At 38.0% G+C, this 42891-nt stretch carries 36 protein-coding genes and 1 pseudogene; 14 read left to right on the top strand and 23 right to left on the bottom strand.

What is annotated here, in order from left to right:
• The 5 genes from BTO22_RS19930 to BTO22_RS05070 form a co-directional block, all read right to left on the bottom strand.
• On the bottom strand, positions 1-851 hold an 851-nt coding region (locus tag BTO22_RS19930), incomplete at its 3' end, for an MBL fold metallo-hydrolase (protein WP_105054554.1).
• 450 nt (positions 852-1301) lie between these two features.
• Positions 1302-1430 (bottom strand): hypothetical protein, encoded by a 129-nt coding sequence (locus tag BTO22_RS20120; RefSeq protein WP_258132450.1) that lies wholly within the window; start codon positions 1428-1430, stop codon positions 1302-1304.
• Positions 1411-2445, bottom strand: a complete 1035-nt coding sequence (locus BTO22_RS19925) for an SIR2 family NAD-dependent protein deacylase (protein ID WP_181044567.1) — start codon at positions 2443-2445, stop codon at positions 1411-1413. Before BTO22_RS19925 ends, BTO22_RS20120 begins: the two co-directional genes overlap by 20 nt.
• Positions 2446-2736: 291 nt before the next feature.
• Positions 2737-4341: a BCCT family transporter gene (locus tag BTO22_RS05075; RefSeq protein WP_105054553.1), complete on the bottom strand. Its 1605-nt coding sequence runs from the start codon at positions 4339-4341 to the stop codon at positions 2737-2739.
• A gap of 362 nt (positions 4342-4703) precedes the next feature.
• Positions 4704-5588, bottom strand: a complete 885-nt coding sequence (locus BTO22_RS05070) for a LysR family transcriptional regulator (protein ID WP_061002212.1) — start codon at positions 5586-5588, stop codon at positions 4704-4706.
• Between the two features lie 137 nt (positions 5589-5725).
• Between BTO22_RS05070 and BTO22_RS05065 the strand changes: the two genes are divergently transcribed.
• Together BTO22_RS05065 and BTO22_RS05060 are read left to right on the top strand one after the other, a co-directional pair.
• Positions 5726-6610 carry an alpha/beta hydrolase gene (locus BTO22_RS05065; RefSeq protein ID WP_105054552.1) on the top strand — a complete coding sequence of 295 codons (885 nt, stop codon included), beginning with the start codon at positions 5726-5728 and terminating at the stop codon, positions 6608-6610.
• Between the two features lie 438 nt (positions 6611-7048).
• Entirely contained in the window at positions 7049-8536 is a 1488-nt protein-coding gene (locus BTO22_RS05060) for an oligopeptide:H+ symporter (protein WP_061002206.1), read from the top strand.
• Positions 8537-8728: 192 nt separating this feature from the next.
• On the opposite strand, the gene BTO22_RS05055 is transcribed toward BTO22_RS05060, so the two are convergent.
• The 4 genes from BTO22_RS05055 to BTO22_RS05040 form a co-directional block, all read right to left on the bottom strand.
• Entirely contained in the window at positions 8729-9103 is a 375-nt protein-coding gene (locus BTO22_RS05055) for a hypothetical protein (RefSeq protein ID WP_105054551.1), read from the bottom strand.
• A gap of 233 nt (positions 9104-9336) precedes the next feature.
• The gene (locus tag BTO22_RS05050; RefSeq protein ID WP_105054550.1) at positions 9337-11880 is read right to left on the bottom strand and encodes a hypothetical protein; all 2544 of its coding nucleotides are present in this window, start codon (positions 11878-11880) and stop codon (positions 9337-9339) included.
• Positions 11881-12184: 304 nt separating this feature from the next.
• Positions 12185-14221 (bottom strand): prolyl oligopeptidase family serine peptidase, encoded by a 2037-nt coding sequence (locus BTO22_RS05045; RefSeq protein WP_105054549.1) that lies wholly within the window; start codon positions 14219-14221, stop codon positions 12185-12187.
• Between the two features lie 135 nt (positions 14222-14356).
• Positions 14357-15241 carry a LysR family transcriptional regulator gene (locus BTO22_RS05040; RefSeq protein WP_105054548.1) on the bottom strand — a complete coding sequence of 295 codons (885 nt, stop codon included), beginning with the start codon at positions 15239-15241 and terminating at the stop codon, positions 14357-14359.
• 197 nt (positions 15242-15438) lie between these two features.
• Here BTO22_RS05040 and BTO22_RS05035 point away from each other — a divergent pair, with 197 nt between their 5' ends.
• Complete coding sequence (locus BTO22_RS05035) at positions 15439-16851, top strand: DUF1254 domain-containing protein (protein ID WP_181044566.1); 1413 nt, start codon at positions 15439-15441, stop codon at positions 16849-16851.
• A 474-nt stretch (positions 16852-17325) separates the two neighbouring features.
• On the top strand, positions 17326-19278 hold the full coding sequence (locus BTO22_RS05030; RefSeq protein ID WP_105054546.1) for a BCCT family transporter: 1953 nt from the start codon (positions 17326-17328) through the stop codon (positions 19276-19278).
• Positions 19279-19482: 204 nt separating this feature from the next.
• On the opposite strand, the gene BTO22_RS05025 is transcribed toward BTO22_RS05030, so the two are convergent.
• Entirely contained in the window at positions 19483-20274 is a 792-nt protein-coding gene (locus tag BTO22_RS05025; RefSeq protein ID WP_105054545.1) for an arylamine N-acetyltransferase family protein, read from the bottom strand.
• A gap of 147 nt (positions 20275-20421) precedes the next feature.
• Entirely contained in the window at positions 20422-21279 is an 858-nt protein-coding gene (locus BTO22_RS05020) for a Vmh family MBL fold metallo-hydrolase (RefSeq protein WP_105054544.1), read from the bottom strand.
• A gap of 145 nt (positions 21280-21424) precedes the next feature.
• Between BTO22_RS05020 and BTO22_RS05015 the strand changes: the two genes are divergently transcribed.
• The gene (locus BTO22_RS05015) at positions 21425-22342 is read left to right on the top strand and encodes a LysR family transcriptional regulator (protein WP_105054543.1); all 918 of its coding nucleotides are present in this window, start codon (positions 21425-21427) and stop codon (positions 22340-22342) included.
• 10 nt (positions 22343-22352) lie between these two features.
• On the opposite strand, the gene BTO22_RS05010 is transcribed toward BTO22_RS05015, so the two are convergent.
• From BTO22_RS05010 to murQ, 4 genes are all read right to left on the bottom strand, one after another.
• Positions 22353-23081, bottom strand: a complete 729-nt coding sequence (locus tag BTO22_RS05010; RefSeq protein WP_181044565.1) for a sulfite exporter TauE/SafE family protein — start codon at positions 23079-23081, stop codon at positions 22353-22355.
• Between the two features lie 93 nt (positions 23082-23174).
• Positions 23175-23714 carry a YaeQ family protein gene (locus BTO22_RS05005; RefSeq protein WP_105054542.1) on the bottom strand — a complete coding sequence of 180 codons (540 nt, stop codon included), beginning with the start codon at positions 23712-23714 and terminating at the stop codon, positions 23175-23177.
• A 238-nt stretch (positions 23715-23952) separates the two neighbouring features.
• Entirely contained in the window at positions 23953-25407 is a 1455-nt protein-coding gene (gene murP / locus BTO22_RS05000) for a PTS N-acetylmuramic acid transporter subunit IIBC (protein WP_105054541.1), read from the bottom strand.
• Positions 25408-25460: 53 nt separating this feature from the next.
• Positions 25461-26363, bottom strand: coding sequence for an N-acetylmuramic acid 6-phosphate etherase (gene murQ, locus BTO22_RS04995; RefSeq protein ID WP_105054540.1), 903 nt, complete (start codon positions 26361-26363; stop codon positions 25461-25463).
• A gap of 260 nt (positions 26364-26623) precedes the next feature.
• On the opposite strand from murQ, the gene BTO22_RS04990 reads away from it, so the two are divergent.
• Together BTO22_RS04990 and BTO22_RS04985 are read left to right on the top strand one after the other, a co-directional pair.
• Positions 26624-27475 (top strand): SIS domain-containing protein, encoded by an 852-nt coding sequence (locus tag BTO22_RS04990; RefSeq protein ID WP_105054539.1) that lies wholly within the window; start codon positions 26624-26626, stop codon positions 27473-27475.
• A gap of 199 nt (positions 27476-27674) precedes the next feature.
• Entirely contained in the window at positions 27675-28658 is a 984-nt protein-coding gene (locus tag BTO22_RS04985) for an HAD family hydrolase (protein WP_105054538.1), read from the top strand.
• Positions 28659-28922: 264 nt separating this feature from the next.
• On the opposite strand, the gene BTO22_RS04980 is transcribed toward BTO22_RS04985, so the two are convergent.
• The 4 genes and pseudogenes from BTO22_RS04980 to BTO22_RS04965 form a co-directional block, all read right to left on the bottom strand.
• Positions 28923-29822, bottom strand: a complete 900-nt coding sequence (locus BTO22_RS04980; protein ID WP_105054537.1) for a DnaJ C-terminal domain-containing protein — start codon at positions 29820-29822, stop codon at positions 28923-28925.
• 131 nt (positions 29823-29953) lie between these two features.
• A pseudogene (locus BTO22_RS04975) lies at positions 29954-30184 on the bottom strand (AAA family ATPase); the annotation flags it as partial.
• Between the two features lie 76 nt (positions 30185-30260).
• Entirely contained in the window at positions 30261-31037 is a 777-nt protein-coding gene (locus BTO22_RS04970) for an outer membrane lipoprotein-sorting protein (RefSeq protein WP_105054536.1), read from the bottom strand.
• 301 nt (positions 31038-31338) lie between these two features.
• A complete protein-coding gene (locus tag BTO22_RS04965; RefSeq protein WP_258132449.1) occupies positions 31339-31833 on the bottom strand; it encodes a methyltransferase family protein in 495 nt (164 codons plus the stop codon).
• Between the two features lie 197 nt (positions 31834-32030).
• On the opposite strand from BTO22_RS04965, the gene BTO22_RS04960 reads away from it, so the two are divergent.
• The 6 genes from BTO22_RS04960 to BTO22_RS04935 all read left to right on the top strand — a co-directional run bounded on the left by BTO22_RS04960 (position 32031) and on the right by BTO22_RS04935 (position 36425).
• Entirely contained in the window at positions 32031-32471 is a 441-nt protein-coding gene (locus tag BTO22_RS04960; RefSeq protein ID WP_105054535.1) for a hypothetical protein, read from the top strand.
• Positions 32472-32640: 169 nt separating this feature from the next.
• The gene (locus BTO22_RS04955; protein WP_105054534.1) at positions 32641-32985 is read left to right on the top strand and encodes a YajD family HNH nuclease; all 345 of its coding nucleotides are present in this window, start codon (positions 32641-32643) and stop codon (positions 32983-32985) included.
• Positions 32986-33067: 82 nt separating this feature from the next.
• Positions 33068-33985, top strand: a complete 918-nt coding sequence (locus BTO22_RS04950) for a 1-aminocyclopropane-1-carboxylate deaminase/D-cysteine desulfhydrase (protein ID WP_105054533.1) — start codon at positions 33068-33070, stop codon at positions 33983-33985.
• A 40-nt stretch (positions 33986-34025) separates the two neighbouring features.
• Positions 34026-34877 carry a class A beta-lactamase gene (gene bla / locus BTO22_RS04945; protein WP_105054532.1) on the top strand — a complete coding sequence of 284 codons (852 nt, stop codon included), beginning with the start codon at positions 34026-34028 and terminating at the stop codon, positions 34875-34877.
• Between the two features lie 49 nt (positions 34878-34926).
• A complete protein-coding gene (locus tag BTO22_RS04940; protein WP_105054531.1) occupies positions 34927-35424 on the top strand; it encodes a peptidylprolyl isomerase in 498 nt (165 codons plus the stop codon).
• A 92-nt stretch (positions 35425-35516) separates the two neighbouring features.
• Positions 35517-36425, top strand: a complete 909-nt coding sequence (locus BTO22_RS04935) for a glucosaminidase domain-containing protein (RefSeq protein ID WP_105054530.1) — start codon at positions 35517-35519, stop codon at positions 36423-36425.
• A gap of 80 nt (positions 36426-36505) precedes the next feature.
• On the opposite strand, the gene BTO22_RS04930 is transcribed toward BTO22_RS04935, so the two are convergent.
• Both BTO22_RS04930 and BTO22_RS04925 read right to left on the bottom strand, forming a co-directional pair.
• Entirely contained in the window at positions 36506-37711 is a 1206-nt protein-coding gene (locus BTO22_RS04930) for a NupC/NupG family nucleoside CNT transporter (protein ID WP_105054529.1), read from the bottom strand.
• A gap of 286 nt (positions 37712-37997) precedes the next feature.
• Positions 37998-38933, bottom strand: a complete 936-nt coding sequence (locus tag BTO22_RS04925) for a LysR family transcriptional regulator (RefSeq protein WP_105054528.1) — start codon at positions 38931-38933, stop codon at positions 37998-38000.
• A gap of 247 nt (positions 38934-39180) precedes the next feature.
• On the opposite strand from BTO22_RS04925, the gene BTO22_RS04920 reads away from it, so the two are divergent.
• Positions 39181-40044: a LysR family transcriptional regulator gene (locus BTO22_RS04920; protein ID WP_105054527.1), complete on the top strand. Its 864-nt coding sequence runs from the start codon at positions 39181-39183 to the stop codon at positions 40042-40044.
• A 38-nt stretch (positions 40045-40082) separates the two neighbouring features.
• On the opposite strand, the gene BTO22_RS04915 is transcribed toward BTO22_RS04920, so the two are convergent.
• Both BTO22_RS04915 and BTO22_RS04910 read right to left on the bottom strand, forming a co-directional pair.
• Positions 40083-41183: a transporter substrate-binding domain-containing protein gene (locus tag BTO22_RS04915; RefSeq protein ID WP_105054526.1), complete on the bottom strand. Its 1101-nt coding sequence runs from the start codon at positions 41181-41183 to the stop codon at positions 40083-40085.
• 184 nt (positions 41184-41367) lie between these two features.
• On the bottom strand, positions 41368-42891 hold a 1524-nt coding region (locus tag BTO22_RS04910), incomplete at its 5' end, for a TRAP transporter permease (protein ID WP_105054525.1).

Raw genomic sequence — 42891 nt, 5'->3', positions numbered from 1 at the left:
CTTCCATGATGAGACACTTTCACCAAATCAAAATCTAATGCTTCTTTATTCTCTGGGATAAAATCAGCAAGGCTATCGACTATAACACTTGGATGTGAGTCCGATAACAATAAATAGCGTCTGGAGCACCACTCTAACATAAGCGCAATACTTGCCCCATTTACTGGAGATACGTCCTCTTCAAAAGAGTCCAAACCTTTCATCAGTTGATTCAGACTTTGATTATGGTCTGATACGCATTTTGCTGATCTACTCACATTCTTGGCATTCAAAGGCATTTGAGGCCAGTGCTCATCTAGTTTTTGTAGTTTTTCAATTGTAGGAGAAAGAACGGTTAGCTTTAAGTTACCTATAACTTCTTCTTTAGGAAAAGAAATAACCTCATGATCCCATTTATTATTCTTATCGAGTTCATGATACAGGTCGTGGTCCTGATTTCTTGACGAGCGCTCAGCACCACTAGCTTGCTCATCAACAAGGTAAGGTTGCGTATGTTGAAAAGGAGAAAAGAGCAACTCGCTAATAGTCTTCTCTGAATTGAACCAGAACTTGTCCACATAACCCTCCAACTGTTTATCCATGACTAGTTTAAGGATACCTTTGATATGATCATCATCACTATGAGTGACGATTACAAGATCTAAACGACCTTTCCGCCCCTCATCGAGAATTTCTAAAATTTTCCTCTTCTGTTGCTGAAATTCAAGCTGGTTACGATTACCACCATCAATTAAAATATTACGGTATGCAGAATCATCATCTTGATACTGAATAAGGACACAATCACCATTACCAGCTGGTAGGAAGTAAAAACTACATTTAAGTTTTTTTGTGGAGTTTGACGTTTTCAATATTTAACTTGCCATAATCATTATTAGGCTTAATGTATCATACATATTGAATACAGCTCTAGTTAAGATCAATATAAGTCCAGTTTAAAATGGAAATAAACTATTGATAAATCGATAAATAATCATCAAAACTCAAGAATATAATCAACGACTACACAGAAAATTCACTTTCGTATGCTTCAGCTAAAGTGGTTAAAATTTATAATTCATCAAACTCAATATCTGGTTTAGTGCTTGTGAACTCTATATAGGAATAAGCATTGAATATACTTTATCGTAGGAAAAACACTTCAAGTACTTTTTTATCCATAATCCTTACTTTAATTCGATAAGGCTGAAGTTTAAATGGTTGCATGAGATACAGGGCAGCCATTTTGGACAATAGTTTCTAAAACCACACGCACAAAAAAGCCGCGATGAACGCGGCTATTTTTTAAATCAATTGTTTTATTATGGTTTTGCAACAGTCAAAACTTTTCTTACCGTACCAGCTTTAATTGCATCAGAATATGCTTGAGATAACTTACGTAAACCTTCTGTTTTACGTTGCGCTGTAGTCTTACTGTTTTTTGAACGCATAGTTGACTCCTTCTAACCCAAAACCACACCAATGGTCATATTGTAATCTACTTGCATAAACGTTGGCAAGTCGATTGTAGAATAGCACAAGATTATCTTCAGCTGCCGATGCAGTGTATAATGTGACTTGTCTTAAAGATGAATGAGCTTTGATAGTAGACGCTATGATCATGCCAAGTAAGTTAAGCTCTCTCAAAGTAAAATTATTGTCAGGCTGTTCGAAGGGTGACTCACTTTCTCTATTAGACTGTAGATCAAACTTAATCTCATAAGCAGTATGATCGAGTTTTTGTCCGACAAGTTCTTCTAATTCTTTCTGTTCTTCCTCAGAGGTTACTACAAACTGTGTAGGAGTAAAGTAAACCTCATATGTTCGCTCATTGATAGAAAATGTTTTAATATCAATTTCATAATCCCCTAAGTCAATTATGTTAAACTCACTATGTAAATTTTGACTCAGTTCAAGAACAGAAAATGTATCTGAAAGATCTCCAACAGTTGTCTGTGATAATAAGTCGTCGTTGTTTACAATATTAAAGTTTAGAAAGCTTCCACCACATGCAAGTACTTCACTCTCTAGATAAGAAAGCGGATAACCATTATTACTAACACCAAGTACAACCATTAAATCACCAGAAGCCCAAGTAATAGAATTTAGGTCCAAAGATGCCACATCTTTATGATCGAAAATACTCTTAGGATCCTTAATGTTGCCATGGAGGTGGTGAACTGTTCCTCCTACTTGTTCAATAAGATCGTCGACGTTCAAAGTATAGTGGGTCATCTCTACACCGTGTGCCTGACAATAATGGTGCAGTTTAACTAACTCGCGATGTACAGAATTGGGCTTTATATGCAAAAACCTAGATTTCAAAGAAGAGATAGCGCCTATCACAATATCTTCTGCTTGTGCTGAATGAAGAAGTAGATAATCACTGTCTAACTTGATTTCATCGTATATAGGCATACCCGATGGACTAGAAAGACCGGCTCCAGATAGTACAACTAGTTTCATTTTTACTCTTAAATATTTGAAGTTAGTATAACGATATAATGCTTATGGGTAACGTATATGATATTAAAAGTAATAACAAGAGGTTAATCCCCTCGCCAATCAAACTCAATTTCAAGTAACGCATCAGAATCACAGCTAGTAAGCTCACTGATACGAGCCATAGCTGCATTGTTATTGCATGTTTAGTGTTTGTGAATTCTATAAAAAAACTCCCCAACACAAAGTACCAGAGAGTTTTATTGTAGATCTAACTTTTACTTTGGCTCTTAATCTAGCTACAAGTTAACCTAACTAGTTAACTCGCTTAGTGGCTACCTTTGGCTTATCAACTTCCGTCAATAGTCCTTTAAGTAAACTCACACAACCTAGCAAGAGAATAATGGTGAACGGCATTGCAGCAATAATGGTGATGGATTGCAACGCTTGAATAGATTCAGTGCCACCAATCCACAACATAATCATGGCGATAGCACCAGAGATAACCGCCCAAACTACCTTCTGTTTAACTGGTACTTCTAATTTACCACCCGCAGTCATGCCATCAATAACGATAGAGCCTGAGTCCAACGTGGTCACAAAGAAAACGATGATCAGTGCTACGGCAATAAAGGATAGAATATCCCCAAACGGATAAGCATCTAGCATATGGAACAAGCTTAGAGATACATCACTAATACCTTGTTGAGCGCCTAATAGACCCACTTTATCGATAACTTGTTGAATAGCCACACCACCGAAGATTGACATCCAAGCTGTAGTTACCATTGTCGGTATAAGCATTACGCAAAGAAGAAATTCGCGAACAGTACGACCTTTAGATATACGAGCTACGAACATACCAAAGAAAGGTGCATACGCTACCCACCACGCCCAATAGAACACAGTCCAACCATGCAGCCAAGTCGTGTCCTCTCGGCCAGAGCTTTGGCTTAACGGAATAATGTTTTTCACATAACCAGTTAATGCCGTAACTAATGAATCCAATACTGTTGTGAAATTCAACACAGCAATCAAACCAAGGAAGACAAAGGCGATAACCATATTCAGGTTACTAAGAAATTTAACGCCCCCATCCATACCGCGTAGAACAGAAATAATCGCAAGACCCATGATCAATACGATAATAGCCTGTTGAAGATAGATGTTATTTTCCATTCCGAAAACATGGCTAATACCACTAGCCGCTTGCGAGCCGCCTAAACCAAGAGACGTTGCAAGACCAAACAAGGTAACTAACACGGTTAAGATATCAATCACATCACCCGTTTTACCCCAGACTCGATCACCTAACAATGGATAAAACACCGAGCGCATTGATAATGGCAGCCCTTTGTTATAAACAAAATAAGCAAGGCAAAGTGCTGTCATGCCATAGATAGCCCATGCGTGTAACCCCCAGTGGAAGACCGTTGCACCCAGTGCAAGTTCACGCCCTGCTTCTGTAAAAGGTTCTACATTAAGCGGAGTTCCAAACCAGTTGGTAAAGAACGCGGTTGGCTCTGCAACACCCCAGAAGATAAGCCCAATACCCATACCTGCGGCAAATAGCATCGAGATCCAAGAGGCTTTTGAATAATCTGGCTTCGCATCATCACCACCTAAGCGAATTTTACCTAACGGTGAAAAAGCAATAATAATGGCAACGATTAATAAGATGTTGGCTCCCCACATAAAGAGGAAGTCAAAATTTGCTAACACTGAACCTTTAAGGGAATCAATGGCGGCTTTTGCATCTGTAGGAGGTAGTGCGAGAAGTGTAATAATGAAGAGAAGAGACAAGCCGACTGAGGCTATAAAAACGGTATTATGGACATCCATGCCCCATTTACTAATGTTATCTTGACCGACTTGATAATCTGTCGATTCAATACTGTACTTTTCTGATTTAAAACCCATAAACGATAATGTTCACATATCCGGCTAAGCGAACAGCTAGACGAATATAAGGACAACTCCTTATCCAATTACTATTTGATTGAGTAGCGGTACCATATAAATAAACATGATAAGAATCACCACCATAGGTGATTAATTGCTCTTTTTCTCAATCCCAATTGACGTATTATAACACAAATGAGGTCGTTATTGGTGATTGGAGCATCTCGGAGGGTTTTGCTGAGGCTAAAGCACTAGTTATTAGATGACGTTATGCTGTCATAACGTGACACACAAAAAGCCGTTAATAACGACTTTTTTTAATGTGTTCATTATGAGTCGAATGATCTTTGAATAATTCTAAATTAGCAATTTATGAAAAACTAGTACCCTTTATCAAATCGTTCTATGATCCAATCGATTAGAGTTCGAACACGTTGTAAGTGATATTTTGTGGGTGGACACACCAATGACAGTGGTGTCTCTTCTGACCATTCAGGTAATACATCTACAAGCTTGTTATTTTGAATATCAGTATGGCAGTACACATCAGTAAGTCTTGTCACCCCCAAACCTGCAATTACCGCTTGTCGCATCGTCCTTCCTGTCGCAGCTTTCACACCCCTGTTAGTGTGAATGATTCTCTGTTCTGAGCCTTTTTTTAGTATCCAGTGCTCTACACTTCCATGAATCAAAGGAAGTCGTTCTAAATCTTCTGGATTAGTGATTGGACCATGCTGGTTTAGGAAGTCAGGACTAGCAACGTAATATGTTGTTAGATTACATAAGTGACGTGCAACTAAAGTAGAATCAGGTAACGCACCAACTCTTAACACTAAATCATATTGCTCTCCAAGCAGATCAACTTGAAGATTTGAAAAATCCAACTCGACCTCTATATCAGGGTATTGCTTTTGAAAACTCATCACTAGTGGAGCAATTAAGTCTTCACCAATAGGCCCACCAACAGAGTTCATTCGTATACGCCCTTTTAACTCACTTCTCGACTCAGTCGCCCACTCAGCCGCAGAGTCAAGTTGCAGCATCGCTACTTTACATCGTTGATAATAACCACTCCCAATATCCGTCAAACGTAACTGTCGAGTTGTACGAAAAAGTAATTGAACGCCTAAAGCCCCCTCTAACTCAGTAACTAATTGACTGACGTTGGCTTTGGAGCCACCTAATGCATTAGCTGCAGCTGTAAAACTGCCATGCTCAGCAACATAGATAAATGCTCGAATTCCTCTCCAAGATATATTGTTCATTTTTAGTTAACAGTGTTTTAAGAATGGCACTATATATTAAAACAATACGTCAACTTAACATAGTCAAATACTTAGGGCGTTAGCAAATAGCCTCTCTAAGTCGACCTCTATATCACGAACAAAAGAGATAATTTACTATGACGATTACGAAAAAAAGCGTTTATTTTATTAGCAACGGTAACCGTATTGCCGCTGAACTTCACCAACCAAAAGAAATTAAGCACAAGTGTCCTGCTGTTATAATTGCAGCACCACAAGCTGGGGTAAAAGAACAAACAGTTCAGATCTATGCAGAAAAACTTGCGAAGAAAGGCTTTATCGCCTTAACTTTTGATCACTCGAGTTTCGGTGCTAGTGAAGGAGAGCCTCGGTTCCACGAGAATCCATTTAATAAAGCCGAAGACTGCCGCAATGCAATCACATTTTTACAAACTCTTCACTATGTCGATGAGATTCATGGTCTAGGTATTTGCTCTGGTGGAGGCTATTTGGCTCATGCAGTTGCTTCAGATCGTCGAGTAAAGTCACTCGCAACAGTAAGCGCCTATTTTGATCATAGAGGCTTTTACCACAATATTATGGGCCGTGATGGTATCTTAGATCTTCTAACACAGACGAATAAGGCCAGAGAACACTACTTAACTACAGGCGAAATAAACTATCTGCCTCATGCTCCCGAATCTGATCATCTTGAGATGCCTCGCCTATTTCGCGAGTTCTACGAATACTATATGACCGACCGTGGAGCGAAAGGTCTATATGAAAGTAAGTTTTTACCGTGGTCATATGAGAGCCTTGTTAATTTTTCAGCTTTGGATATCGCAGATAGATTATCTCCAACACCACTACTAATGATTGTTGGAACTGAAGCTGATTCGGCCTATGAAAGCGAAAAAATGTTTGATGCTGCTAATGAACCCAAAAAATTAGCGCGTATTGAAGGCTCTAATCATATAGGTCTTTATGATGTGGATGAGTATGTTAACCAAGCGATTGATATAATTATTAAATTTTTCAAGTAATATTTGCATAAGCACAGAAAGCCTGTAAGCGGGTTTTCTGTGTCTTACCACAAAAATAGACAAGACAATCTATAAATTAACCAACATTTATTTCATTCTAAAGACCAAAACCCTTGTACGGTCAGAGCTCAATCTTTATACGCGTTAAAAAAATAACCGACATTAATTAGCAAATCTAATGCACTTTATGGCATCTAAACAGAATAAGATTACACAATTAACGTTAAACCCTAACCTTTCAGCAACTTACTTAACCTAATAGATACCTAATTATCCTGCTCAATTAAATTTATCTAATCGTTAATTATTAAAATATTTAATCTAATGCGATATGAATCACAGAGAGAAAATCACAAAGCAAACTAATATCACGTTCTAACCACCAAAATTAGTCTTTAATGCCTTCACAATAATAAACAGCCAGGTGAAATAACTAATATGGACAACAAAACAAGTATATTAAACCAACCAAAACCATTTAAGATGATATTTTTCATTGAATTATGGGAACGGTTTGGCTACTACGGACTTCAAGGCATACTCGCTGTCTACTTTGTCGATAAACTCGGCTTTAGTATGCAAGACTCTTTTGTTACTTTTGGTGCCTTTGCAGCTTTAGTATATGGACTTGTCTCTGTCGGTGGCTACGTCGGAGATTATGTTCTAGGAACTAAACGCACCATGGTCTTTGGTGCTGTCGTTCTTGCTCTCGGCTATTTTTTAATGGGATTTTCGATTTTAAATCCTAACTTTATCTATTTAGCCCTTGGTGCTATTGCTGTTGGTAATGGGTTATTCAAAGCAAACCCATCGAGCCTATTAGCTAAGTGTTATGAAAAAGGTGATTCCCGTTTAGATGGTGCATTTACTCTTTATTATATGTCTATCAACATTGGCTCCCTTGTTTCTCTTTCTTTAAGCCCTGTTATTGCGAATAATTACGGTTATGAATATGCCTTTCTTCTTTGTGGTTTAGGATTAATCGCTAGTCTATTTAGCTATTTTTCTCTTCGTAGTACTGTACAAGGGATAGGTTCAGAACCAGATTCTCAACCATTGAATAAAATCAAAGCGTTAATTGTTTTGATCGGCACTGTTGCCTCTACCCTAGTTTGTGCATGGTTGTTGCAAAATATTATGATGGCAAACTTAGCATTAGGTGTGATCGGTGTTGGTGTCGTTGGCTTCTTCTTAAAAGAAACATTCAAAGAAACAGGTGAACAACGTAACAAAATGATCGTCGCTTTCATTCTTATGCTACAAGCGATTATTTTCTATGTGTTATACGCACAAATGCCAACATCATTAAACTTCTTTGCAATTAATAACGTTCATACTGAACTGTTCGGTATAGATATTAACCCTGTTAGTTTACAAGCACTAAATCCATTTTGGGTTGTATTTTGTAGTCCTATTTTGGCTTACTTATATACATATTATGGAAATAAAAATAAAGACTTATCCATGCCAGGTAAATTTACGGTTGGTATGTTTATGAGCGCATTCGGTTTCTTATCTGTAGCAGCTGCGGGGAACTGGTTTGCAGACCAAGCAGGTATGGTCTCTGTTTGGTGGATGGTTCTAGTTTATTTATTCCAAAGTTTAGGTGAACTAATGATCAGTGGTCTTGGCCTTGCGATGGTTGCTAGCTTAGTACCACAACGCTTGATGGGCTTTACTATGGGAGCATGGTTCTTAACTCAAGCGGCCTCATTTATTATTGGTGGCTATGTTGCTACGTTTAGCGCGACACCAGAGCATCTTACTGATCCTCTAGATACATTGCCTGTTTACACTGAGTTATTCCAAAACATTGGCTTTATTACTCTAGCGGTTGCTATTGTAATGGCAATCACAGCACCAAAACTGAATCGCATGATGACAAGTTCACAATCTGAAGCTCCTGAATTGATTAAGCAACATTAAGTTCAATTAATAAGAATCATCTGACTTAAACCCAAAAGCAGAATGAAGCTTGATGCTCATTCTGCTTTTTATTATAGCTTTTATACCAATGTAATTAATTAGATGGTCTATTTATTACACAATCATTAAGTAATTTAACCAGTAATAATGAACAGATAATGACTCTAATTGGTATTAGACCTGATTTAACGCTTAATCAACGTCACAATCAGTACAGCTTTGTAGAACGATCTCGTGCTCAAACACTACACTATCGTTACCTTCTTCCAGTAACTCGGTGATTTCATTCGCTACTTCTTTCTCATCTTCCGCTTTAACTTGATCTGCTAGTTTTTCTTCTGAGTAACCATAGAAATTCAGTAGCAAGTAATCACGAGCTTCGTCTTTAGTACAAGTTACGTTGACTGAAAGCTCAGACTCAACGTTATCTTGAGCAATAATAGCTGTCATTTGTGCTACGACATCATCTTTCATCGCGGCAGTTAACCAACCAAGATCGGTGTTTACTTTAGCTTTTTTACACTTAAAACAAGGTAATTGATGAAAGTAATATTGAAAATCAGTCATGAGTAATTTCTCTTTAAGTGTTGTATAGCAAGATTATGCGCGTTTTTTAGCAAAATACTATCTCAAGTACAACTAGCAATAACGATTACGCCTAAATATGTAATTACTTGGTGTATTGATATTCCCCAATAGACTTTCAAGTGGGATGTTTAACTTATGCTTTAAGAAGCCCAATAAAAACGCTCCAAATAGGAGCGCTTGAAGTAAAGTTTAACTATTGCGATATGATGGTTCTAATCTAATAATGGAATATACAGAGCTTCGCGATTATAAATTGGTGCCCATGATGGAGCTGCCATTTCTTGCTTAATATAACCACGATTAATGTACCAACGAGTATTTACATCAACCAAATCACCAACAAATACCTTTTCTGTTACTCTACAAGCATCAAATGTACCCGCTTCAACCGTAATAGATTCTTTCCCTTCAAAGGTTTCAGAGTAACTAATTATATTGCGCTCAAGCTCATTAAAAGAGCCACCGTTAAGATTCAAGTTTTTAATTGAAGCTAGTGACACTTTCTCATACGAGTTAGCATAAACGTAATTAAGAAGCTTAGACGAGCTTGATTTTTTCACTGGTAAAGTAGCAGTTAGACTACCCCATCCACCAAAATATCCATCAGCATTTAACCCCTCTGCACCATAATAGTAATCTGCGTCGTAATAGAAATCTTCCATTGAAAGTAACGTAAAATCAGCATCATGAGATTTAAATCGGGTTTTCTCTAAACTTTCATTTGTAGCCGCAACCCAAGCAGGCATGTCATATACATTATTATACGCTGTCGCCCATGAGAAATCGTTCCCCATGTACTCCTTTGTTTCAATATACTCAGTTAACGCACCATCATTAACCCAAGCAACAGATTTTTGTGCACTATAAGTGATTGTATGGCCTGATTCTAATACATAACTTGCATCTTCTAAGCTTGCTAAACAGGCATTAAAAGTGAGTGCTTTTGGTAAATTGTCCTTCAAAAATTGAAGCGTATTAGCGCCAAAGACGTATTCTTCTTCAAGTTCAAGTGATACTTCCCCTGCAACACGTACAAATCCTTCAACTACCGTTAGATAAAGAGTTCCATCTTCTCGGTTAAAGTTGTTCCATGTAATATCATCTCGATTCATTAACGCTTCAGGAGCCGTAACCTTTCTGATTACTTTTCCGTAAGAATTCATATCTTCCCAATGTCCAATGGCCACAACATCTGAAACTGGATTCATGTAGTCCCATGTATAAAAATTAACGACACCACCGGCAACGATTTCAGCAAGGATACCTCCGTTTGAAATACCAGCCATGATTGCCGTCGCATTTACGTCACCATCAGCCACGTCTTTGAAAATTTGCTCAAGCGCAGTAGCTGGCGCTCCCGGGCCAACCCCAGTCTCCACGGCAACCGAGTTACACATTCCACCACGCTCTTCTTTTTGCTCTTCAGTACACCAATTGCCTTCATTAAATGTGAAATAAGACTCAATCTCGGGCTGAATTTTTAAGTTATACGCGTAAGTACTTTGAGGGAAATCGAGAGTATCTGCGTAGAGACTTGTCCAAACAGCATCATCGGCAGTTTTCGCTAAGATTTTTTTAACATTAAGACCTGATACATCCACCTTCTTCATGCTGGCTTTAAGGGATAAATCTCGTGTTGCCGTAACTAATGTCTCTGTTCCATCTGGTCTTGATTCAATAGTAACGATAGTATCATCAGCTGTAACCCAACCATCCGCAACTAGTGCACGTTGAAGGTTCACTGACGAATCTGAAACTTGTAAATCAAAGCCATCAAAATCGGCGTTAGAGAAATATATTTCTTCGCTAACATCATTATCGCGATCCATCGTAATAACACCGTACTCTAATCGTGGCGAATTTCCTGTTTCACTTCCTAGCCAGAGTAAGCCTCCGTTCTCAGCAAGAGCAGCTACACTTGCGTCCTTCGAATCTCTATCTGCATTATTCACATCGATTTTATCTTGAAGATTATCGCTAGTGATCTCTATATGATCATTTTTCACATTACTAGCCACATTATTTACATCAAAAGCATCACCCGAAGATTGAATACTTGAAGCAATATTCGAGGCAGCGTTGCTCACTTCTTCAGTAATAACATTTATTAGATCTTTGTCTGAAATACCATTTTGTGCGGCTGAATCTTTTAATTCATCCAATTTATCCGCCAAAATTGTCGCAGTAACTTGAGCAACTCTATGTAGTTTTTCAAACTCTGCTTTTTCTGCATCACTTAATGAAGTGTTTTGCTTTTCTGCAATGTAGTCTTTTGTAATATCGAGATCTGTACCTAGTTGAGCTTGAACAAATTGAATAGCCTCTTCAACAGAATTTCCCTTTTCAATTTGATTTTGAATAAAAGTACTTATTGGACTGACAAAATCAGAACCACCTGGAGCAGTCAATGAATAGCCTTTGGTTAATAAAACACCAGGAGCATCGCTATCAATGGTCTGATTAGCAATGACTTCGACAAGTAAATGATGAAGATCTAATTGTTCTTGAGTGACATCAAGACTAAATGAACCATTTTCATCAGTGGCTGCAGAGGGTTCCTCATTATCACAAGATTTATTGTTATTTAAGTCTAAGCAGACATTTGCATATTGTAAGTAACCATCTGCTGCTTTACCTACATGAGTAATATTAGTTTCATTTGGCGTGGTTGCGTCATTATCCGATGAAGAATCACCACCACATGCCGATAATGACAAGGCGATAACACTAGCCAGCAACGTTTTTGGAAAGTTCATAATATCTCCGTATATATTTAATTGGTTATATTTATCGGAGTTATTCTTTATCAATTGGATAACATTACCAACATAAAACAAACATTCATGCGATCGACAACACATCATAATGTTAATTACTGTTATGTCACTCGAACTTTATTTTTCTGTAATAAAAACCTGCTCACAGACAAATCCTAACAATTTGAATAATAAAGATAAATTCAAAAAACCGCACACAAATCTGCATACGGTTTTAATATTAATGACTAAAGATATATATCGTTAATTCATAGAGGGATAATTAAAACGATAAACTAACCAGTTACTCAAACGGATTCACCTTCATATTACTCAAGGTAAATGCGTAAACATCCGCCATTAAGTCGATCGATTTTGAAATTGGCATTCCTGCTCCATGACCAGCATTAACATCAATGCGGATCAATACAGGGTTCTCACCCAATTGCTTGGCTTGCAACTCTGAAATGAACTTATAAGAGTGCGCAGGAACAACGCGATCATCATGATCCGCTGTCGTCACCAAGGTCGCTGGATATTCAACGCCCTCTTTCACGTTATGAACGGGTGAATAGTCTAGTAGATAATTAAACATTTCTTCACTTTGGGCTGAGGTGCCAAAATCATACGCCCACCCCTCTCCAGATGTGAAGGTATGGTAACGAAGCATATCCAACACACCTACCGCAGGCAAGGCGACTTTAAATAACTCAGGTCGCTGAATCATACAGGCACCGACTAATAGCCCACCATTTGATCCACCACGAATAGCTAAATGCTCTGAATCGGTGTAACCAGATTCAATCAAATATTCTGCCGCTGCAATAAAGTCATCAAATACATTCTGTTTTTTCTGTTGTGTTCCGGCATTGTGCCATTCTTTTCCGTATTCACCGCCACCGCGAATATTTGGGATTGCATAAACACCGCCAAGCTCTAACCAACTGGCCATTACCCCACTAAAGCTCGGCGTTAGACTGACATTAAAGCCACCGTAACCATAAAGAATAGTTGGATTTTTACCATTTAAAACTATCCCTTTTTTATGCGAGATAATCATAGGAATTCGAGTGCCATCTTTTGATGTGTAGAACACTTGAGTTGACTCAAACTTCTCATTATCAAACGGTGATGCCGAAGCCAAATACAATTCAGTACAGCCTGTCTTTGCATCAAATTGATAAATCGTAGGTGGGGTTACATAGTTAGTGAAAGTAAAAAACAGATCAGTTTGCTCTCTTTTACCTGAGAATCCCGTTACTTGTCCCTTACCAGGTAATTCAATCTCTCTTAATAAATTACCTGAGAAGTCATATTGTTTCACTTGGCTTAACACATCGACCATATAACTTGCGAACAGCGTTCCACCACCAGCGCTTACCTCAAGAGGCTGTGATTGTTCTGGGATAATATCCTTCCAATCACAGGTTATTGCATTATAAGAAACCACCTTGCCATTTGGTGCATCTAAATTAGTAAACATTAATAACTGAGAATCTTCATTTTCTATCACATACGTATCTGAATTAGTATGAGCTAAAACGGTAATTCGTGTTGGATTATTAACGCCTAATCGCTCAATAAACAGCTTGTTACCTGATGTCGATGTTGCAGCCGTAATGATCAAATACGCATCGTCTTCTGTTGTATACCCACTGACGTAACGGTGCTTCTCTTCTTCTTTAGATCCAAAAATGATTTCATCTTGAGATTGAGGTTTACCGATTTCATGAAAATAGAGTTTATGTTGATCAGTCCGTGCTGATAACTCACTGCCGGTCGGTTTATCATAGCTAGAGTAATAAAAACCTTTAGATCCTAACCATGAGATATCAGTAAATTTCGTATCTATAATCGGTGCTTCAATTTGTTCTTTGGTTTCGGTATTTAATACGAAAATTTTACGCCAATCACTCCCTGCTTCTGATATCGAATACGCCACAAGTGATGCGTCTTTAGAGAAACTTACCGAGCCTAATGACGTTGTCCCCTCTTCTGAGAAGGTATTTGGATTAAGAAAGACTTCTATCTCTCCGCCTTCTTTAGAGCGATACAAAACACTCTGATTTTGTAAACCGTCATTTTGATAGAAGTAAGTATCATCACCACGCTTGAATGGCTGTGAGGTTTTTTGGTAATCCTGACCTTTTGCGATTAAAGCGCGAATATCATCACGAAAACCGACATGAGAAAGATAATCAAAGGTGACGTCATTTTGCTTATTTACCCACGCTTCTGTTTCTTCGCTTCTGTCGTCTTCTAACCAACGATACGGGTCAGCAATAACATCAGAGAAATAGTTATAAACCGTTGAGTCTTTTTTTGTGAAAGGATAAATCATGATACATCCCTATTTATAATTAGTTATCTATTCGTAGAATACGCTCATTAAAAACAAAAATGCAACTGTTTGATAAATCACAGTAGATTCTAACCAAGAATACGGTTAATGCATCTAAATATACAGCGTCATCTTTTAATGTAGCTCGTTAATAAAAATAGATCTAATAATGCTTAAGAGCTCGCGGTGTAAAGGGTTTGAACGATCACTTAACCTTACACTCGTTGCTAAATGTAAATCTAATTTCATCTGCTCAGGCATATCAACAATCTCTAAATCATCAGATAAAAGCCTACTTGGTAAAATCCAAGCAATATCATTATTCAATAATAGTTCTTTAGCTAAATTAATATTATCAACCTCATAATCAAAATTAAGCTTTATTCCTTGTTTTCTTATATGCTCGATATAGCGAAAGCGTTGATCATTCCAACCATGACTAATTAACTTAATAAACGGTTTGTTTTTTACGCTTTCCCAATGATTCGAGTAACCTTTTGCGATCGCAATAACCATCGTATCTGTCATTATGTGTTGTTGGTAAACATCAGACGCTCTATCGTCATTCCAATAGTGCATCCCAAGGGTTACTTCTCCTAATGCTAGTTTTTCTATTGTTGAAGAATCCCAATTAATGACTCTTAAATAAGCATTCGGAAAGCTTGCTTTAATTTTTTGATAAATTTCAGCTCCGTCTTTTCCATTCAAAACAGATGGGATGGCTATATTAATTTCAGCCGTATAATTTAAAGGGTCAAAAGATTTTATTTCAAGTACATTATCAATCGATTCTAATAATACTTTGATCTGAGGAATAACCGTTAACGTATAATGAGTAGGCTCTAAACTCGCATGAGAACGTTCAAATAAAATGTCTCCTAACTGCTCTCTTAATTTAGTTAATTGTTTACTTACTGCACTTTCTGACTTACCTAATTTTCTACTCACTAGCTTTAAACTTTTGTGCTCATGAATAAGTATTAACGTCCGTAATAAATTTAAATCCACATTCTTATACATACCTAATTCCCTGAAATAAAGACCACACGAGCAAAATGAATTATTTTCATTCAACAGTCAACTTTCTTTCCGAAAAAATCCTGTAACCTGTCTTTATATTCTACTTCATCTTATTGAAACTAGTCTGAATCGCGACTATAAATTAATGGTGCCTCTTCGCCCCCTTAACTCAAACAATGTTATTTTGGAGATACATAATGAAAATTAAATGGTTAACTGCCTCCATACTGTTAGGTATGATTAGTTTTTCCCCTTCCAGCTTTGCTACTACTACCTCACAAGGAGTTTCTTCATCGGCTCAAAGCATCGAACAATTAAGCAACCAATTGCAAAATCAATTAACAGCTCAGTTTGCTAAAGAAGCTTATACATTCACTTTTCCTTTAGTCATGAATTATCGCACCATGTATATGCAAGCAATAAAGACGGGAGGCATGGGGCAATGGTTACATCTTGGTTTAGCGACCCCTGAAGATAAAGATATCGTAACCCCAAATTTAGATACTCCATATTCCTATGCTTGGGTTGATTTACGAACTGAACCTTGGGTATTAACGATCCCTAAAATAGAAAAAGACCGATTTTTCACTAGTCAATGGGACGATATGTGGGGTTTTGTATTAGATAATGTTGGCTCTGTAAATGATGGAAACGACGGTGAAGTCGTGATGCTCGCAGGGCCAAACTGGCAAGGTGACACTCCACCAAATATCGACCGTGTGATCCAAGGTGAATCAGAGTTTCTAGGTACATTAACTCGCGTTCAGTTAATGGGCGAAGATAATGATATAGATCGAGTAAAAGAAATTAAAGATAAGCTAAAACTTCAACCACTTAGCCAATACCTAAATAAAGAAGCGCCACAAGATGCTCCTAAAATTGAATATCCTGAATGGAAAGAAGGAATAGAAAACACTGAACAATATTGGAATTATGTTGCATTCATCCTTCAGTATGTAAAACCTAACTCGTTAGATAAAGATATTTATGCAAAGTTAGAATTACTCGGTATTGAACCAGGTAAACCTTGGCAGAAAGAATCTTTATCAAATGAACAACTAAACGCAATGCAAAAAGGATTGCTTTTAGCTAGATTGCAAATGAAAGAAATAAGTAATGAGCCTATTGAACCATCCAAATTATTCCAAACTCGTGAAAATTTAAAAGATGATTATATCAGTCGAGCAATGGGCGTTTACGTCGGTATATTTGGTAATACTAAAGACCAAGCCGTTTATTTCACGATAGCAGAAGACAATAAAGGAAATTTATTAGATGCCACTAAGAATGAATATGAATTGACCTTACCCGCGAATAATATGCCTCCAGTCAAATATTTCTGGTCATTTACTATGTATAAATTACCGGAACGTTTATTGGTTGAAAATCCAGATAACCGGTACTCATTCAACAATGATACTCCTGATTTAATAGAAAATGACGACGGGTCGATCACATTCCATATATCAAGTAAAAAACCTGAGAATAAAAAAACAAATTGGTTACCTGCACCAGAAGGACCATTTTGGACAGTAATTAGAACTTACGGCCCAGATGAAGATATTTTAAATGGTTTTTGGAAAGCTCCAAGTGTCAATTCATTACAATAACTGAAATAATAAATTTGGCTTTACTCGGTAGTAAAGCCAATTTTTCTTTAGATCACTATTAAGTTTACGCAAAAAATAACACTCTTCACCAACCAATAAAAACGCTTACATTCCTGAAATTAATACCTAAAATATTAAGTCATATCTAAATAAATGCATTACGATTTTTAGTCCGTTTAGAATGCTTACTAAACTGCTGATTTTTAGCTGAAATATTTATGGTACCTTTATCACATTTCTGACACATTAAAGAAATAAGTTTGTCGACAGATGAACCAATTAGCACTATTTTATCTTCAATCCACATTAATGGTGATCTGGATAACTTTCGAGCATTACATTACTCACAAAAAAACCGTCCGCATACAATATTTATACTCTATTAATTTAAGTTGAACCCGTCTGATCCCCTCAGCACGGGGAATTATTGGTGCGCGCACTTAATTAAATCTGTTTTTATTACGGACAATAAAAATGAAAAAACACTTCGAGCTTATCGATAAACCCACTTTTTTCGGCGCAATATTACTGCTTTGTGCGGTTGTTATTCCTTTACTGGTATTTCCAGCGGAAGGCGCTGAGTGGATTGCCGTAGCTAAAACATTTATGACCGACAAACTAGGCTTTGCTTATTTAGCTCTAGGTTTAGCGGCATTTTTCTTCATGATTTACATCGTGTTCTCTGATATCGGTCAAATCAAGCTGGGTGATCCAGATGAAAAACCTGAATTTGCATTAGCGTCTTGGGCTGCAATGCTATTTTGTGGCGGTATCGGTGCCAGTATTTTATACTGGGGTACGATTGAATGGGCATACTACTATCAAAATCCCCCGTTTCAACTAGAAGCAGGCAGTGAAGAAGCGGTACGCTGGGCGGCAACTTATGGCTTGTTCCACTGGGGTCCAATTGCGTGGTGTATCTATATGATCCCTGCAATTCCAATTGCTTACTTCTTCTATGTACGTAAACAACCTGTACTCAAAGTATCTGCTGCTTTAATGCCTGTTATTGGCGAAGCAAACAGCTTTGGTAAACTAGGTAAAGTCATTGATGTACTATTTATCTTTGGTTTATTAGGCGGCGCGGCTACAACCTTAGGTTTAGCAGCACCACTGATTAACGAAGGTATTAGCTACTTATTTGGTATTCCGGCAACAACTGGCAGCCAGATTTTAGTATTGATGGTATGTACCGCTATCTTTGCTTACTCATCTTACATGGGTATGGACAAAGGCATTAAGATTTTAAGTAACATTAATTTCTGGGGTGCGCTAGGTTTACTGCTGTTTGTATTAGTTTGTGGCCCTACCATCTTTATGCTGGAAACAGGCTTAGATTCAATCGGTCGTATGTTGTCTAATTTCTTTGTGATGGCAACTTGGGCTGAACCTTTTGGTGGTATGGGCACATTTGAGGATACTCATTTCCCACAAGATTGGACGATCTTCTACTGGGCATGGTGGTTAGTATTTGCACCAAGCATGGGTCTATTCGTTGCACGTATTTCACGCGGTAGAACAATTAAGCAAATGGTTTCTGGTGCGGTATTCTTCGGCTCTTTAGGCTGTTCAATGTACTTCATCATTCTAGGTAACTACGGTTTATCTCTGCAGTTATCAGGTGAGCTAGATGTAGTGGGAATTCTGAATTCTGAGGGCGCAACTCGTGCTATCTTCGCAACTTTAGAAACACTGCCGTTTAGTACTTTCGTCATTGCTTTGTTTACCTTGTTATGTGTGATTTTCACCGCGACCACGTTTGACTCTATCTCTTATATTTTAGCCTCAGTAGTACAAACGAACGTGACTGAAGACCCAATGCGTTGGAACCGTCTGTTCTGGGCTTTCACTCTATCATTTATGCCATCAGCATTAATGTTTATGGGTGGTTTGGCTACATTACAAACAGCAGCAATTGTTGGTGGTTTACCGCTATTGGTTATCGCTGTAATGCTAATGATCTCTGGTGTTAAAGCGGCAATGCTAGACTTATCTCACCAAGATAATTATGTGGATCCAGTAATCAATATCTCTGATTTACCAGATGTTGACCCTTGGAGCAAAGAAGGCCAAGCATTGGCTCGCTTTGAACAACTACGTGATAACGCAATTGAAGCGGCAGATCTAGAACGTGAAGCAAACGACGCAATTTGGATGCTGAAAAAACAATTACGTAAAGAGGCATTAGCACGTGGAGAATCAAGCGTTGATTTAGGCGATGCGCCTGATGAGATCATTGAGAAGTTACGTCAATTAACGGATGACTCAATGACAGCTAAAGAAGCAAAACTAGCCGCGTCTGAGCTTGCTCAAGAAGCCCGTGTTTCTTTTGATGCATTGATGCGCCAAAAGATCGAAGAAGAAACTTTACAAGCAAATGAAGATGTTAAATCGGCGATTAAAACAAGGCTGAACTCGCCAAATTAACCTAGTTTTGTAGTTAATATTTCCTGTAAATACGCAGATATTAACTCGAACACTAAATACAAAAAACCGCTCAATCTAAGAGCGGTTTTTTGCTTATTCATCCACATATTATCAATCTTTTGATCAGAATATGGTTCAAGGTGCTATAAAAAACATAACAGAATAAACATAGCTACCTCCAACTCAAATATGATTAGAGTTAGCCTAAAAATACTGCTCAACTTTTTGATAAGATATATTAGGCTTTAAACCAAAGTATTCTTTCAATGCTGAAAAATACGCCTGCTCATCGTCAAGAATCGTTTCTTTAATCGTATCGCCTACTCTGATTTTCAACTGTTGATTTACCATTACATTACTGCCGACTTCAGTCGCTAAAACAATAACTAATTTTGACGTAAAAACAGAGTTCGGATGAGTTGAAGAATAGTGATTTGCATACTCTAAATCCCCCATGCACACATGCTCTATATCAAAACTGTAGGTATTTTTCCACTCACCTTCATCTTTAATTTGCAGCATCACACCATAACGTTCATCACGAACAAAACGGAAACACTGAAGGTCCGTCGTCAGTTCTTTATAAAAAACAATAGGTAATGGCGACCTTGGTGTAAAAAGACCAAAACCCGCGTCTACCAACCAGTGTTGATTATTAATAACGGCTAATGTAACGCGATGTCCACGCCCTGTCGGTGTTTCTGATAAATGAACTCGGCCCAGCAACGCTCTTACTTCAAAGCCTAATATATTCAACACTGTGTGAAGTAAACCGTTCACCTCATGACAATAGCCTCCTCGTTTGTTTACAACAAGTTTGTCGTATATCGCGTCGTCCGATAAAAGAATGGTTTTACCGTCGATTACATCAATATTTTCAAACGGAATATGTCGATGCTGGGCACGATGAATCTTTTTCAGGATCTCTTCAGTTATTGCCGTCTCACCGACAAAGCCTATTCGATTGAAGTATGCCGTTAGTTTTTCTGGGTTCATACAATGACCTTATTTCATATTTAAATGTGATTATTCAAAACTTGAAATCAAGCTTAATACCTAAAGCTAACTTTAGGTAAAGCCTTTTTTACGTTAAATATCATAAATATGAAATAGCATCATAAATCCCTAAAAATATCATTCAAATTACCATTCCATCTCACCTGTATTTACTTTCGCGCTTAATGACAAATCCTCTTCACCAGCTAACAATGGGTAATGACCTTTCATTGTTTTAATGACATTTTTAGATTTATTTGATTGAGATAACGCCTCTTCAAAGTGTTTTAAATAGTTAAGCGTAAACGAAACGGCCTCAGTCTTTTTCGGTATATCTCCAAGATAGTGCCCCGGAATAACTACCTCCGGCTCTAATGCCATCATTCTCTCTAATGATTGTGACCACTCATTTCTTGCTTCTTTTGTTTGTGAATCTGCTGTCCAAACGTGCATTCCAGAAGAAACCGATACACCACCAAACACAGCCTTCGCTGATGGTACCCACAAATAAGCTTGGTGTGTGTTTATCTCTTTCACTTCTATCTTTTTACCATCAAGCATCAGCGTTGTATCGTTTAATACCTCTGGCACGATAATCTCTGCTGGCGCACCATCACCTAAAATTGGTCCCCAATACGCCAATTTCATGTCCATTGTCTGCTTAATGTGCTCAACAACAGATTCACTTGCGACTACTTTTACGTCGGGAAATGCTTTTACTAGCGGTTGTAGTCCAAAGTAATAATCTGGATCGCCACCACTGATATAAATCATACTGAGCTTTTTATCCTGATCTTTAATCTTATTGACTAACGCGAAGCCATCGTTAGTACTGAATTGTGCATCGAATAAAATTGCATTCTTTTCTCCACTAACAAGAACCGATGTAGTTGGAAAAACCCCCTCTTTACCTGGGTTATACGGTGACAATTGCAAATCAGCTGCCGAGGCATAGCTCATCAATAAAAAAGTACTCGTTAAAGTGATAGCAGAAAGTTTAGTCATAAATTACCTACGTATAATTAAGATTATTTTAATAAATATGTCGCTGTTAAAAGACCATGTTATTAGATTGTATTTCGTTGAAATACCCGATAATCTGACTTTCACTGTTTCATTTTTCGAACATATAAATATTGAGTAGGTTGTTATGGATAGGCTGACCGCATTACATGTTTTTGTCACTATTGTTGAACAGAAGAGCCTAAGCTCAGCGGCTGAGCATCTTGGTATGTCACGGGCAAAAGTGTCACGTTATTTAGCTGAATTAGAGAGTTGGATGGACGTAAGATTACTTCATCGAACAACCAGAAGCCTGAGCTTAACCACCCCTGGAGAGGAAACTCTTGAAGCAGCACGTAATCTACTCGCATTGGCTGGCACTTTGGACGGAATTAGAAACCAAAATACAGTACAGCTAAAAGGCCAGCTCCGAATCACAGCAAGCTATTCATTAATAGACAGTTTTCTAATTGATATTATCGATGGTTTTGTCACAATGTGGCCAGAAACATCCGTTGATATTCTTTCTACTGATGAATCTGTAAATATCGTTGAATCTCGAATTGATTTGGCTATTCGTATTACGAATGATTTAGAACCCAATGTCGTCGCTAAACGATTAGGTGAATGCAGATCTGTCATTTGTGCCTCACCAAAATACCTAGAAAAACACCAAGTCCCTCAAAATGTACAAGAGTTGAGTCAGCATAACTGCCTTTCTTATACTTATTTTGGACGTTCTGCGTGGGTATTTGATGGTCCAAACGGAGCAGAGTCCGTTCCGATTCAAGGCAATATTAGTGCAAATCTCTCTGAAATCTTACTTTCTGCAACACTGCGTGGCAATGGGATCAGCCAGCAACCATTCCCGACGGTTCAACCTTTAATTGAACGTGGAGAGTTAATTCAATTATTACCAGAGTGGCAGCCAAAAACCTTGAGTGTTTATGCTATTTACGCAACTCGAAAACAAGTTACTCCCTTGCAGAGAGCATTCATTGATTTCCTAACGGAGAGCATGAAATCATCCTCATATTGGCAAAGTCAGAAATCAATGTTGTCTTAATGATTAACCCTTATGTTAGCGCCAATAAAATCGCAGCAATACCAGAGATCGAACACATCACTAGAGATACTTTTCTTATCGTATCTTTGTCGATTTTGTCGACCACTTTCATTGCCACTAAATAGCCAATAAACGAAGCGGGAAGTAATGGTAGAGTAAGATACAGGTGATTCAGACTCATGTACCCAGCAGGCACTTGAATCGCTAATGAGACAACACTACTCACAACAAAAAACGCCGACAAATTAGCTCGAATCAGGTTAGCCTCTTGATGCTGTAATAATAACGCCATTGGAGGGCCACCAATACCAGAGCTTGTCCCAAACAAACCTGAAAAGAACCCGGCAACCGTCATTCTTGAGTTATTCGGTTCAATACGAAATGACAATAAGCTCACCGCAACGGCAAGTAATACAACAACCCCAATCCAAAGTGACAAGAGTTTTGAGTCAACATAATAAAGTAAAAAACCACCACATACCGACCCCGGAATTCTACCTAAAAAAGCATAACCTAAACCACGAAAAGAGACATTCGCTTTATATTTATAAGCATTAATAATGGAAAGAAATAACCCAACAATAACAATAGGTCCAGGAACATAATTAGGAGAGATTAGAAATAATAAAGGAGCGGTTACAATCGCCAAACCAAAGCCAATCGCACTTTGTATAAATGAGCCAATGAAAATCAAGATTATCGCAAATAACAAACCAAAATCCATTAAAGTAAACTCCATAAAAAATGCCTTCTGCTATGGTTATAACAGAAGGCATTATGAACTAGATTTTAAAAAGGAAATAGCAGTATTACACTCTTTACCCTTTCTATATTAGTCAACAGATTGCAATGTTTCCCATGTCACTTCACAATCACCTTTCACTGTAGAAATAAACGCCGAATCACCAGTAATCATCACTGAGAATTCCATTGTTCTTTCTAAGAATGTAGAAAACTCTTGTATCTGCTCCCAATCAAAACGAACAACATCAACTGGGTATTGTCTAAATTTGCTTTGATTTTGTTTCCACCACACATCCGATTTTGAGTTAAAACTATACACTTTAGTCACTTTAGATTGACGTGAGGCTTTTTTCATACGCTCAGGATCTGGCTCACCAGCATCAATCCACAATGAGATAGTGTCATCGTATTCACGAACCCAAATATCGGGTTCATCAACCGCTGATAATCCCTTAGTAAATGTTAAGCGCTCTTCTGCATTCAAACAAAATGCTAATACTCGAGCCATCATACGCTCTACATTTTCTGAAGGATGCTGAGCGATGGTTAAGTTTACTGAATCATAATGGTCACGGTTCATGTCCGTTAGAGCAACACGAAATTTATAGATGGTTGGTTTGATAGCCACTGGCTTTCCTAACTATTGAGAATTGCAAGCATTGTACGCGATTCTTGTTGGTTAGCTAGGCATAAAAAAGCCAATAATTTCTCATTGGCTTTTCATCTTTAATACATTGTCTTGTCCTAAATGTGTTTACACATTTAGGACAAGACAAAAAACAAAAAAAGACCTCTCTGTGGTACCAGAAAGGTCTTTACGTACTTATAGGGGAAAGTACTTAATTTAATGAATTAACTTAATAAGTTTAGCTTAAATCTACATTTTTTGTACCAAAGAACCACGTTGCAATAAAACCAACAGCGTAAGCAATCACAAGACCAGCAGCAAACACCATCATACCGGCGAATATACCTGCACTTGATGTCATTAGAGGTAAAGCCACAATACCTGATGGACCAAATACCGTATTCAAACCAACAGGTAATCCCATGTACGACACTAATCCAATAAAGAAGCCCCCAGCTGAGCCACCAATACATGCCGTAATAAATGGCTTAACTCTTGGTAATGTCACACCATAAATTAATGGTTCACCTATACCTAAGAAGCCGGGAATAATCGCGCCTTTAACTTGAGTACGCAATAACGCATCTTTACCCGCTTTAGCATAAAGAGCCAATGATGCTCCAACTTGACCAGCACCTGCCATTGCTAGGATTGGGAACAATGAGTTAAACCCTTGTGCATCCATTAAAGCAAAATACACAGGAACAAAACCTTGGTGAATACCAAACATTACCGAGATTAAAAACAGACCCGCTAAAATTGCACTACCAAATGGATTACCATTCAAGTTAATGAACAACCAAGACATACCTTGGAATAACACACCGCCTAGTGGCATGATCACAACAAAGGTAACCGCACCCATAATCAACAGCGTAACAACCGACGTTAAGATCATATCTAGGTTATCAGGCATGTATTGACGTACTTTGTTCTCAACACCTGCACCAATAATGGCAGCGATTAATACTCCAATGATATTTCCTCTAGGGTCGATACCATGGCCAAAGAAATCCGTCATACCAGAATAAATGCCTGTCGTTGCTTCTGGGTTATAACCCAATACAAACAATGATGCTAAAATCGCCCCGTTCACACCAGAACCACCAAAAGCTTGCTGTGCGTTGTAACCAATCAAGATACTAAGAAAGCTAAATAAGCCTTTACTAAACACTTTCATGTAGAGGATCAAATCAACCAAATTAGCATTTGGTGACTCACTACCCATTACATAGACTTGATCTAACAGTGTCGCAAAACCTAACAACAGACCAGCAGCAATGAAACCCGGAATTAACGGGGTAAAAATGGTCGCGAACTTACTTAAAAATCGCTGAGTCGCACTGGTTTGTTTCTTTTTCATCTTCTGTTTATGTTCAGAAGCTACATCTTTTAAGTTTTTATTTTCAGCAGTAATAGGCGCAGAAGTTTCTTCATCCCCTTCCATCATCTCGTTCATCATTTCAGCGGCAGTTTGTGCTTTACCTGGACCTAAAACGATTTGAAATTGATCGTCACTTTCAACTAAACCCATTACGCCTGAAATACGTTTGATAGTATCTCGATTGGCAAGACTGTCATCATGTAGCGTTAAGCGTAGACGTGTCATACAGTTTCCGCATTTGATGACATTATTTTTGCCACCGATTGCATTTAAGATCTCTTGTATCATTGATGTTGTTATCTTGGCCATGCCATTTTCCTTTCTAGATGCTGCGGCAGACCACGAAGATCTGCCCAGTCTGATTAGCTGTTAGCGAGAGCGTCGCGAATAAATCCATTATGTTGCGCTAGTTTTTCTGTCGCGCTTTTTGCGTCTAGTCCTGACAACACCATAAGAATTGCGGTTTTACAGTGATTATTACATTGAGATAACGCAGTAGAGGCTTCTTCTTCTGCACAGCCCGTCGCTTCAATTACAATATTTTTTTGTCTCTGTACTAATTTTGCGTTGGTTGCTTCTACATCAACCATTAAGTTACCAAATACTTTACCTGTACGGATCATCGCACCTGTTGTTAGCATATTTAACACTAACTTTTGTGCGGTTCCTGCCTTCATACGAGAAGAACCCGTCACCACTTCAGGGCCAACCACTGGGGTCATGTTAATATCGGCAAGCTCTGTCATTGGGCTATTTGGATTACAGCTTAATGCTGCAACTGTCGCCCCAACTGATTTCGCGTATTCCATTGCACCAAGAACGTAAGGTGTACGACCACTCGCTGCGATACCTACTAATACGTCTTTCTCATTAAGGCCTAGATCTTGTAAATCTGAAGCACCGAGTTCACGGTTATCTTCTGCATTTTCTACTGCCTTTAAAATGGCTTTGTGACCGCCAGCAATTAAGCCAACAACCAAATCAGGATTAGAGCCATAAGTTGGAGGACATTCACTCGCATCTAAAATACCCAAACGACCAGATGTGCCTGCACCGGTATAAATCAAACGCCCACCAGATTGAAAGGCCGCTGCAATTGCATCAACCACTTCCGCGATTTGAGGCAAAATAACTTCAACCGCTAACGCCACTTTTTGATCTTCTTTATTAATCACAGTCAACATATCAACGGTTGATAACACATCAATTTGCTCACTGGCTTGATTACGGCTTTCTGTTACTAATGTAGTTAAATCAATTTTCATTATTAGGTTCTCTTAAAAAGATAAATTCTTAATTTCAATGGTTGTCATCATAAAGAATAAAAAATTCCATTTAGTGACCAAAATCACAACAAAAGTTATTCTAAACTTCCAGAATAGGTGGAATAAATAAAATTAACAATAAGAAGAGCCTGACACCAAAAATAAAACTATAGACTTAATATCAATAACTTAAATAAAATAAATTCATAAAGAATAATAACGATTAATTTGGAATAATTAATTCAAAAAAGATAGGTACTATGAGTATTTTAGAAAAGATACAAAACCAAAGAAGCAGCTTATCTGCTAATGGAATAAAGATTTTGGATTTTATTCTTGATGAACCTGCCGAAATTAGCTCATATTCAAGCCAAGCGCTTGCCGCAAAAGTCGGTGTATCTCAATCAAGTATTGTAAAACTGGCACAACGACTTGGATTCAAAGGGTTTACTGCTTTTAAACTGGCGATTATTGAAGATATAGGGCGAAAACACGCAATACTAGAACCTGAGCGTCCAATTCATAACAAAATAAATAGTGACGACTCTTCTCTAACAATCGCACAAAAGCTAGTACAAGAAAAAAACCACGCGCTTATTGCAACAACCAATGCTATTGATTTCTCAGAGTTTGAAACCATCACCACCCTGCTTAATCAAGCACAACGAATTCAAATAGTTGGTATTGGAGGCTCAGCATTAACCGCTAAAGACCTCGCCTTTAAACTGTTAAAAATAGGCATGACAGCCTTAGCTGAGCAAGATAGCCATGTCCAAATTGCAACGGCCAATGCCTTAACCAAAAATGACGTTCAAATTGTCATTTCGTATTCTGGCAGTCGAAAGGAGAGCTTAATGGCTGCACAAACAGCCCTAGATAAAGGAGCAATAGTGATTGCGTTAACCAGTACAAAGAGAAGCCCTTTACGTAAAATCGCTAATTTCTGTATTGATACCATTGCAGATGAAAGGCAATTCCGCAGTTCATCAATATCGTCAAGAACCGCTCAGAATGTTATTACCGATTTATTGTTTATGACGTTACTGCAAATAAAAAGCGATACAGCAAAACTATTGATTGATGAAATATCATCAACCATGGATAGAATTTAAGAAGTCCGTGCAAAGCAGGGAGCATGAATGAGAGGAACAAAGATCAGTGTGATCGTAATGGCATTTATAACCTTTTTTTATAATATTTATTGCTAATCTTCATAACGGCTTTATAGCCAGTCTATAGTTATATTGCAAATAGACCAATATAGCTTTGCGCTTAGCCTTAAATATATACAAACTTTAGGTAAATAATTATATGAATAAGAAAAAAATCTGTGCCCTAGTAGTCTTATCAAGCCTATCCTTTTCAACGATGGCTTTGGATTGCGATCAAAATTTACTGCCTTCATGGAAAGATGGTACCAGCAAAACAGCAATTGTGAACTATGTTAAACAATCAACCAACACCTCACAAAAAACCTTTATTCCAAAGCAAGATCGCATTGCTGTATTCGATAATGACGGAACATTATGGTCAGAACAGCCTTACTACTTTCAAGTCGCCTTTGCGTTAGACCAAGTAAAAAGCATGGCAAAAGAACATCCAGAATGGAAAACACAAGAACCATTTAAATCTGTTTTAAATAACGACATTAAAGGTGTGTTTGCAGGAGGAGAAAAAGCGCTACTCGACATCGTAATGGCAACTCACAGTGGTATGACGATTGAAGAATACGAACAGACAGTAACTCAATGGTTAAAAGTGGCAAAAGACCCACATTTCGACACAGCATATACCGAGCTAACGTATAAGCCAATGCGTGAGATGATCACGTATCTACAAGATAATGGATTTAAAACTTATATCGTTTCTGGCGGTGGCGTTGACTTTATGCGTGCATGGGCACCAGAAGTCTATGGTATTCCTGAAGAGCAAATCATCGGCAGCGCATTGAAATACAAATACGATTACAATAATGGTAATCCAACAGTAACGAAACAAGGTGAGATCCTAACTATCGATGACAAAGCAGGTAAAGTGGAGAATATTCAGCATATCATCGGTAAGAAGCCAGTATTAGCGATTGGTAACTCTGATGGAGATCAGGCTATGATGCAATGGGCAACAAGCCAGCCGAACTCAATGGCAATGATCGTCCATCACACTGACGAAGATCGTGAGTGGAAATACGATCGTAAATCAAATTTTGGTCATTTAGATAAAGCAATGGATGAAGCGAATCAACGTGATAATTGGCACCTAATCGACATGAAAAATGAATGGTGCACTGTTTATTAGCATCAACCTCCATTTCTCCTCCTTGCTCTATTCAGTGGAGAGGAATCAACCGTTAAAATTAAATATATTCATCTGACATAAATTTTGATCGCCAACATCAATACAAAGTTATTCTAACTGGAAAATAGAGTAATTTACCTAAAGGTTTAGGCAACATATTTTCATATTCTTGAGTATAATTTAGAACCATAAAAAAGGCACGAACGCTGTGAATAATTTATTCATCGTTCATGCCTCCTATTAGAATATATTGACTTAATAAGCTTACGCTAACTCTTTAAACTCCATCAATAATTCTTTCTGTTTTTCACTCAGATTTGTCGGTGTAGCCACGATAATCTCAACCATTAAGTCTCCGGTCATTCCTTTACGACTTTTCACGCCTTTTTCTTTCATTCGGAATTTACGACCACTTTGAGTTCCTGCTGGAACTTTAAGTTTAAAACGACTTTCTAGTGTCTGGATCTCGACCTCACCACCCAATGCTGCGGTAACAAAATCAGTCGTTACGGGACAAATTAAATCATTACCATCACGTTTTAAATGCGTATGTGGACGAGTATTAATTTGAATAAGCAAATCACCCGCAGGACCACCAAAAGCTCCAGCTTCACCTTTACCAACAAAACGAATCTTTTCACCATCTTCAATACCAGCAGGTACTTTAACATTGATTTTCTTATTTACGCCATTAATCGGTAACTCGATGATTTGCTCACAACCATTAATCGCTTCAGCAAACTCAACGGTTAAATTGAATTGACGATCTTGTCCTTTTTTAGGACGAGGTTGACGCTGTTGAGAGAACATGTCCTCAAATCCGCCACCGAAACCACCACGGCTACGACCGCCGCCGCCAAATGCACCACCGAAAATATCTTCAAAACCGCCGTAACCCTGACTTTGACCACCAAAGCCGCCGCCGCCCATACCACCATTTTTAAATGCAGCATGACCGTAATCATCATACTGGCCGCGCTTATCTGCATCGGTTAGGATTTCATACGCTTCTTTAATTTCTTTAAATTTGTCTGCTGCTTGAGCATCACCCTGATTCTTATCTGGGTGGTATTTCATCGCAAGACGTTTATATGCTTTTTTGATCTCTTTTTCTGTGCTGCTTTTTGGCACACCAAGGACATCATAATAATCACGTTTAGACATGACTTAACCTCGTCAATGAATAGAAACAGGCGTAAGAGAGGGCTCAAACGCCTGTTATTGAATAAATCTAATCAGTGAAGTTTATGTCCTATCAGATTAAGGTCAAGATCTATCTCACATAAAGCGGTAACTTATTGTGCTTTATCTTCTTTTAACTGCCCATCTTCAAACACAATAATACGCTTGGCTCGATTAAATACCCATGAATCATGAGTTGAAAAAATGAAAGTCGTCCCCTCTTCTTGGTTCAATGCTTCCATTATATCAAGCAGTTCTGAGGTACTTTTTACATCAAGGTTGACGGTAGGTTCATCCGCCATAATAAAACGTGGTTGTGGGGCTAATGCTAAGGCAGACGCCGTTAATAAAGTACGTCTTTTTTGTCATCATAGGTTTCGCCAGGCTAATTGAGTAAGCATGTTTACTGCCTAATCATTATTAATTACGCAATGATTTCATCTGCGCCTGAGAAAAGAACTCATCATTTATCAAGAAATTAAAATGGGCTTTATGTGTGATCACTTCTGTTTTATTACCCGGTTTATCGGCTGGAACCATTTCCATTCGAGTTGCAACCATTCTTCCACTCAAGTTCTGCACATCATAGGTCGTCATAGTATGAACTAACTCATCAAACTCATCATAAGATTCAACTTTGCGCTGTAAAAATGTCTTTTTTGAAATCCACAAGCGTACTTTACTCCATACAACAGGAGCATCTGGTTTAGCAATAGCGTCGATCACCCATGTTTTATCTCCATCTATCACGTCTTCTTTAATGATTTTATGATCATAATCCACCACAATGGAAGATTGGTTAATCAAATCATCATTAGTGAAATCCGAACCCATCCATGATTGCCCGAGCATTGAAGGCGCTATTTTGATCACTCGTTCAATATTCGGGATCCACCCCCACATCTCTTTATCACGCTTTAATGAAGCACTTCCTCGTTCTTTTGCTGGTCCTGTAATTAACACTAAAGAAAGGTTTTGTTCTTTCGTCCAACTTTTCATGCTCATGCTACGAGTCCCGTCAGGACGAATGATGTTCATGGTCAGCTCGGTATAGCTCGAATCGCCACGCATTTGTTGATCTGACTTTTTCACTATTGCATTTGCAGTTAATGAATCGGCAGCAAAAACGTGCCCAACAACGCCGAAAAATGCAATAAATAGTGCGATCTTAATAATAACTTTGATTTTCTTTTTCATAATACACCCAGCCATGATGTTTGATTTATGAACATATTTTAATGGATTTATTGTGATTAAATCGTGACCTCTAAGACTAAAAATGGCAAATCTCTGTCAAGATAATGTCAAGTTCTAGCCATAGTATGAACAATACGCTCAACCAAAATAGTTAACGCTTTAGGCTGAAATTTACGCTCTTTATGATATCGGGATCAATGTCAGCAATAAGAATGGGAGGAGTAAGTATAGAATGGGTATCTGCTTGGTTATACCGAGACAAAAACACCCAAACTGTCACGGAATCATAGTTATTTATAAATTAAAACCAACGCTTTACTCGATTGGTATATTCAACAAATTCATCTCCAAATAAGGTAGTCAGCATTTTCTCTTCAGGCTCAATTTGAAAGCGATTCATATAAAGAACAAAACCTAATGCACTCACTAAACCCAATGGCTGTTGGGTATAAGCAACGCTACTTAGCAAAGCCAGTAATAATCCAAGGTACATAGGGTTACGAGTGTATTGATAAATACCAGAATTAACTAAAGATGAGCTACTCTCAGGTTTAAGTGGATTCACTGTTGTTTTAGCTTCTCGAAATTCTTTTACCCCCCATAAAGCAATTACCCCACCTAAAACAATCAAAATAATAACGAGAACATAGCTTAACCAAGGCAAATAAAATAAATTAAAGGGGGTAATGTAGTCAAAACAAATACTGTCGCCATAAATAACAACATGACTAAGGGCGGTGGAATTCTCAGTTCTAATTTTGATAACATTTATTCTCCTTAAAGCGATTATTACCATCCATATAATTTTTACTATAAGCAGTCCAAATGACAATGTCACTGACCTTTTAGGTTATTAAATACCTACAAGCTAATAACCGCCAACCCTTCTTTCTTTTCTATTTATTTCAAAAAAGTTTAACAAAATAATATCTTTTTTTATATTTCTTCCGTACAATTAATTGATAATAATTATCAATCGCATTAATGAGAAAAATGAAAACGAATAATTTAAAAAATATATCGCTTAAAGAGGTTAAAAATATCCTCACGTCGAAGAACTTTTGGCGATACTTAATTGCTGCCGCCCTTATTACTTTTTGTATAGATTCATTATTACAACATCGTAATTATTTCGGGTTCATTGAGTTTCGTCCCTTCATATTAGTTATTATGTTTCCTTTATTCTTCTTATCAACTAAAAATCATAATGAACCAATCAAAACAGCTGAAGAAAAGTCTCTGGATCTAAAAAGATGGGAGATAAGAAATCTTGCCCGCTATGAATTCATCATTATTTTATTAATCATATTTCTCTTTGTTCCACTGACATTTTTTAGTCAATATACTGCTTTTGTCAACATCATTAAGGGAAGTATAATTATGTTGGCAATTGGATGGCTTTTAAAGAAAAACAACAACATAAATCAGAAATAATTCATCAATCTAAATACATTCCTTACTTTAAAAAATGACTATATTGTGACTCAAAACAATACCGTTATTGGTATTTATATGTTTATATATACGCAAAACTAATATGCCAAGTTGTTATCTTCAAAGAAAAGCCTTTAAAATTAAAAGGTTACAAAGGAAATTAATTATTATGTCATCTGATTTTTATGGCTCTAGTGCCGCCTATGCCCGTCAAGAAAGTGGTTACCGCGAAAAAGCATTAAAATTGTATCCTTGGGTCTGTGGTAATTGTGCGCGTGAATTTGTGTACTCAAACCTACGTGAATTAACGGTTCACCATAAAGATCATGACCACACAAACAACCCTAATGATGGTAGCAACTGGGAGCTTTTGTGTCTTTTCTGTCATGATCATGAGCATTCAAAATACACAGAGCATGATCAGTTTGGCTCTGAAATTAAAGCAGGTGAAGATGATCACCAAGGTGCAACTCACAACCCGTTTGCTGCTTTAAAATCGATGATGAAAAAGTAATTATCATTACAACAAAGATGGCCTTTCCACTCACGGTAAGGTCATTATTCTCTTCTTACCCCACAAACATTCAAACCTCATCATGAAAATCCAAAACAGCCCAGTAACTCAGCATCAATTTAATGGTGTCGATTTCTATTTAAAGCGCGATGACCAGCTCCATCCTCAATTTTCTGGCAACAAAGCTCGTAAGTTTATGGGATTGTTAGACGGTGATTTCCCTGCGATTACCACGATTATTGGTTATGGCTCACCACAAGCAAACTCTCTTTACTCGTTAGCAGCTCTGGCACAACTAAAAGGTTGGCAATTAGATTTTTATGTCGACCATATCCCGTCGTTTTTACAAGAAAACCCAAAAGGAAACTATCGCGCTGCGTTAGATCTTGGGGTTAATATTATTGCCTTAAATGACACTGAAAATGCCAAACTAAATAACGGTAGCACGTTAGGCTGCTTGGATTACATTCAACAAATTAGGCAATCAAAAAAGCATGAGTTATTTGTGCCTGAAGGGGGTCGCTGTGGTTTAGCTGAAAGTGGCGTAAAGCAACTGGCTATTGAGCTTATTGAATGGAAGGAAGAACAAAAACTCACCTCTCTGACCGTGGCTTTGCCTTCTGGTACAGGAACGACCGCACTATTTCTTCATAAACATTTAAAAGCTCACGATATAAAAGTCATTACCTGCGCATGTGTTGGCGGGAACTCTTATCTTACCGATCAATTTTTAGAACTTGGAGAAACGGATCACCCTGAGATTTTAACTCCAACGACAAAACACCATTTTGGTAAGTTATATCGCCATGATTACGAAATATGGAAAACACTTCTCTTACAAACTGACGTTGAATTTGAACTGCTGTACGACCCGTTAATGTGGCGCTGCTTGAATGATTGGATGGCAAACAACCCTACTCAAACTTTGGTTTATATTCACCAAGGTGGTTTGTTAGGTAATGAAAGTATGCTCCCTCGCTACCAACGAAAATTTGATTAATCCATAATCGCATACAAAAAAACCTTCTTTAGGGCTTATAATGAAACGTATCACTTTTCTTTTTTGTTTAACTTTGCTTTCTCATATTGCACAAGCAACATCACTAACCAAATCAATTGAAGCGATTGAGCTTGCTAGTTCTGGTCAGATTGGGGTTTCAGTTCTTGATACATCAAACAATCAATCATGGAGCTATAAAGGCGACCAACGCTTTCCGATGATGAGTACCTTTAAAACTCTTGCTTGTGCTCAAATGCTTTATAACTCAAGCAATAACCTCTTGGATAAAGATTCGCTAACAAGGATCACCAAAGAATCCATTATTCCATGGTCTCCTATCACTGAAAAATTAATCGGTGAAACCATTAGCACTGAAAGCGCATGCCAAGCCACCATGCTAATGAGTGACAATACCGCTGCAAATATTGTACTAACAAAGATTGGCAGCCCTACCTCTCTCACGCTTTTCTTACGTTTAATTGGAGACAATATTACTCGATTGGACCGTATTGAACCTGCATTAAATGAAGCTCAAAAGGGAGACATTAGAGATACTACTACCCCAAATGCGATGACAAATACACTCAACGAATTGTTATTTGGTCAAACACTTAATACCAAAGACAAACGCACGCTAAAGGCCTGGATGGTCGATAACAAAGTATCTGATCCTCTATTACGTTCTATTTTACCTGCTAAGTGGTCAATTGCTGATCGCTCTGGCGCAGGTGGATTTGGATCGCGTGGGATCACGGCCATTGTTTGGAATAACAAACGCGCACCTATCATTATCTCTATTTACTTGACTCAAACGAATTTAGACATGGCTTCACGTAATCAAGTGATTGTGGAAGTGGGTAACGCGATATTTAAAGAGTTCAACATAAACTAAGAAACTACGTATAATCTTTCTCAATTAACTTTTAAATAGACTTAACTATATGATCATTTTAACCACCAATTTTGGCGACATTCACATTGAGCTTAACAAAGAAAAAGCGCCCGTAAGCTCAAAAAACTTCTTAAAATACTGCCAAGATGGTTTTTACGAAGGCACTATTTTTCACCGTGTTATCAAAGGCTTTATGATCCAAGGCGGTGGTTTTACTGCGGACATGCAAGAAAAAGAAATGCGCGCACCGATTGTGAATGAAGCGAACCGTGGTTTGAAAAACTTAAACGGTACTATCGCTATGGCGCGTACTGATGCACCCCACTCTGCAACCAGTGAGTTCTTTATCAACATCGCTAACAATACTTTTCTTGATCACACTGCCACCACTAACGCTGGTTGGGGTTATGCGGTATTTGGTGAAGTAACTATTGGTATGGATGTAGTTAAGAAAATTGCAAAAATTAAAACTAAATCTATCGGTGAGTTTGACGATGTTCCAAAAGAGAGTATTGTGATCGAGAAAGTGACTATTGTAGAAGAATAACAGAGCGACTGTTAACTCCATATAAACACTAAAAACGGTGCTGAATATAGCGCCGTTTTCGATCCTATTAATATAAAAATGGAACTCCATTTATGTCTTTATCTAAAAAGTTAAAACATATCTCTGCCTCTTTACTTCTCACCGCATCTTCTAGCACTCTTGCGGATACTCAACTGCCTATTTCACCAGAGAAGATTCACAATCCCTACCCTGAAGTAAAAGTCACCACGCTTAACTCAGCTCAATCACTTATCAAGCAATTTGAACTGCATCAATATCAATTAGCTAACGTTAGCAGTACAGATAAAATCCCGCCGTTTTTTGTTGAGAATCTTCCTAGTGATTTAAATTCGTTACCTGTTCAAGAGAAAATTTCAGGGTTTATTCGTTTATTACTGCCTACCATTATTGAGGTGAATAAACGCATAAGTGCGGTTAGAAATGACGTAATTACGCTATCGAAGCAGCCTAAAAGTGAATGGTCGAAAGAAGAAACAGTATGGCTAAATGATTTAATGGCGTCTTATGATATTAAACCAAACAACATTGATGACCTGCTTTTACGCCTAAATATTATTCCTGTCGGTATGGTTCTCGCTCAAGGAATTGATGAAAGTGGCTGGGGAACCAGTTATTTCGCAGTTAAAGGTAATGGATTGTATGGAGAGCATTTATCTTCTAAAGGTGGAAAGTACTTAAGTACTCCTGGTGGGCATGTAAAAGTGGCTGCATTTGATAACCTGTTCGCTGGAACTGCTCGTTATATGTATAACTTAAATACAACAGCGGCTTATAAAGATCTTTGGATTTTACGTAAAAAACTAAGTAGTGAAGGTAAATTATCAGGGTATGAGTTAGTCGAGTCTTTATCTCACTACTCTACTCGTGGCGACGCTTATGTTGAAAATTTACAATCTCTAATCAAGCACCATCAACTTGATAGCTTTGATAACGTTACGTTCAATAATGCAGCTCCGATACGTATTCGATTTACCCACTAGAAACAAAAAAGGTTGCGACTTATCATCGCAACCTTTTAACTATTAACTATTAACTATCTAATATTTAAATTTATTATCGTCTATAGCGACAAAATCACACCGGCAATCGCCGCACTCATCAAGTTTGCTAATACGCCTGCAGTAATCGCTCTGAAACCCATTTTAGCAATGAATGGACGACGCTCAGGAACAAGGCTTCCTAAACCACCAATCAAGATCGCCATGGTTGAGATATTGGCAAAACCACACAAAGCAAAGGTAACAATCGCAATAGAGTGTGGGCTTAGTTGGTCTTTAACTTCCATCAATTGAATAAAGGCGACAAACTCATTCACTACGATCTTATTACCAATCAGTGAGCCTGCAAGAATCGCCTCATTCCATGGAACACCTAATAAGAATGCAACTGGTGCAAATAGGTAACCAAGGATCAATTCAAAGCTTAGTTTTAAGCCGAAGAAATCACCGACATGACCAAGTAAGCCATTTAATAAAGCAATGACACTCACGAACGCCAGTAACGTCGTACCTACTGCTACTGCAATACGTAAACCAGACATTGCGCCATCCGCTAGTGCTTCAAATACATTAGTTGCGTGATCGATTTCTACCGAAGTAATTTCATCGTCGTTATTGGCCTCATCACCTGGTGGAACCATCATCTTCGCCATTAATAAGCCAGCAGGTGCCGACATAAATGCTGCCGAAATAAGGAAGTTAAGATCCACACCAAGAGATGCGTAACCGACCATAGTACCGCCAGCCACTGACGCTAAACCACAAGTCATGACAGCAAAGAACTGTGAATCACTCATGTGCTTTAAATAAGGTTTTACAACAAGAGGGGCTTCTACCATGCTCACAAAGATATTTGCCGTCGCTGCAAGTGATTCTGCGCGTCCTGTGCCTAATAAACGTTGTAATCCACCACCAATAAAATTGATGACTCTAGGCATAATACCAAGATGATAAAGAGCAGAAATAAGTGCTGAGAAGAAAATAATAATACCCAGTACGTTAATAGCAAAGACAAAGCCTACTTTGCCTGTTGCTAGGCCACCAAACAAAAAGGCAATACCTTGCTGTCCGTAATCAATAACCCCTGAAACACCTGCGGTTACTGAGTTTAGAACTTCTTTACCTGCAGGAACGTAAAGTACCAATAGAGCAAATAGGATTTGTAAGCCAAACGCCAAAGAAACAGTTCTTAAAGGGATATTACGGCGATCAGTCGAACATAAGTAAGCAAATAGTAAAATGGCAAAAATACCAAGTAACGATGTCATGATAGAAACCTGTGCTATCGAAAATGAGCCTGCATTCTAATGCGCAAAGGGTTCCGCGCAAGTCGAGGTTGCTAACACCCTGTTAATGGTGATTTAGGTCACACTTTGTAGGCACTCTTAACTTATTGATTTATAAAATAAGAGAAGAGTATGGAAAGGGTATTGTTGCCATATGGAAAATATATTTATTTCAAGGCTGATAATGAATTTAAGTCATTGATTAAAAAGACATCATTACATTGTATTTAATTTAATCAATACCAATATCGGCCATATAATGCTTTGATTATAACTTAACCCGTTTCATTAACGCTTTATCCCAATATGGCTTTTGACCAATATGCTGACGTAAGAAATCAATGGCAGCAATTATCTTTCTTGGCAGGTGTTTACGGCTTGGATAAACCGCATAAATTGGCATTTTTTGACTCGCTTTCCAATCGGGTAAGAGCTGAATAAGTTTGCCATCATTAAACTCATTGGTTAATAAATAACTGGCTAAATAGGCGACGCCCCACCCTGAAATAGCCGCATCTCTTACTGCTTCAGCTAAGTCAACACGATAGTTTCCAGAGACTTTGACACACAATGCTTCATTACCTTTGCTAAAATCCCAATTACTGTAATCACGGTGACGACTTTGATAAGTTAAACAGTTATGTTTAATAAGATCTTGCGGATGATGAGGAACTTCCCTATTTATTAAATAATCAGGAGAAGCCGCTAGCACAAAATGCGAATCAGCTAAACGTTGAGCAACATACCCCTCAGGTAAATCTTCAAAGTTTGTCACCCATAAATCCAATCCCTCTTTAAGCATATCTGCTCGGTGATCAAACAAACGAACTTCCACTTGTAATTCAGGATATTGCTGACGTAATTTATCAATCGCAGGAATAATATGCATGGTGCCAAAAGACTGCGATAGCCCTAATCGCAAAATACCAGCAACACCGTCACGCTCATTATCCATAATGGCACTGACTTCGCTCATCGCACTGTACATTTTTTCGCAGTACACATAAAACTGTTGCCCTGCATCCGTAAGAATAAGTGAACGTGTCGTTCTTTGAACTAATTTCACATTCAAATTCGACTCTAGCACCCCCAGTTGTTTACTGACATGAGAGGTAGACACACCCATTTGTTTTGCGGCTGCAGTAAAGCTGCCTGCCTTGGCTAGGGCGTAAAATATCACCATTTGACTGGCACGATCATGCATCTCTCTTGTCCTTTATTTCAAAGGGAATACGGGCGGCGGATAATAACACTTACTTGAGTAGTTAAAATAAATGATAGTAAAAATACTGCATTTAAAATGAGATAATCCCAACCACATAAATGATTAACCTTAGATTAGACGAATTTTTAATCATGAATAGTAAAAACTTCTCATTAAGTTCATGCATTATCATGTGGTATTTTGATACAATCTACTTAGTTATTATCTGAATAATAGATGGTTTAATATGTTTAATCTCCAGCAACTTGAAACGCTTATTTTTTGTGTCGAATGTGGCTCATTCTCTGCTGCAGCACGAAAATTGGGAAAAGCACAATCCGCCATTAGTACTGCTATTGCTAACTTAGAGATAGACACCGGCGTGGAGATATTTGATCGCTCAACTCGTATTCCTACACTGACACCTCACGGTAAGCGTTTGTATATTCAGTCTCTTAACCTACTCTCACAAGCAAAAGACATTGAAACCATGATTCACTCTTTTAGTGCTGGCGTAGAAGACACCTTAACCATCGCAATTAATGAAATATTGCTAACTCCTGCTTTTTATAAGGTAGTCAATGAGTTTTATCAGCATTTTCCACACACTGAATTACACATTAATACCGTTGAAAACCAAGAAATAAGCGTACAAGTGTCAAAAGGAAAAGCATCAATTGGGTTCATGTTGTGCGGAGATATTCTTCCAAAAGACGTTGAATTAGGCTTAGTTGGTTATTTACCCGTTACTATTGCAGCAGCACATAACCACCCTTTACATTCTCAAAAATCAATTCAATTACAAGAGTTGAAATCGTTTCGTCAAATACTCTTTACTAATATGCACAGTCCTTGGAATACCCATTTCTCATCCTCTGTCACCACAACCAATAATTTAAATACGTTACAATCATTATTACAATTAGATCAGTGTTGGGGATTCACCCCAAACCACATAATTCAGAATAATACGTCTTTAAAAGTAATCGATGTCGATTCAGAAGAGAAAAGTTGGTTACTACACATTGATCGCGTGGTAGGAAAAAACAAAAACGCTGGACAAGCACATGCATGGCTTTATCAGCGTTCTGTTAATATGTTTGAGATGTAGGTGTAACCAAACTTAATCACTTCATCCAATCGTTACACTTACTTCTCAGTAAAATATTCTAACAAGATCTGATGCCATTCTGTTGTTTCACGTATTTGCAGTAAAGCACGGTTAATTTCTTCTTCGTACTCGCTATTTTCGACTAAAACTAGGCCATAATTTTGTTTTTCTAGCTGATAAGGAAGCACAACAAGCTCATTAAATAATTGCTTATTTTTACCTTGTTTTATCATGTATCGTAATACGGCATCATCTGCGACAATAGCATCAACTTGATCATTCTCTAATGCCAATAACAACTCATCCATCGTTTGATAATTTTCATGAGCAATACTGTGGTCAGCCAACAATAGGGATGCTGTTGTCGCTTGTTTTGCGCCTGTTCTTAACTTGGATAAATCATTTACATTTTTCACATCAAATCGTAACTGCTCTAATGTAAGTGAACTGGTTAAAATAGCCGTAATACTGGCAATGAATACCGTGGAGAACATGGCGATCAATACTGTCATCACTCGTGCTGATAAGGTTTTAAATTCAAAGTAATTAAAAGGGCCTTTGGTAATAAATAACACCCCAAGAATAAAAGCTTCTGCGATACGCCCCTTTTTAGTTGGCATTGAATATAACTTATCATTATTTTTCCGTTCTAACAGATAGAAAAAACCACCGACACTAATCGCGACAGCAAAGAAAATTCCAATGGCTTTCCATAAGGTTTTATTCGTAATAATACTGATAAAAGTATCTAGGTAACTGCGGCTTTTTACTGCTATAGCAAGGTGTGTTTCATAAAATGAATGAGAGAAATCGACATGTTCTTCACGATCTGGCGTGATCGAAATACAAGAAACACCTACATCAATATCACCTTTTTCTGACGCTAGTAATAAATCGTCTAATTCGTAATTTTGTAATGTATAAGTCACGCCCATTATTTCTGCAATTCGTTCCCATAACGTCATACTAAGACCGTCGAACTCTTGACCTTCGGTGTGGAAAATAAAGGGGGGACAATGATAGGTTCCGACTTTAAGTTCGGTATTCGCTCTACTTTTTTCTATCCCTACAAACATAGCTGCCACAAAGATAACCATTGAAATAATATAATGACGGAAAACCCTTTTCTCATCATACATAGCACTCTCCCACCTATATGTCGAAAATACCCTATTGAATTGATTCTCTTATTAAAAGGTAGCAGTTGAATGATGATTCTTCGAATTATAAGACTTAATATTCGTGAATAAATACTAAAAATCCTCTTTGATTCTCATTACCAAAGAGGATTTTAATTAAGGTGAGTTGTTTAATGATAAAAGACTAACTCTGACTGATCTGCCCTCTACCCTTCCACTGAACCAAAATTAAACCAAGCATGATTACAATACCTAAGAAACCGACACCAAAAGGGTTCAACATAATTAGTGGTATAGTAAAAAATGCCAATAGCCTTTCTATCCCAGTTAATGAGCGTAATAAATACCCTTCAATAGCCACTGCAATCGCAATAATAATAGTTAACGTCTGAATAATTGAATACGTTAGAGCAACCACTCCTGCCTCTGAATTAACAAGGTTGGTATACGCCATCATAATTGGAATAATGAATAACCCTCCTGCTAATTTAAATGCTTCGACTGAGGACTTCATCGGGTTGGCATTGGCAACACCAGCACCAGCAAAAGCGGCTAATGCAATTGGAGGCGTTACGTTTGAGGTTTGCGATAACCAAAAAACGATGAGATGTGCTGTTAATAACGGTAAACCAAAATCACTTAACATTGGCACTGCCATTACTGCTAATACAATATAGGCTGCAGTAACAGGAAGCCCCATACCTAACACTAAAGCCACAAGGCTTATTAACCCTAATGCGATTAGCATGTAGCCGCCAGAGAAATCCATCACAAATTGAGTGAACTGTAAGCCTATCCCCGTTTGTCCAACCACACCAACTATAATACCGGCAGCACCACACGCTGCAGAAATAGGTAATGCCATTAAGGCACCATTTTTCATGCCTTCAATGAATTTTTTCAATCCAATTCGGCTGTGTTTTCGCAGCGCTGCCGTCACTAAAATAGCTGCACAACCAGCAACACCAACCAATAATGGTGAATACGCCATCATAAGCAACGTGGTAATTAGAGCCAGTGGTATTAAATGGTGTGCGCCATCTTTCATAACGCTAATAACCGCTTCGGTTCTACTCACCGCTTGTAGGTTTAATTTACACGCCATTAAGTGCACATAAAGCAAAGTACAAAAGAAATACAAAATAGCAGGCGCAATCGAGGCCAACATGATTTCGCTATAAGGCACCCCTGTAAATTGAGCCATAACAAACGCGCCAGCCCCCATAATTGGTGGCATAATTTGTCCACCAGTAGAAGCTGCAGCTTCAATCCCTGCTGCTTGTTCTGGTTTATAACCCAACTTCTTCATCATAGGAATGGTGATTGAGCCAGTGGTGACTGTATTTGCTATCGCTGAACCTGAGATAGACCCTAGGCCTGCTGAGGCTAATACTGCCGCTTTCGCGGGACCACCACGATATTTACCTGCAATAGAAAACGCTAAATCAATGAAGAATTTCCCTGCTCCTGTGACTTCTAAGAATGCCCCAAATAAAACAAAGATAAACACTGTTGTTGCCGCGATACCTAAGGCAGAACCAAAAACACCGTTAGCCGAAAATATTTGAAATTGAATCAGTTCTTGCAGAGAGTACGACTTAATTGCAAAGCCACTCGGTAATAAATCACCAAATGCACTGTAGAACAAAAATAATGCCGCGATAAGGAGCATTACCCAACCGACCGTTCTACGGCACCCCTCCATTAA

The sequence above is a fragment of the Aliivibrio sifiae genome (assembly GCF_002954705.1).
Lineage (GTDB): Bacteria > Pseudomonadota > Gammaproteobacteria > Enterobacterales > Vibrionaceae > Aliivibrio > Aliivibrio sifiae_A.
Note: the sequence above shows the minus strand (reverse complement) of the source record. Positions and strands in the feature narration are given on the sequence as shown.

What these genes read in the sequence shown, in the direction of transcription:
- BTO22_RS05020 (WP_105054544.1), bottom strand. Translation starts at nt 21,279, where the DNA reads ATGACTAAACTTTCTGCTATCACTTTAACGAGTACTTTTTTATTGATG.
- BTO22_RS04925 (WP_105054528.1), bottom strand. Translation starts at nt 38,933, where the DNA reads ATGCATGATCGTGCCAGTCAAATGGTGATATTTTACGCCCTAGCCAAG.
- BTO22_RS05035 (WP_181044566.1), top strand. Translation starts at nt 15,439, where the DNA reads ATGAAAATTAAATGGTTAACTGCCTCCATACTGTTAGGTATGATTAGT.
- BTO22_RS04970 (WP_105054536.1), bottom strand. Translation starts at nt 31,037, where the DNA reads ATGAAAAAGAAAATCAAAGTTATTATTAAGATCGCACTATTTATTGCA.
- BTO22_RS04930 (WP_105054529.1), bottom strand. Translation starts at nt 37,711, where the DNA reads ATGACATCGTTACTTGGTATTTTTGCCATTTTACTATTTGCTTACTTA.
- BTO22_RS04960 (WP_105054535.1), top strand. Translation starts at nt 32,031, where the DNA reads ATGAAAACGAATAATTTAAAAAATATATCGCTTAAAGAGGTTAAAAAT.
- BTO22_RS04965 (WP_258132449.1), bottom strand. Translation starts at nt 31,833, where the DNA reads ATGGTAATAATCGCTTTAAGGAGAATAAATGTTATCAAAATTAGAACT.
- BTO22_RS05065 (WP_105054552.1), top strand. Translation starts at nt 5,726, where the DNA reads ATGACGATTACGAAAAAAAGCGTTTATTTTATTAGCAACGGTAACCGT.
- BTO22_RS04935 (WP_105054530.1), top strand. Translation starts at nt 35,517, where the DNA reads ATGTCTTTATCTAAAAAGTTAAAACATATCTCTGCCTCTTTACTTCTC.
- murQ (WP_105054540.1), bottom strand. Translation starts at nt 26,363, where the DNA reads ATGAAAATTGATTTAACTACATTAGTAACAGAAAGCCGTAATCAAGCC.
- BTO22_RS04950 (WP_105054533.1), top strand. Translation starts at nt 33,068, where the DNA reads ATGAAAATCCAAAACAGCCCAGTAACTCAGCATCAATTTAATGGTGTC.
- BTO22_RS04940 (WP_105054531.1), top strand. Translation starts at nt 34,927, where the DNA reads ATGATCATTTTAACCACCAATTTTGGCGACATTCACATTGAGCTTAAC.
- BTO22_RS05030 (WP_105054546.1), top strand. Translation starts at nt 17,326, where the DNA reads ATGAAAAAACACTTCGAGCTTATCGATAAACCCACTTTTTTCGGCGCA.
- BTO22_RS05040 (WP_105054548.1), bottom strand. Translation starts at nt 15,241, where the DNA reads ATGTATAAGAATGTGGATTTAAATTTATTACGGACGTTAATACTTATT.
- BTO22_RS04955 (WP_105054534.1), top strand. Translation starts at nt 32,641, where the DNA reads ATGTCATCTGATTTTTATGGCTCTAGTGCCGCCTATGCCCGTCAAGAA.
- BTO22_RS04980 (WP_105054537.1), bottom strand. Translation starts at nt 29,822, where the DNA reads ATGTCTAAACGTGATTATTATGATGTCCTTGGTGTGCCAAAAAGCAGC.
- BTO22_RS05060 (WP_061002206.1), top strand. Translation starts at nt 7,049, where the DNA reads ATGGACAACAAAACAAGTATATTAAACCAACCAAAACCATTTAAGATG.
- BTO22_RS05055 (WP_105054551.1), bottom strand. Translation starts at nt 9,103, where the DNA reads ATGACTGATTTTCAATATTACTTTCATCAATTACCTTGTTTTAAGTGT.
- BTO22_RS05075 (WP_105054553.1), bottom strand. Translation starts at nt 4,341, where the DNA reads ATGGGTTTTAAATCAGAAAAGTACAGTATTGAATCGACAGATTATCAA.
- BTO22_RS05045 (WP_105054549.1), bottom strand. Translation starts at nt 14,221, where the DNA reads ATGATTTATCCTTTCACAAAAAAAGACTCAACGGTTTATAACTATTTC.
- BTO22_RS04920 (WP_105054527.1), top strand. Translation starts at nt 39,181, where the DNA reads ATGTTTAATCTCCAGCAACTTGAAACGCTTATTTTTTGTGTCGAATGT.
- BTO22_RS04985 (WP_105054538.1), top strand. Translation starts at nt 27,675, where the DNA reads ATGAATAAGAAAAAAATCTGTGCCCTAGTAGTCTTATCAAGCCTATCC.
- BTO22_RS04915 (WP_105054526.1), bottom strand. Translation starts at nt 41,183, where the DNA reads ATGTATGATGAGAAAAGGGTTTTCCGTCATTATATTATTTCAATGGTT.
- BTO22_RS04990 (WP_105054539.1), top strand. Translation starts at nt 26,624, where the DNA reads ATGAGTATTTTAGAAAAGATACAAAACCAAAGAAGCAGCTTATCTGCT.
- BTO22_RS05025 (WP_105054545.1), bottom strand. Translation starts at nt 20,274, where the DNA reads ATGAACCCAGAAAAACTAACGGCATACTTCAATCGAATAGGCTTTGTC.
- murP (WP_105054541.1), bottom strand. Translation starts at nt 25,407, where the DNA reads ATGGCCAAGATAACAACATCAATGATACAAGAGATCTTAAATGCAATC.
- BTO22_RS05010 (WP_181044565.1), bottom strand. Translation starts at nt 23,081, where the DNA reads ATGGAGTTTACTTTAATGGATTTTGGTTTGTTATTTGCGATAATCTTG.
- BTO22_RS05015 (WP_105054543.1), top strand. Translation starts at nt 21,425, where the DNA reads ATGGATAGGCTGACCGCATTACATGTTTTTGTCACTATTGTTGAACAG.
- BTO22_RS05070 (WP_061002212.1), bottom strand. Translation starts at nt 5,588, where the DNA reads ATGAACAATATATCTTGGAGAGGAATTCGAGCATTTATCTATGTTGCT.
- BTO22_RS19925 (WP_181044567.1), bottom strand. Translation starts at nt 2,445, where the DNA reads ATGAAACTAGTTGTACTATCTGGAGCCGGTCTTTCTAGTCCATCGGGT.
- BTO22_RS20120 (WP_258132450.1), bottom strand. Translation starts at nt 1,430, where the DNA reads ATGCGTTCAAAAAACAGTAAGACTACAGCGCAACGTAAAACAGAAGGT.
- bla (WP_105054532.1), top strand. Translation starts at nt 34,026, where the DNA reads ATGAAACGTATCACTTTTCTTTTTTGTTTAACTTTGCTTTCTCATATT.
- BTO22_RS05050 (WP_105054550.1), bottom strand. Translation starts at nt 11,880, where the DNA reads ATGAACTTTCCAAAAACGTTGCTGGCTAGTGTTATCGCCTTGTCATTA.